The 54,916-nt window shown below is 43.9% G+C and carries 71 protein-coding genes, 1 other RNA gene, 2 pseudogenes and 1 riboswitch (2 of these 75 only partly in view); of the genes and pseudogenes, 8 read left to right on the forward strand and 66 right to left on the reverse strand.

Features of this window, described 5'->3' with window-relative positions; genetic code table 11:
• The 34 genes and pseudogenes from L3V45_RS10480 to L3V45_RS10650 form a co-directional block, all read right to left on the reverse strand.
• Positions 1 to 213, reverse strand: the 5' portion of a protein-coding gene (locus L3V45_RS10480; protein WP_236836984.1) for a collagen-like triple helix repeat-containing protein. Its footprint begins 204 nt before the window's first position; 213 of the gene's 417 nt are visible here — the first part of the coding sequence; it begins with the start codon at positions 211 to 213; its stop codon lies beyond the left edge, outside the window.
• A gap of 22 nt (positions 214 to 235) precedes the next feature.
• Entirely contained in the window at positions 236 to 1,528 is a 1,293-nt protein-coding gene (locus L3V45_RS10485) for a phage major capsid protein (protein WP_014418196.1), read from the reverse strand.
• A 38-nt stretch (positions 1,529 to 1,566) separates the two neighbouring features.
• Entirely contained in the window at positions 1,567 to 2,193 is a 627-nt protein-coding gene (locus L3V45_RS10490) for an HK97 family phage prohead protease (protein WP_032859296.1), read from the reverse strand.
• The gene (locus L3V45_RS10495) at positions 2,156 to 3,436 is read right to left on the reverse strand and encodes a phage portal protein (protein WP_046341350.1); all 1,281 of its coding nucleotides are present in this window, start codon (positions 3,434 to 3,436) and stop codon (positions 2,156 to 2,158) included. Before L3V45_RS10495 ends, L3V45_RS10490 begins: the two co-directional genes overlap by 38 nt.
• A gap of 4 nt (positions 3,437 to 3,440) precedes the next feature.
• Positions 3,441 to 3,611 (reverse strand): hypothetical protein, encoded by a 171-nt coding sequence (locus L3V45_RS10500; protein WP_014418199.1) that lies wholly within the window; start codon positions 3,609 to 3,611, stop codon positions 3,441 to 3,443.
• Positions 3,612 to 3,624: 13 nt separating this feature from the next.
• Entirely contained in the window at positions 3,625 to 5,334 is a 1,710-nt protein-coding gene (locus L3V45_RS10505; RefSeq protein WP_046341351.1) for a terminase large subunit, read from the reverse strand.
• Complete coding sequence (locus L3V45_RS10510) at positions 5,331 to 5,846, reverse strand: phage terminase small subunit P27 family (RefSeq protein WP_046341352.1); 516 nt, start codon at positions 5,844 to 5,846, stop codon at positions 5,331 to 5,333. Before L3V45_RS10510 ends, L3V45_RS10505 begins: the two co-directional genes overlap by 4 nt.
• A gap of 227 nt (positions 5,847 to 6,073) precedes the next feature.
• Positions 6,074 to 6,439: an HNH endonuclease gene (locus L3V45_RS10515; RefSeq protein ID WP_236836986.1), complete on the reverse strand. Its 366-nt coding sequence runs from the start codon at positions 6,437 to 6,439 to the stop codon at positions 6,074 to 6,076.
• A 4-nt stretch (positions 6,440 to 6,443) separates the two neighbouring features.
• On the reverse strand, positions 6,444 to 6,605 hold the full coding sequence (locus L3V45_RS10520) for a hypothetical protein (RefSeq protein WP_236836987.1): 162 nt from the start codon (positions 6,603 to 6,605) through the stop codon (positions 6,444 to 6,446).
• Between the two features lie 125 nt (positions 6,606 to 6,730).
• Positions 6,731 to 7,312 carry a BA5345 family protein gene (locus tag L3V45_RS10525; protein ID WP_038464012.1) on the reverse strand — a complete coding sequence of 194 codons (582 nt, stop codon included), beginning with the start codon at positions 7,310 to 7,312 and terminating at the stop codon, positions 6,731 to 6,733.
• Positions 7,313 to 7,448: 136 nt separating this feature from the next.
• Positions 7,449 to 7,661, reverse strand: a complete 213-nt coding sequence (locus L3V45_RS10530; RefSeq protein ID WP_088056584.1) for a helix-turn-helix domain-containing protein — start codon at positions 7,659 to 7,661, stop codon at positions 7,449 to 7,451.
• A 252-nt stretch (positions 7,662 to 7,913) separates the two neighbouring features.
• Positions 7,914 to 8,063, reverse strand: coding sequence for a hypothetical protein (locus L3V45_RS10535; protein ID WP_169800257.1), 150 nt, complete (start codon positions 8,061 to 8,063; stop codon positions 7,914 to 7,916).
• Between the two features lie 138 nt (positions 8,064 to 8,201).
• Positions 8,202 to 8,414 (reverse strand): helix-turn-helix domain-containing protein, encoded by a 213-nt coding sequence (locus tag L3V45_RS10540; RefSeq protein WP_043021764.1) that lies wholly within the window; start codon positions 8,412 to 8,414, stop codon positions 8,202 to 8,204.
• 297 nt (positions 8,415 to 8,711) lie between these two features.
• On the reverse strand, positions 8,712 to 8,849 hold the full coding sequence (locus L3V45_RS10545) for a hypothetical protein (RefSeq protein WP_236836989.1): 138 nt from the start codon (positions 8,847 to 8,849) through the stop codon (positions 8,712 to 8,714).
• Between the two features lie 102 nt (positions 8,850 to 8,951).
• On the reverse strand, positions 8,952 to 9,467 hold the full coding sequence (locus L3V45_RS10550) for a sigma-70 family RNA polymerase sigma factor (RefSeq protein ID WP_207579542.1): 516 nt from the start codon (positions 9,465 to 9,467) through the stop codon (positions 8,952 to 8,954).
• Positions 9,468 to 9,486: 19 nt separating this feature from the next.
• Entirely contained in the window at positions 9,487 to 9,672 is a 186-nt protein-coding gene (locus tag L3V45_RS10555) for a hypothetical protein (protein WP_088056589.1), read from the reverse strand.
• A gap of 237 nt (positions 9,673 to 9,909) precedes the next feature.
• Entirely contained in the window at positions 9,910 to 10,443 is a 534-nt protein-coding gene (locus tag L3V45_RS10560; RefSeq protein ID WP_229024204.1) for a hypothetical protein, read from the reverse strand.
• Between the two features lie 202 nt (positions 10,444 to 10,645).
• Positions 10,646 to 11,128 carry a hypothetical protein gene (locus tag L3V45_RS10565; RefSeq protein WP_207579543.1) on the reverse strand — a complete coding sequence of 161 codons (483 nt, stop codon included), beginning with the start codon at positions 11,126 to 11,128 and terminating at the stop codon, positions 10,646 to 10,648.
• A 268-nt stretch (positions 11,129 to 11,396) separates the two neighbouring features.
• Positions 11,397 to 11,579, reverse strand: a pseudogene (locus L3V45_RS19665) (DNA cytosine methyltransferase); the annotation flags it as partial.
• A gap of 4 nt (positions 11,580 to 11,583) precedes the next feature.
• Complete coding sequence (locus tag L3V45_RS10575) at positions 11,584 to 11,841, reverse strand: hypothetical protein (protein WP_236836993.1); 258 nt, start codon at positions 11,839 to 11,841, stop codon at positions 11,584 to 11,586.
• Between the two features lie 35 nt (positions 11,842 to 11,876).
• The gene (locus tag L3V45_RS10580) at positions 11,877 to 12,080 is read right to left on the reverse strand and encodes an XtrA/YqaO family protein (protein ID WP_025852610.1); all 204 of its coding nucleotides are present in this window, start codon (positions 12,078 to 12,080) and stop codon (positions 11,877 to 11,879) included.
• A gap of 89 nt (positions 12,081 to 12,169) precedes the next feature.
• The gene (locus L3V45_RS10585; protein WP_162918043.1) at positions 12,170 to 12,334 is read right to left on the reverse strand and encodes a hypothetical protein; all 165 of its coding nucleotides are present in this window, start codon (positions 12,332 to 12,334) and stop codon (positions 12,170 to 12,172) included.
• Positions 12,335 to 12,384: 50 nt separating this feature from the next.
• The gene (locus L3V45_RS10590) at positions 12,385 to 12,813 is read right to left on the reverse strand and encodes a RusA family crossover junction endodeoxyribonuclease (RefSeq protein ID WP_040221743.1); all 429 of its coding nucleotides are present in this window, start codon (positions 12,811 to 12,813) and stop codon (positions 12,385 to 12,387) included.
• A gap of 235 nt (positions 12,814 to 13,048) precedes the next feature.
• A complete protein-coding gene (locus tag L3V45_RS10600; RefSeq protein WP_196615997.1) occupies positions 13,049 to 13,996 on the reverse strand; it encodes an ATP-binding protein in 948 nt (315 codons plus the stop codon).
• Positions 13,881 to 14,582: a DnaD domain protein gene (locus L3V45_RS10605; protein ID WP_236836995.1), complete on the reverse strand. Its 702-nt coding sequence runs from the start codon at positions 14,580 to 14,582 to the stop codon at positions 13,881 to 13,883. The genes L3V45_RS10600 and L3V45_RS10605 overlap by 116 nt, the downstream gene beginning before the upstream one ends.
• Before the next feature lie 197 nt (positions 14,583 to 14,779).
• A complete protein-coding gene (locus L3V45_RS10610) occupies positions 14,780 to 15,613 on the reverse strand; it encodes a PD-(D/E)XK nuclease-like domain-containing protein (RefSeq protein WP_371877451.1) in 834 nt (277 codons plus the stop codon).
• A complete protein-coding gene (locus tag L3V45_RS10615) occupies positions 15,537 to 16,457 on the reverse strand; it encodes a hypothetical protein (RefSeq protein WP_025852621.1) in 921 nt (306 codons plus the stop codon). The genes L3V45_RS10610 and L3V45_RS10615 overlap by 77 nt, the downstream gene beginning before the upstream one ends.
• Entirely contained in the window at positions 16,454 to 16,642 is a 189-nt protein-coding gene (locus L3V45_RS10620) for a hypothetical protein (protein WP_038458929.1), read from the reverse strand. The genes L3V45_RS10615 and L3V45_RS10620 overlap by 4 nt, the downstream gene beginning before the upstream one ends.
• A gap of 101 nt (positions 16,643 to 16,743) precedes the next feature.
• Entirely contained in the window at positions 16,744 to 16,941 is a 198-nt protein-coding gene (locus L3V45_RS10625; RefSeq protein WP_236836996.1) for a YqaI family protein, read from the reverse strand.
• Positions 16,931 to 17,197, reverse strand: a complete 267-nt coding sequence (locus L3V45_RS10630; protein WP_236836997.1) for a YqaH family protein — start codon at positions 17,195 to 17,197, stop codon at positions 16,931 to 16,933. Before L3V45_RS10630 ends, L3V45_RS10625 begins: the two co-directional genes overlap by 11 nt.
• Positions 17,194 to 17,766, reverse strand: coding sequence for a helix-turn-helix domain-containing protein (locus L3V45_RS10635; protein WP_014418218.1), 573 nt, complete (start codon positions 17,764 to 17,766; stop codon positions 17,194 to 17,196). The genes L3V45_RS10630 and L3V45_RS10635 overlap by 4 nt, the downstream gene beginning before the upstream one ends.
• Before the next feature lie 57 nt (positions 17,767 to 17,823).
• Positions 17,824 to 18,552, reverse strand: coding sequence for a phage regulatory protein/antirepressor Ant (locus L3V45_RS10640; RefSeq protein WP_100261867.1), 729 nt, complete (start codon positions 18,550 to 18,552; stop codon positions 17,824 to 17,826).
• Complete coding sequence (locus L3V45_RS10645; RefSeq protein ID WP_032863594.1) at positions 18,549 to 18,863, reverse strand: hypothetical protein; 315 nt, start codon at positions 18,861 to 18,863, stop codon at positions 18,549 to 18,551. Before L3V45_RS10645 ends, L3V45_RS10640 begins: the two co-directional genes overlap by 4 nt.
• Positions 18,864 to 18,875: 12 nt before the next feature.
• Complete coding sequence (locus tag L3V45_RS10650) at positions 18,876 to 19,133, reverse strand: helix-turn-helix transcriptional regulator (protein WP_442863050.1); 258 nt, start codon at positions 19,131 to 19,133, stop codon at positions 18,876 to 18,878.
• A 161-nt stretch (positions 19,134 to 19,294) separates the two neighbouring features.
• Here L3V45_RS10650 and L3V45_RS10655 point away from each other — a divergent pair, with 161 nt between their 5' ends.
• Together L3V45_RS10655 and L3V45_RS10660 are read left to right on the forward strand one after the other, a co-directional pair.
• Positions 19,295 to 19,675 carry a helix-turn-helix domain-containing protein gene (locus tag L3V45_RS10655; RefSeq protein WP_043021753.1) on the forward strand — a complete coding sequence of 127 codons (381 nt, stop codon included), beginning with the start codon at positions 19,295 to 19,297 and terminating at the stop codon, positions 19,673 to 19,675.
• A 362-nt stretch (positions 19,676 to 20,037) separates the two neighbouring features.
• On the forward strand, positions 20,038 to 21,234 hold the full coding sequence (locus L3V45_RS10660) for a site-specific integrase (protein ID WP_156240410.1): 1,197 nt from the start codon (positions 20,038 to 20,040) through the stop codon (positions 21,232 to 21,234).
• Between the two features lie 43 nt (positions 21,235 to 21,277).
• On the opposite strand, the gene pbuX is transcribed toward L3V45_RS10660, so the two are convergent.
• From pbuX to L3V45_RS10685, 5 genes are all read right to left on the reverse strand, one after another.
• On the reverse strand, positions 21,278 to 22,582 hold the full coding sequence (gene pbuX, locus L3V45_RS10665; RefSeq protein ID WP_014305276.1) for a xanthine permease PbuX: 1,305 nt from the start codon (positions 22,580 to 22,582) through the stop codon (positions 21,278 to 21,280).
• Positions 22,579 to 23,163 carry a xanthine phosphoribosyltransferase gene (gene xpt / locus L3V45_RS10670; RefSeq protein ID WP_057080530.1) on the reverse strand — a complete coding sequence of 195 codons (585 nt, stop codon included), beginning with the start codon at positions 23,161 to 23,163 and terminating at the stop codon, positions 22,579 to 22,581. The genes pbuX and xpt overlap by 4 nt, the downstream gene beginning before the upstream one ends.
• A 99-nt stretch (positions 23,164 to 23,262) precedes the next feature.
• A riboswitch (purine riboswitch) is annotated at positions 23,263 to 23,362 on the reverse strand.
• Between the two features lie 133 nt (positions 23,363 to 23,495).
• Positions 23,496 to 24,998: a carboxypeptidase M32 gene (locus L3V45_RS10675; RefSeq protein ID WP_025852639.1), complete on the reverse strand. Its 1,503-nt coding sequence runs from the start codon at positions 24,996 to 24,998 to the stop codon at positions 23,496 to 23,498.
• Positions 24,999 to 25,109: 111 nt separating this feature from the next.
• Positions 25,110 to 27,029, reverse strand: a complete 1,920-nt coding sequence (locus tag L3V45_RS10680) for an ATP-dependent DNA helicase (protein WP_017418013.1) — start codon at positions 27,027 to 27,029, stop codon at positions 25,110 to 25,112.
• Between the two features lie 104 nt (positions 27,030 to 27,133).
• Positions 27,134 to 27,325 (reverse strand): hypothetical protein, encoded by a 192-nt coding sequence (locus L3V45_RS10685; protein ID WP_003153550.1) that lies wholly within the window; start codon positions 27,323 to 27,325, stop codon positions 27,134 to 27,136.
• A 166-nt stretch (positions 27,326 to 27,491) separates the two neighbouring features.
• Here L3V45_RS10685 and L3V45_RS10690 point away from each other — a divergent pair, with 166 nt between their 5' ends.
• On the forward strand, positions 27,492 to 27,644 hold the full coding sequence (locus L3V45_RS10690) for a YpzG family protein (protein WP_003153548.1): 153 nt from the start codon (positions 27,492 to 27,494) through the stop codon (positions 27,642 to 27,644).
• Between the two features lie 40 nt (positions 27,645 to 27,684).
• On the opposite strand, the gene L3V45_RS10695 is transcribed toward L3V45_RS10690, so the two are convergent.
• The 9 genes and pseudogenes from L3V45_RS10695 to L3V45_RS10735 form a co-directional block, all read right to left on the reverse strand.
• A complete protein-coding gene (locus tag L3V45_RS10695; RefSeq protein ID WP_024085525.1) occupies positions 27,685 to 28,851 on the reverse strand; it encodes a THUMP domain-containing class I SAM-dependent RNA methyltransferase in 1,167 nt (388 codons plus the stop codon).
• Between the two features lie 96 nt (positions 28,852 to 28,947).
• An RNA gene (gene rnpB, locus L3V45_RS10700) (RNase P RNA component class B) lies at positions 28,948 to 29,329 on the reverse strand.
• 55 nt (positions 29,330 to 29,384) lie between these two features.
• Positions 29,385 to 29,684, reverse strand: coding sequence for a cell division regulator GpsB (gene gpsB / locus L3V45_RS10705; protein WP_003153541.1), 300 nt, complete (start codon positions 29,682 to 29,684; stop codon positions 29,385 to 29,387).
• 79 nt (positions 29,685 to 29,763) lie between these two features.
• Positions 29,764 to 30,312, reverse strand: a complete 549-nt coding sequence (locus L3V45_RS10710; RefSeq protein WP_044053362.1) for an SLOG family protein — start codon at positions 30,310 to 30,312, stop codon at positions 29,764 to 29,766.
• Positions 30,313 to 30,400: 88 nt separating this feature from the next.
• Complete coding sequence (gene cotD, locus L3V45_RS10715) at positions 30,401 to 30,637, reverse strand: spore coat protein CotD (RefSeq protein ID WP_003153539.1); 237 nt, start codon at positions 30,635 to 30,637, stop codon at positions 30,401 to 30,403.
• 83 nt (positions 30,638 to 30,720) lie between these two features.
• Positions 30,721 to 30,828: pseudogene (locus L3V45_RS10720) on the reverse strand (hypothetical protein); the annotation flags it as partial.
• A 121-nt stretch (positions 30,829 to 30,949) separates the two neighbouring features.
• Entirely contained in the window at positions 30,950 to 32,188 is a 1,239-nt protein-coding gene (locus tag L3V45_RS10725) for a ribonuclease H-like domain-containing protein (protein ID WP_236836998.1), read from the reverse strand.
• 19 nt (positions 32,189 to 32,207) lie between these two features.
• Positions 32,208 to 34,454 (reverse strand): DEAD/DEAH box helicase, encoded by a 2,247-nt coding sequence (locus L3V45_RS10730; RefSeq protein WP_025852651.1) that lies wholly within the window; start codon positions 34,452 to 34,454, stop codon positions 32,208 to 32,210.
• Between the two features lie 98 nt (positions 34,455 to 34,552).
• Positions 34,553 to 35,059, reverse strand: a complete 507-nt coding sequence (locus L3V45_RS10735) for a PTS sugar transporter subunit IIA (protein ID WP_003153536.1) — start codon at positions 35,057 to 35,059, stop codon at positions 34,553 to 34,555.
• 138 nt (positions 35,060 to 35,197) lie between these two features.
• Between L3V45_RS10735 and L3V45_RS10740 the strand changes: the two genes are divergently transcribed.
• Complete coding sequence (locus tag L3V45_RS10740) at positions 35,198 to 35,611, forward strand: alpha-crystallin domain-containing protein (RefSeq protein ID WP_003153535.1); 414 nt, start codon at positions 35,198 to 35,200, stop codon at positions 35,609 to 35,611.
• Positions 35,612 to 35,640: 29 nt separating this feature from the next.
• On the opposite strand, the gene L3V45_RS10745 is transcribed toward L3V45_RS10740, so the two are convergent.
• Positions 35,641 to 36,075 (reverse strand): YppG family protein, encoded by a 435-nt coding sequence (locus L3V45_RS10745; protein ID WP_003153534.1) that lies wholly within the window; start codon positions 36,073 to 36,075, stop codon positions 35,641 to 35,643.
• A 186-nt stretch (positions 36,076 to 36,261) separates the two neighbouring features.
• On the opposite strand from L3V45_RS10745, the gene L3V45_RS10750 reads away from it, so the two are divergent.
• On the forward strand, positions 36,262 to 36,444 hold the full coding sequence (locus L3V45_RS10750) for a YppF family protein (RefSeq protein ID WP_003153532.1): 183 nt from the start codon (positions 36,262 to 36,264) through the stop codon (positions 36,442 to 36,444).
• A 38-nt stretch (positions 36,445 to 36,482) separates the two neighbouring features.
• Here L3V45_RS10750 and L3V45_RS10755 read toward each other — a convergent pair whose 3' ends face one another.
• Positions 36,483 to 36,851, reverse strand: a complete 369-nt coding sequence (locus tag L3V45_RS10755) for a YppE family protein (protein WP_003153529.1) — start codon at positions 36,849 to 36,851, stop codon at positions 36,483 to 36,485.
• A 45-nt stretch (positions 36,852 to 36,896) separates the two neighbouring features.
• Positions 36,897 to 37,142, reverse strand: a complete 246-nt coding sequence (locus L3V45_RS10760; protein WP_003153527.1) for a DUF5446 family protein — start codon at positions 37,140 to 37,142, stop codon at positions 36,897 to 36,899.
• A gap of 205 nt (positions 37,143 to 37,347) precedes the next feature.
• Between L3V45_RS10760 and sspM the strand changes: the two genes are divergently transcribed.
• Positions 37,348 to 37,452 (forward strand): acid-soluble spore protein SspM, encoded by a 105-nt coding sequence (sspM, locus tag L3V45_RS10765; RefSeq protein WP_003153525.1) that lies wholly within the window; start codon positions 37,348 to 37,350, stop codon positions 37,450 to 37,452.
• 43 nt (positions 37,453 to 37,495) lie between these two features.
• On the opposite strand, the gene L3V45_RS10770 is transcribed toward sspM, so the two are convergent.
• On the reverse strand, positions 37,496 to 38,458 hold the full coding sequence (locus L3V45_RS10770; protein ID WP_014305287.1) for a DUF2515 domain-containing protein: 963 nt from the start codon (positions 38,456 to 38,458) through the stop codon (positions 37,496 to 37,498).
• A 41-nt stretch (positions 38,459 to 38,499) separates the two neighbouring features.
• Between L3V45_RS10770 and recU the strand changes: the two genes are divergently transcribed.
• Together recU and L3V45_RS10780 are read left to right on the forward strand one after the other, a co-directional pair.
• Positions 38,500 to 39,108 carry a Holliday junction resolvase RecU gene (gene recU, locus L3V45_RS10775; RefSeq protein ID WP_003153521.1) on the forward strand — a complete coding sequence of 203 codons (609 nt, stop codon included), beginning with the start codon at positions 38,500 to 38,502 and terminating at the stop codon, positions 39,106 to 39,108.
• 38 nt (positions 39,109 to 39,146) lie between these two features.
• Positions 39,147 to 41,930: a PBP1A family penicillin-binding protein gene (locus L3V45_RS10780; protein ID WP_044053364.1), complete on the forward strand. Its 2,784-nt coding sequence runs from the start codon at positions 39,147 to 39,149 to the stop codon at positions 41,928 to 41,930.
• A 77-nt stretch (positions 41,931 to 42,007) separates the two neighbouring features.
• On the opposite strand, the gene L3V45_RS10785 is transcribed toward L3V45_RS10780, so the two are convergent.
• From L3V45_RS10785 to bshA, 14 genes are all read right to left on the reverse strand, one after another.
• Entirely contained in the window at positions 42,008 to 42,499 is a 492-nt protein-coding gene (locus L3V45_RS10785; RefSeq protein ID WP_014305289.1) for a YpoC family protein, read from the reverse strand.
• Positions 42,496 to 43,155, reverse strand: coding sequence for an endonuclease III (nth, locus tag L3V45_RS10790; RefSeq protein WP_003153517.1), 660 nt, complete (start codon positions 43,153 to 43,155; stop codon positions 42,496 to 42,498). The genes L3V45_RS10785 and nth overlap by 4 nt, the downstream gene beginning before the upstream one ends.
• A gap of 18 nt (positions 43,156 to 43,173) precedes the next feature.
• Complete coding sequence (gene dnaD, locus L3V45_RS10795; protein WP_003153516.1) at positions 43,174 to 43,872, reverse strand: DNA replication protein DnaD; 699 nt, start codon at positions 43,870 to 43,872, stop codon at positions 43,174 to 43,176.
• Between the two features lie 94 nt (positions 43,873 to 43,966).
• On the reverse strand, positions 43,967 to 45,259 hold the full coding sequence (gene asnS / locus L3V45_RS10800; protein ID WP_003153515.1) for an asparagine--tRNA ligase: 1,293 nt from the start codon (positions 45,257 to 45,259) through the stop codon (positions 43,967 to 43,969).
• Positions 45,260 to 45,393: 134 nt separating this feature from the next.
• Positions 45,394 to 46,575, reverse strand: coding sequence for a pyridoxal phosphate-dependent aminotransferase (locus L3V45_RS10805; protein ID WP_234949379.1), 1,182 nt, complete (start codon positions 46,573 to 46,575; stop codon positions 45,394 to 45,396).
• Positions 46,576 to 46,597: 22 nt separating this feature from the next.
• Positions 46,598 to 47,083 (reverse strand): cell wall elongation/penicillin-binding protein regulator TseB, encoded by a 486-nt coding sequence (gene tseB, locus L3V45_RS10810; protein ID WP_119891484.1) that lies wholly within the window; start codon positions 47,081 to 47,083, stop codon positions 46,598 to 46,600.
• A gap of 9 nt (positions 47,084 to 47,092) precedes the next feature.
• On the reverse strand, positions 47,093 to 47,263 hold the full coding sequence (locus tag L3V45_RS10815) for a YpmA family protein (RefSeq protein WP_003153512.1): 171 nt from the start codon (positions 47,261 to 47,263) through the stop codon (positions 47,093 to 47,095).
• A gap of 147 nt (positions 47,264 to 47,410) precedes the next feature.
• Entirely contained in the window at positions 47,411 to 50,197 is a 2,787-nt protein-coding gene (gene dinG / locus L3V45_RS10820; RefSeq protein ID WP_014305292.1) for an ATP-dependent DNA helicase DinG, read from the reverse strand.
• A 121-nt stretch (positions 50,198 to 50,318) separates the two neighbouring features.
• Positions 50,319 to 50,702 (reverse strand): aspartate 1-decarboxylase, encoded by a 384-nt coding sequence (gene panD, locus L3V45_RS10825; RefSeq protein WP_003153510.1) that lies wholly within the window; start codon positions 50,700 to 50,702, stop codon positions 50,319 to 50,321.
• Position 50,703: 1 nt separating this feature from the next.
• On the reverse strand, positions 50,704 to 51,564 hold the full coding sequence (gene panC / locus L3V45_RS10830; RefSeq protein WP_119891483.1) for a pantoate--beta-alanine ligase: 861 nt from the start codon (positions 51,562 to 51,564) through the stop codon (positions 50,704 to 50,706).
• Positions 51,565 to 51,567: 3 nt separating this feature from the next.
• Positions 51,568 to 52,401 carry a 3-methyl-2-oxobutanoate hydroxymethyltransferase gene (gene panB, locus L3V45_RS10835; RefSeq protein WP_043867240.1) on the reverse strand — a complete coding sequence of 278 codons (834 nt, stop codon included), beginning with the start codon at positions 52,399 to 52,401 and terminating at the stop codon, positions 51,568 to 51,570.
• 244 nt (positions 52,402 to 52,645) lie between these two features.
• Entirely contained in the window at positions 52,646 to 53,623 is a 978-nt protein-coding gene (locus L3V45_RS10840; RefSeq protein ID WP_025852672.1) for a bifunctional biotin--[acetyl-CoA-carboxylase] synthetase/biotin operon repressor, read from the reverse strand.
• Positions 53,608 to 54,798, reverse strand: a complete 1,191-nt coding sequence (locus L3V45_RS10845; protein ID WP_003153504.1) for a CCA tRNA nucleotidyltransferase — start codon at positions 54,796 to 54,798, stop codon at positions 53,608 to 53,610. Before L3V45_RS10845 ends, L3V45_RS10840 begins: the two co-directional genes overlap by 16 nt.
• Before the next feature lie 4 nt (positions 54,799 to 54,802).
• Positions 54,803 to 54,916 carry the 3' portion of an N-acetyl-alpha-D-glucosaminyl L-malate synthase BshA gene (gene bshA / locus L3V45_RS10850; protein ID WP_014305295.1) on the reverse strand. Its footprint extends 1,020 nt past the window's final position, so only the last 114 of its 1,134 coding nucleotides appear in the window; its start codon lies off the right edge, out of view; it ends in the stop codon at positions 54,803 to 54,805.

The following is a 54,916-nucleotide window of genomic DNA, read 5'->3' on the forward strand; positions in this document are numbered from 1 at the left end:
TTGCTCGCCTGTTTCACCTTTCGGACCAGCAGGACCAGGTTCCCCCTGCGGTCCTTGTTCACCCGGATCCCCTTTAAGCCCCTTTACAAAGAGTGGGTTTTCTTCGCTATTGTCAGCAACAGAAATATCCGTAATAGGCGCTCCTTCCCCGTTGTCTCTTGCTGACGTTAGCACACCGTTACTTTCGTTTAGAATGTTGTTTAGTTTTGCCATCTTTTAATCAATCCTTTCAGTATTAGTTTCCAAGATCAGCAGATTGTTCAGGTGTTTCCACTTTTGCATCCTCACCAACAACAAGATCAGTTACAATGATTGCAGCTTCTGGATCCACTACTTTTCCGTCGAACCGCTCAATACCGCGGAAATATGTCTGATCTGTAAGAAAGGCATCTCCGCCAACATCTGTAGATTTGATTTCAAATTTTTGACGATCAAACATGAAATAGCCGCGTTTAAAGTCGCCGAAAAGAATGTGTGTTTTCTGTGTTTTATCATCCGTCAGGACTTCATCATAGATTTCAACCGGACGCCCAAATAGCAAGAAATTATCCTCATTTCTTGGATCCTCCGCTAAAATGCCGCGGCCGTTTTTGTCTTCGATATTTGCTAGGGTTTCAAACGCTTCAGTATTCATCACCCAAACAGCGTTACGTCGATAACCGCGCTTAATTTGGTTTTTCACTTTTCTTAAAAACTTAATCGTAATGAGTGACGGTGCTTTAATAGACTTGAATTTGCCGCTGCTAATGATACCTTCAACGTTTTTCTCTCCGCCGTCTCCATAAAAGATTTCATCATTCTCTGTTACAACGGCTGATTCAGACAGCCAGTCCACGATCTCTTGAACAAAATTTACAAATGAATCATTTAACAACTCACTGGAAACAGGCATGATTCCGGCGAATTTCTTGACGTTATACCAAATTTGATCAAATTCCATATTCTTTAGTTCTTTAATCTGTTCTTTCTCCGCTGTGTTATAAAGTTTTCCGGCAACGCCTTTACGAACCGTATAATTTCCGGATGGCGCAGTTTTCGGAACAACACGGATCAGATTACGAACAGAGTTTAGTTCCTGGATAGATTTCAAAATTTCTTTTGAAATATCATCCGGCACTGTATAGCCGCCGTCTTTATCGCTGCCTGCAGATAATGAACGGTTTTCTTTCAAAACGCGTTCCATCATGTTTCGTTCTTCTGTTTCAAGATCATGGCTGCGGCCGGTTAGCACCTTCAACCACGCTTCCCGGTATTCTTTCGTCGCTGTTAAGATATTACGATCTTCCGTCTCTTTCTTCGGTTCACTTTTGATTTCTGCAGAAAAGTTTCGTTCCTCGCCAATCTCCGGAAGTTCTAAACTGCGGCCCTCTGTCATTAATTCAATTTGACTCTGCAGCTCTTTTGCTTCTTCCAGCATGCTGCGAGCTTCTTCAGGCTTTCCATCCTCCAAAAGATTTGAAGCCTCTTGTTTCTTTTGTGTGAATTTTTGTCTTAATTCACGTTCCTTTTTTGTCATTGCTACTGGCATTCGGGTATCCTCCTTAGATTTGAACATAAAAAATAGACCTATAACGTTAGGTCTAAAAGTTCCAATTCGATTTTTAGTTTTTCTATTGGCGCATCGCGCATTTCTTTAATCTGTTCGACTTTTTCTAAACTGCGTTCACCGATCACAGCCTCCGTATCGTTATAAGCAGGTGTTGTTACAAGTGATATGTCAAAAATACGCTCGATGTTATTGATTCGACGTTCATATACATCTTCTTCATCATTATGACGCCATTCATCCGGCTCATTCTTGTTATAATTCAGTGAAAAGGCGAAGGAACACTGATTAATGACTCCGCTTCTAATATTCTCCATTAAATCTTTAGCATACGTCGTATCTGTGGGGGTAAAACGGAATTTTAGACCAATAGCATCTGTCTCTAATTCAAGCCGCCCAGCATCGCCAGAAACGGTGTTTCTCGCTAACGGATAATCCTGGCGGTGATTAAAAAGCGCTACTACGTTTGAAAGGTCCGTGGAAGCTAATGCATCCCGGCTGATGATTTCTTTAAACCATCCACCTAAACGCTCAGACCATTTTTCAAATTTTAAGGCGTAACCCTCAATAAAATCTCTTTTCTCTTCTCCCTCACCAGCAGAACGCAACTCAATCTTCGTTGTTAGGTGGCGAACTTCCTTGCTCATGTATGTCCTCACCTCCCTTAACGGAACCTGATTTGTTCATTTGATACTCCTCCAATGAATCAAGGAATGTATAGTTAAGCGATACAAGGTGCCTATCACCGTGTTCAATTGCGTTTTTCTCTTCAAAAGCACGAATTTCATTTATATTTAATGCACTGATCCGTTCCATAATTTCATAATACTCCGCCCTAGATTTCGCATCACCGCGCAGCTCGCTGTTTACATTGAATTTGATATAGAATCCGTCTTTAATCTCTTCATCAGTAAAGAGTTTCGTTATAATTTCCTGTTCAAAAGAAACCAGCCACGGCTGCAGCGTATTTTTTACGTATTCAATCGATTGGTGTTCAATATTATTGAATGTTGCCCGGTCCAGCTCATTGATTTTATGCAATGGCACTTTAAAAATAGATGCGATTTGTGCCTTATTAAATTTCATAGACTCCACAAACTGGGCTTCTTGCAACGGCATAGATATTGATTCATAAGAAAGACCGGCATCTATAATCGCAATGTTCCGCCCCGCATTTACCTTTTCCCATTCATCTCTCGCCCGCTGTTTTGCATCTTCGTCTATTAAAGTCGGAACTTTTAAGATTCCCCGTGGTGTCGCATCATTTTTATATAATTTCGCATTAAATTTTGTGGCAGCCGATTGCGCGCCAATATGCTCCCTTATAACTCCGATAGGACTCTTACCGTTGATCCCGTCTTCTGTCATACCCTTGAAATGCAGGATCTCATCTGCATACAATTCAACACTTTTTGAATTAATGACCGTTTCATACCACAGCATACCTGTCTTTGGGTTTACATAGGCTTGCGTATTGGCTGGGTTTAATGGCAATAGAGCTGTAATAAAGCCATTCCGATCTGTTTTTATATAAGAATAGGCATTCCCCCACGTACAAGCATGAGTCATCATGAGCTTTTTCCAAGTAAAAGCCGTCATGTATTGATTCGGCTTTAGATAAAGCAATTGGGCAACAGGATGATCCATACTGCTTATAATATTTCCTTGCTTTTTTTTGAATGTATGGACGGCAAGCTTTGCAATGTCATCAGACAGAACATTAACGCACGAAAAAACATCTGGATGGATGAGTGCCGTTGATTCACTGACACGTTCACCGCTAGCTGTTTTTGAGCCGCCGAACATATCTATAATCCAATCAGGAGGATTTGCGAGGCCCCAAGGCTCTTCATCATTTGATCTCTTAGAAAACAGCCCTTCCAAAAACAATTAATCACCTCCTTTTCTTACTGAGCAGCAGTGCATAAAATATAAAAAAGACACCTGTCAAAACAAGACCGATGTCTGTGTGCAAACGATATGCAGCTGCCAATATAAAAGCAGCACCTATGATAAAAAGAAAATCATTTAAAAAAAGCATCATGGCTGTCAGTATTTTCTTCACTTCTACACCACCTTTAGAAAGAAAATGAAGCTGACTTGATATATGCGTTTAAATCAACCTCATTATTGATTTGAGAAGCCCGTACATACGCATTCACAAGCGCGGCGGCCGGGTCAATCCGTTGGGTTGATTTTGATTTATCCAGCATGATGTTCTCTTGAGCATCAACTTTTGTTACAGCGTTCCCCATTGCCCAAGTTAGAAGTTCATTTTTCGGGTGTATGATTTTTTTGGACTTGACCTTTGCTCTGAAGTCTTTGGTCGGCTCTGAGAGAGTTGCCACCCCTTGGCGGATTTCAACCATTACATATCCGTCTGCCTCCATTTGCTGAGCGAACTGAGTAGCGTTATATGGATCGTATCCAATTTCCTTGATGCGCCAGCCATGTTCCTTCTCCATTTTCTTAATATACGCTCTGATATAATCGTAATCGACGACAGCACCATCTGTTGTTGTTAACCAGTTCTTTTTCTCCCATACATCATAAGGGACCTTATCCGTGTTCATCCGCTCATGGAATGTATCCTCCGGCATAAATCCATGACTATCGACAGCAAAGCTGCCGTCATCTAACGGGAAGATGAAAGATGCGGCGGTTAAATCAATCGTTTTTGACAAGTCAATGCCGACATAACATTCTCGGTTCTTCAGCTCAGGAAATTCATCCGAACCGCAATCCGCCCAAGCTTGCATATCCATATAACCATTCTCGCGCATATTAACCCAAATGTTCATATTCTTTGTCATGAAATTTCTCATCTTCTCCGGCACAGCAAGCGCTACTTCCAATTCTCCACGCAAATAATTCAGCCCGTGTTCGTTAGCTGCCACAATAGGGTTTGCTTTTATCCAATTGCGCTCATCTTTAATGTCATCGTCTTTATCTAATTCATTAATCATCACAAAATACTTTTCATTTTGCTCAACTTTATTGGGATCCAGTATACGTGAAACGTAATCGTATTCCACACGATAGGCGGGATTATTTAGCTCAAACCCTGCTGTCGTAATAATCATCATTAACGGTTGAGCACGAGCAGCCATACCAGAAGCGAGTACATCGTAAATCTCTGAAGTTTTATGGGCGTGATATTCATCGATGATGCCGCATTGCGGGTTGAACCCGTCCCCCGTTTTACCTGCATCTTTCGAAAGCGCCTCTATTTTTGACTGTGTTTTGGGATGTTCAATCTTACCGTAAGCAATTCGGTATTTCTTCTCCGGCTTATTCAAAAGGTCACTTTGCATAATCTGTGCTTTAATTTCGTTCCAACAGATTTTCGCCTGTTCCGTTTTTGTTGCACCTATGTAAACCTCGGACATGTATTCGTCGTTAGCCATTGCCTCATAGGATCCAACACATGCCAGGCTTTGTGTTTTTGTGTTTTTACGGCCAACCTGCCAATACACTTTTTTAAATCGTCGATAACCGTTATCCTTATGCACCCACCCGTACACATTGCCGAAAATAAATATTTGAATAGGCTCCGGCACAATATTTTCACCTTGCAACGGCCCTTTCGTATGCTTGAATTGTGTCATCCAGTAAAGAAATCGACGCGCTTTCTCATCATCAAAGACGTACGGAAACTCTCTGGTACCTTCCCGGCTGATATCATTTAAAAAACGCTGACAGGCCCATACGTGTTTTTCACACGCGACAATCTCACCCGATATAACGTCGCGTGAGTAATCAATAAGAAATTGTTTTATTGTCTTCATACATTACCAAACTCCTTTTCTGCAGCCGTCTTTTCTCGTTCCTCCTGTGTTCGGGTAATCGCGAGTTTTGCCCGGGCAGATGGCGTAAGGCCGAAATCATTCGCAGCTGATTTCATTTGATCATAGTAATTCTTTTGCCGCTTCAATAACGGATGCTCTTCACCAATCAACTGAATAGGATTTCCATCCTCATCCTGTCCCTCGGTATGCACCATAATCCCATCTTTTTCAATGATTTCTGAAATGGAAATATACTGAGAGTATGCATTACAATAGGCGGCCAACATGCTGATATCTGCTTCAGTGATAATCTCCACCTCAGATAACAAAGCAGCAACCCTTTTAAATTCTTTTTTCGCCACTTTATTTAACCAAGGCGGCGCTTTAATGTTGTCGGAGCGCATTTTTATCTTTTTTTCGTGCTCAGCACGGGCAGCCAGCTCATCCGTATTCTTTTTGTTGGGATTACCTTGAATTAGTTGAAGTGTTGCAGATTTAGCAGGTCTCGGCATGTTTTCACCTCATTCCTTTCAAAAAAGTACGTTTTTTTGCTTGTTTTTTTCATCAATCGTGATACGATGGAATCAAACACAAAACCAGTCGTACCAAGCCCTCTCGGTTGATTTGCCGAGGGGGCTTTCGGCTGTTTCCGGAACTTTGAAAAGCGGTGTTTGTTTACAGAAGGGGGATCGCCGTTCTCCGTTCGTTTCCCTTCCAGAGATTTGTTAGGGGGGGGTGGTCACTTGCCTTTACTGCCATGAGCCTTGTTATGACAGGCATTACACAAGCTTTCAAGGTTCTTTATATCCAATCGTTTCGACCAATCTTGCTTTACTTCCACTATATGATGCACCATGTCAGCCGGAGTGAAGCAGTGTGCTTTCAAACAATGCTGACAGAGATAATTGTCTCGTATCAAAGCAAGTTGTCTTGTTCGTTTCCATTCAGTTGATTTATAAAAACTTGTTATTGTTTTGTTTCTTGAATGTTTGTTGTAATGTTTTGTTTCTGCTTGTTGTTGTGTCTTGTGTGCATCACAGTACCTATCCCGAGTAAGGGCACGGCAACCACGGGCGGCACATTCCTTTAGGGGCTTGGGCGGCATGAACTTATATCCTTATTCCTTTGTTTCGGTGTGAATGCCAAAAAGAATTGAAGTTCATATACATTGATTCCCTCAATACCCCTTCATTCTGTCCCGCCATATCTACGCCCTTCCATGTCTGCGTCTCTTTTTCTTTGTACTCTCCATACTGTGTTATGAATCCCATGCATGCAACCTCCTTACATTCCCTCTAAACCGACACCGTACTCAAGCCGTTAGCCGCCAATTGTCTCCTTGAGATTTACCGGAATCAGTTTACAGGGAATATAAAAAAGCACCCAAGCAGGGTGCCTATTGTTTTACCTTATTTTCAAAATCATTTATACGAGTCATGAAGTAATCCAGATTCCTATCAAAATAGTGATAGTTAATCAACATTATCATTATTAACAATCCATTAATTGCCGAGAGAATTAAAGTCTTATCGTTAATATAACTAGTGTCAATGTATAACACCATTACTATGATGGTTATGAAAGAAAGAATTAGACTTGCAAGCAATCCCCTTCTTGCATGGAGTTGCCCTAATCTATAACTATATATATCTTTAATTTTTGCCCCTATTTCTCCTTCTTCGATAATTCTTTTGTCTATCTTGAATTCTTTTCTAAAGTAACGGCGCCATCTTTTATTTTTTTTAGTATACTGGAGAAGTACAAACCCAAAAAACAAACTCACTTGATGGATAAGATGACCTAAGATTATTCCAAAAGCAGCAGCGAATGCCACAAAACCAACAAGCGGAAAATCTTCCGAGTTCAATTTCTGAAAGAACTGATCCGGATGATTAATTGCATAGAATGCTGTTACAAAAATCATATATACCCATCCCGGCATACCCCATCTAACTAAATATTTCGATTCGAAATTCATGTCCATCGCTCCTCCCACTTTATTATCGGTTAAGGAGCATTAGAAAGGAACCATTCGCAAAATTTGTCGAACGAAAGTCCTTTATAAATAGGTGGCAACCGTAAGACGAAAAAGCATCATTTTATTATAGTTGCAATTAACGTTTCTTTTTATAAGCCGTAATATCTTTTCTTAAGAAAAGACGATCTCTATTCGTTGTTTTGATTGGTTTCAATGTCCCATGATCAACTAGCTGTTTAAGGTTTTGACGAGTGCACCCGATGATTTCAATCGCTTCCGAGGTGGTTATGACTTCTTTATCAAGGAACTCTCTCAATTCTTCGACATCACTAAATACAAACTTATCCATCCTTTGAATTCCTCCATTTCATAACTACGTTTATAATTGTCAGCGTAAGCCAGATAACTGCCAGCACTATTGATATTATGTCCAGTACAGTAAGGTTGTTATAATCCATTCGAGCGAATTGTAAGCAGAATAAGACGAAAAATAACAGTGTTGTTGAGTCTAATATTTTTTTCATTATCCCCGAGCATGGAATTTTTCAATGGTTTTGTTTAATGTTATATTATTAGAAGGGGAAGTTATTCCCCTCATGTGTTAATTGCGACGTTTCTTCTTGCCGGGAGAACGTCGTTTTTTGTTTTTTTCACCCTTTAGGTCTTTGATGTTCTTGATCAGTGTCGTAATCCCAACGAGAATTCCGACTAACCAAGCTGTATCCCTAAGGATGAATTCAACGATTTCCATGCTCGTTAACACCTCCTTTCGATACTTTAATTATAACACTTACATTTACCACCGTCAATATAATTATATGAAAAATATTGATTTTTTTCCAATAAATATTGTTCATTGCATAAAAAAAGCACCCTATTTTTCGGATGCTCATTTCCGTCTATTCTTTTGAAAATCCAAAATATCCTCTTTCAGAAAAAGCCTGTCCCGAGGCATTTCTTTCACTGGCTCCAATTCGCCGGTCTTTACTAACTGATTCAGATACTGACGGGTGAACCCTAATATCTCAAGCGCTTCGCTTGTATTGAGTATCTCTTCATTCAAGAATTTCTTAATTGCATCACGCTCTTTAGGCTTGTACATTTTTGAATCATCCTTTTTTCTCACGATATTTCAAGTAAAGGGAAAATGCTTTTTCAATGATTGAAACAACAAACAAAATGATTAGACTTATATCGAGAGCCGTTTTTAACGGTCCCGCTGCCACATCCTGACGGAAGAACAACATATACGCCAGGGCAAGGAGAACAACAATATCGGTAGTAGACTGTACACTTTTCATTTTTTTGAAAGTGGCTGGCTTTCAAATAATGTCTTTATTTTTTATTTTTGTTATACTAGGAGCAAGGGAGAAGCGCTACCTTCTCCCTCGGCTCAAAATCATCTGCGCTTTCTTGGTCGACGGCGTTTTTTGATTTTGGGCTTTTTTGTTTTAAGCTTTTCCCTGATGAAGAGGACTTTTTCAACAACTGTGAGAGTTGTGAGGATAATCCCCAGTACCAATGCGATTTCAGCCACTTTCTTTCCCTCCTTTCTATACTTTAATTATACCCCATAACTTTACTTACGTCAAGTAATTTAATGGACTTTTTATTATCTCTCCAATAAAAAAGAGCCTATTCACGCTAAACAGAATAGGCTGTGATCTGCTCTATTTTTCATTTTCAAACGGGAACGTTCAATGTTCTTCTGCACAGTTCCTTTTTTAATCCCCAATAACTGCGCTATCTCTTCAAATGACATGTTTTGCACAGCATGCATCATGAATATGTCTTTTTCTCTTTCTGTGAGCACGGAAAGGGCGTCAGAGATTCTTTCCTTATCCCAATCACTTACCTCTCCCTCAGCTTCTTGAACGATTGCATATTCTTCCGGCAGCGCATCAATTAAGTGCGGATCAGCAAGAATCGTCCTTTGATATACGTCTCTTCTGTCAGCACCTCGGCGGGCGCCCGGCTGTCTTCCGTTCTGCAGCCATTCAAGAGTGAATTCAATATCGCTGATTATGCTACTGATTATCTTCTTATCGTTCTTTTGTTCAGCCGTCATTTCAACTTCCGGTGTTTCCGTTAATGACCGGTATATCTTTCTTGCTTCTTTTAACGATCTTTTATATTCAATGATTAAATCTTGCACTTTTCATCATTCCTTTGCCTCAAAATGAATATGTATCGTTCCAATTATTATTTTTTTGTTCAGCAATATACTGGCGTCTAGATACCTCTGAAACTCTTAAGTTGAAGGTTTTGACCAAGAAGGTTTTCAACTCGTTATAGAGCTCTTCTCTGCCGCAAAAGATATTTACAAGCTTTCCGTGCTTATAAGCGAATCCGTATTTCATCCTAAAACTCCCCTTATTCTTTCTGTTTTAAATGGTCCGTTCTTGCCTCGTCCGAATATTTGCTTTTTTGGGCCTTCATCGTCGCTAAAAGTCGTCCAGAACAACTCCTATGCGTTTTTTATTAGGCTTTTTCATTCCTGTTTCATGTCGTTCCCTTGGACAAATAAAAAACGGACACCAATCAGAGCACAGTAATTCTGTGCAATGATCAGTGTCCGCAGGCTTTCCGTCTTGGACTTATTTCGTTTTAATATCCTCTATACAGGCATCAGCCATTTCTTCTATAAACTTTAAACGTTTTTTATTTCCCGAAAAAAGGAAAACGATATTAATAATAATAGACAGAAAAAGCATCAAAATTAAAGAAATATTCATAACATTCATTAATAACGGGTTTGCATCTTTTAATGGAATTTTAATGCTTTCCATAAAGGCATTGTTTCTAATAACGTATAGAAACAACGGACCTGCTAGTAATGTAATTATTGTACGATTTATCGTATCTAGGCTACCCTCAGTGATTTTAGTACGAACAAGAGCTTTAAGCATTCTTAGCTTTGTAATATCATGACTTGTATAAATCAATAACTGTAAACGAAAATTATTAAGGTTATTATGGAGGTTCTGCTTATCAATTTTTATTTCTTCTAGGTTCTTAAAGAATGTATTCGGTTCATATATTATTGGGTTCTCTAACCATTGAAATAAATTTTTAGGTGGTTTAATCTGTTCTAAAGGGGTTATTAGACCAAATATAAGGTAGTAATACATTAATCCGTGAACTCCTATAACAATAGTGTTAGATGACCACGTCGGTTTATTTATCGATTCAAAAAACGATGCTACTGATACAGTTAGTAACATGGAGAATATAAAAGCAAGGGAAAAGTTTACGAATCTATTCATAAAGAGTTTTTTTATTACTGCTTTAACCAATTAACAATCACATCCTATGTTAAGCTCTAATCTTTTTTCAAAAAATTTTTTTTGAATCAGAAAGCAATGATTTAGTTATAGATAGATTCCAAGCTCTCATTCTCTTGTGCCAACGCTTATGCTGTATAAAACTATCCCAACTTAATTCGTATATTCCTTTTAAAGCATACTCTTTATCAAACAAGACAATTATTACATATTCGAATTTTTGAACATCAGCATCCGTTAATTCGGGATCGTTCAAACCATAAAAAACTCCCGTAACATTTCCGGTTGTTGTTTTAATACTATATCGATCTCCTTTTATGCTTAAAGCATCGATATTTTGAGTGCCTGTCGGAGCAGCCTGAAGGTTAGGTAGCCCTTTAGTTTTATTGTAAAAATTAATGGCTAAGTATTCCCCAAGCTCTCCAACCACATTATTCGTACGTATTATACCTCGATGCTTCAACTCCTTGAGTAACTCACTATAGAGCAAAGTCAATTCTAAGTCGTCTAAGTTTTCTAATGATACAGCCAAAAAGTAACCCACCTTTTATAATTTATATTCATATTAAACCATAAAAAAGTGAAATTATGTCTTTCAACTGTGAAATCTCTTAAAAATCTAAATATCGGATAAATCTACTATAGCACAATCGCGTTGCCTAATCCTTTAATTCTGTCCACCCGGTCGGGAATCCCACAAGCCACTCGACCCACGTCGAGTTCAGCTGTCCACCGACTCGCTTCCCCTCTAGACTTGAGACTGTATTCTCCAACCTGACATACTGCTTTTTCGCTCGTCTTTCTTCCTCTAAAAACTGTCTATTCAAGGTACATACATCACTGAAGATGGGAACGTCCGGGAAATTTTTGTTTAATACCTTTTGACAAGGTTCACGCTCACAGAATGCTACCGTCTCAACGCTGGCCCATTCAGCCGCAAGAGCGATTCCCCCAATGTCGGCGAACAATTCAATACTTTTCATCCCGTCACCCCAACATTCCCGGCAGGACAGAGACAGCGAAGAAGAAAAGCCCCACGCATGCCCCGACCAGCCAAATATTAGTTTTATCCCGTTTTGCGATGATTGTTTCATCACCAATCATCTTTAAATCATCTGAACGCGCTACAAGGACCGGTATATATTGTTTGGGAACTTTCAAATAATCTGCTGCCTGTTCGACGGTCATCGCTTCATCTTTCGTTGCTTTGACGACACGTTGTAATTTGACTTGTAATGGCATCAATTCAAAAACCCCTTTTCTGAATAATTACATTCGTTTTATTTCACCTTGAACCCTATTTCGTGATCGACTCGCGCAAAGCTGCCTTTTGAGGTTTGGATGATGGTCTTTCCGTGCTCTGGGACATCCAATACATGCGCTGTTCCTTCAGTACCATCTAAAACGATGATACGGATTTTCCCAGGCTCCATACTTTGCTGAATACTTCCTTCATGATTTTTAATTTCTTTGGGGTTGTACACCTAGACTCCTCCTGTGCTATGATAGAAGTACCAATTCGATTCATAAGCACTGAGGCATAAGCTTCGGTGTTTTTTTATGTCCTTAGCCCTTAGTACGGATTCTCCCAGCCGCTCATTGTGAACGCTGGAGACGGCTTTAGTTCCTCTCGGTAAATGATCGGATGTTTTTCGACATATGCTGCCAGTTCTTCCGGCGTCATCTTCCATTCCTTTACCGGTCCTGGTACGTAAGGATTGTTGTTGTTTTCTTGCATGTTGTTAACCTCCTGATTATTTGCTTTAGGATCCATAGAAAAGCTACCTGTCATGACACAATCTCAGTTATAATGACTTCCACCCGCGGCGCTTCACTGTAAAACTTACTGACCTTCAAATCGACTACCTGACTATCATCCTTGTATATCAGATGATTCAAAGCGTCTTTGACACCTTTTACATAGTTATCGACGTCCGGCTTTGTTACAGGGCGTAAAAGTCCTTTTTCAGCGTTCTCCTTTTTTCTCTTGGATCCGGATACAGCTTTCGGCATTGGTCTGAATACTCTGACTTCCATTGCGACAGGACCAGTAATAACCTGCTTCGGCCGATGCTGAGATGCAACCAGTGCCACATACTGCTTAAAATTTTTTGACTTTACAGGATCGTACATTCTAACCTTTCCGTTTTGAATGGATCCTCGCGGCCGTCCTTGTGCGATCGGCTCTCCGTAAACAATAAACTGAATAGAACTCAACAGCCTTTTACCTCCCGTCAATCTGTTCCCAATGCTCGATCTGCTTTTCCTTGTAAGGTGCAGTCAGTAATATGACTGGCAGCGCAGCAACTGCTTTAAGCACTTCTCCCCAGCTCCGTTTGCCTTATTTTCTCCTCCAGGACCCTAATCGCCGGTGTGAGATCCTGTCCGCCTGTCTGTTCAGCGGGGCCGAACATATAAATCCCTCCGGATCCTTGAACGTTCGTTTTTAAGCTCATTCCCATTCTCCTAACCTATGATTTAATTGCATTCGGTCTCCCTTGATGGTTACCGTATAATTACGGCACATCTGATGTATCCGAGATCCGAGCGCTTCGTCTATATCTAATAATGCTGCTGTATCTAATTCTGATGAAATCAGCAGGGGTTTGTGATTCAGGTAGCGATAATTAACGACCGACTGGATCTGTTCAACCTGCCAATCTGTGGCCCGCGGTTCTCCCTTTACTGGTTTAAATAAATCGTCGATGAATAGAACGTCCGCTTTTCTCATTGCATCAAGCTTGGACTCTAGTTGATCAAAGTTATCTCTTAAATTCCCCATCCCTTCAACGTAAGGGAAATACATGCAGTAAACAGATTTTTTCTTAATAAGGTTGTTCATGATTGCCGTTAATAGGTGCGTTTTTCCGCTGCCAGGCTGCCCAAGGAGGGCGATGCTGTTCGAACGTTCTCCTTTAACTTTTTGGAAATCCTTAAAGTATTCCATAGCGCACTCATATGCGTCTTTAATCATGGCAGGCTTGCCGTCTGTAATGAAATTACCGAATAAAAGCATTTCAAATTCCTCCGTAATGCCGCTGGCCTTCATAAGCCGCGCGATCTTTTTTCGTTTTACACACTCGCATTGCTTTGAAAATGTGGTTTTCCATTCCCGGGCCTTATCCGGCAAGCATACTTTCCCCGCAAGATAATCTTCTTCCCTGACCATTTGATCGGGGGACAGGCTTTCCATTTTCTTATGCTCTTTTCTCAACTGGCGCTCTGTATCTTGATGAATCCGGTAAACGATAATGCCCTTATCCTTGCATTCGGGGCACTCATATTCAGCCTTTTCTTCTGAGACGGCCTGTTCCGCTGAAAATTGAGCTGACCTGTCCCGTAGTTTTTTGAGAATGCCCGCCATTGCCATGTCCGTACTTTGTGTTTTGTGAGCTATCATGCTGTTTTTTCTCCTTTCTCTTCTGCGTAAACGGATTTGATAGAACTGCTTCAATGTAATTTAAACCAACCTTGCTTCCCTTGTTCCTGAAAGCCTGTTTCATAGCCTCCATGACCTTCTCCTCGCCGTAATCTTCAACCATATAACCAATTCGCTGAGCTTCAATTGGTCCGATAGTACGGGCGACTTTGTTCTCGAATAATTCAAAGACATTTTTCACTTTTTCATCAACTTCCTTTCTTTCTTCCGACACTTGGACAAGGTCCTTCTTCTTGTTGTAATTGCCAAGCTGTATGTAATTCGCGTAATTCAGAACTGTAACAATAAAGCCGCGTTTTTGCGGCAGCCTGTCCAGTTTTAAATACTCCTGCTTGACCATTCTGTCTAACGAGTATTTGATCTGATCGGATGACCAATTAAAACGCTTTGCTAATTCCACAAGCTTAATGATTGTCTGACCGGGCTCTAAATCCTGATCCGCTCTATACTCTGCCCGTTTGAATAAATGATCGTATATTGTCTCATCCCGTGAATCTTTAAATGGCAGGCGTGGTAAAATGACATATCCTAGTCCTTGCGTATCCATATCGCTCACCTACTTCCTTTTACACACTGCTGTTAGAGCCTTAAAATCAATATCTGTTAATTCTAAAGATGGTTCATTTGTCTTCAGATAGTCCGTTACATACCGTCTATATAAGCCCTTCCTCATATCACGCCTTACTGTCTTAACAAGCCAGTAATAACAATGCGGAATCGGAACCTTAATTAAATCCTTTTCCATCAGCTGATCAGCTCCGAGAAATGAATGATACTGTTTAACTGATTTGTTGCACGGCAATATTTGCATCTCTCACACCGCTCCGGCTTTTCACCGCCGTGTTTCACTTGCAGGATACGACCCATGCGCTGCTCAATCTCTTCAAGCTCTACTTCCATTCGACCCTTATCGATATTGATGACTGCTTTATCCGGCGGATCCTCTTTAGACACCCCCACGATAAGAGGTTCAAGCCACTCGTTACGCCCAGTCATACGCTTTTCCATTTCTGCGTAGAGCGCCATCTGTCCGATGTATCCGTATGCTTCGACAAACGAGCAATAGCCTATTTCCGGATTCCACACCTTTTCTCGAAGTGAACGGGTTGTTTTCAGATCTGCAAAACGGCTGCCGGCCGGGTTGTATACGTCCAGCTTGCCTTTCCACGGAACACCGAAAAGTTCAGCCGTTACGATAACTTCCTTTGCTCCTTGCAGAACGAACATACAGAGTTCGTCCTGTTGAATCGCCTCAATCATCAGATCAGCTAACTGATATTGCTTGTACAGCTGGCCTTTTTGTGTAAAAAGTGATGGCGTGTTTCTCTTGAATTCATCAAATACCTGTTTCCCTTCAAGCCAGGCATGAACATATTGACCGAAGAGGAGAGCCTCTGAACCCGGGGGCACCCATTCACCGTTAATCTTGGCCATTGTTGCCGCCTCGCATTGCAGAAAGCTCTTATATTGAGAATTTGACATGTAATATCTATCAATCTCGTTAGAATAGTAATTCTCCTTGTTTAGCGCCGGAATCGTCCTCATCAGCAGGATCACCAGCCTTTTTCTTTTTTTCATCTGCCTTCCCAACTTGCTCTTTTTGCTTTTTAAATTCTTCTTCAGCCTTTGACTTAGTCGCGCCTGTGGCCTTGATATTGAAGTAATCCTCTTTCTTTGCCATCCCATCACGAAGGGACGTGTAAATGCGTCCAATTTTCAAGAAATCTTGTTCAGTGAAAGCATCGATCGAATTGCCGATGTATTCCTGGATCATTTCTTTTGTAACGCCAAACTCTTTTTTGAAAAGAGATAAAGCGTTTCTGAGACGATCCTCCAAAGGTTCTTTATGGCCGCTGATTAATGTTTGCTGACACATATCAACCGCAGCATCTACGATATCGCCTGGAATTACTCCAAGTATGCAGGCACGCAACCGCCGCGCACCTTGATTGGCAACCATTTCATAAATATCCCTTGGATCATCAAGCTTTGTAATAGCACCGCGCGCTTTCCGTTCATGCTTAACCGTGAAAATCTTGGTTTGACGGGTATTCGTTTCGAGGTCCCAGGCATAAGCCATGACAGACGATTCTCCTGCCTTCTGTTCCAATTCCATAATCCCGTAATCAATATTCCCCCAGTTCTGCGCCAACGCTTCAGCAAGACGTATAGAAGGACCAGATACTTTTGAGCCGCCTCGGGGATATTCATACACCGCGTTCTCGGCCAACAGCCTCCGTTCACATGCTTTCTTAATCCGATCGAACGCCGCGTATACATCCCGCGGGAATTTCTTAGCAATGACCATAGCAGCCTGTACCTCTTGAGCTTGACGACTGACCATAGCTTCGGTAGTCACGTTGGTTGCCTGTTGAGGTGCGGGCATATAATCTGAGTAATCTACCTGAGACAATCCATTCATTTTGCTGCCACCTCTCTCAAATAAGCTTTTGTGCCGCGCCTCTGCCATTCTCGGTATGCATCCATTGACGGAAAACTGAAAACAGGACGGCCATACTTATCAAATGTAATTGAACCGCCAACCTGACTTAAACGTTCCTGGTCGTCCGCCCGGTCGCTGAATGACACTGTAATTGATTTTGCCATTTATAAAACCTCCATTGTTTTCTATGAGGCATTTTGATATAATTAGGTTCCAATCAATAATCAAAACGCCTTACGAAGTCCACTTTGCCGAGTGGGCTTTTTTATTGCGATGTTTGAAATTCAAAACCAAGCTGCTCCTTTAAGTACCGTTCAAGATTATCCCTCAAAATTACCTCGCTGCTGTCGATTACATAATCATCTGTTGGCATTATGATGTCCCCAAAAAAATCCTTTTTTATTTCAGGTTCTGACGTTTTATCGTGCCAGTTGTTCAAAACCATTGGATTTTCAATGTTCATTGCGATAGCACCTGCTTATTACAGTTAAATTAATACCTCGCTGCTGCATTTTCATAGCTACATCGTACAAACGGCCTTTGTTTGCTAACCGGTTAATATCCTCCGTCAAAACTTTTATGCTTCCGGCTAAGCTAATGGCTTCCTCGTAATCACCATCACGCAGGGCCTCACTTAGCATAATCGCCAATTCTTCTGCTGAATCCACTTTCCGTTTAGCAGCTTCTAAATCTGATTTAAGAAATTGATTGTTGTTCATATCGTAATTGCCTGCCTCTCCTCATGTTTTGCCATTGCTACTTGATCAACTAGCGCTTTTCTTGTCCACCTATCCGCTAGTTCTTGTATCTTTAAACCGTGTCCGCGGGCTAGTGAATAGATGAGTGTCTTATTTGCCGGGATAAGATCGAAAATCTGTTTAATATCACCCATTGGCAGTTCCCCTGCCCTCCTACCCGGCCTGTCACTTGCCAGCCAACGGGCTAGGTGTTTTGTTGCTTCCAACGCCTCTTCCAACTGATGGACCATATTGATTACCGCGGCACTTGCACTTTCATTTAATGCAGGATCAATGGGCGCAGCCGCTGTTGGGTGCAGACGGAAAAGATAATGCACGAGATCAATATGTTCATAGGCTTCACATACTTCAAACCACTTAATGCATAGTTCAGGAGTGAGTTTGCTAAAGCCATTTTCCACATCAGAAACATATCGTTGATCCTTTCCCCCAATTAAATTACCGATTTGATACTGTGCAAGGCCCGCCGATTTTCGGACACCACGCATAATCTGCGGTAAATTTCGCAAATTGTATGGGTTGTTCTCCATATGTTTGCCTCCTGATATATTCAGTTTTTTACTGATAAAATTTAAGTAATGAAAATACTAACTTGCCTGTTGCTTTTTCAACTTGTTAATGATGTAGGCTTGTCCCTTTGGTGTAATCTTCATTGTGAGCCACGTTTTTGACTTTCCGCTTACTTCTCGAACTCCCTGTGCTACTTCAAAGTAACCGCGGTTCACATATTCTTGATAAGGCTCATTTTTGTTGGAGAAGATCATCTTCCAATCTCGTAATTTCTGAAACAACTGCCTCTCACCAATAACAATGCCTTGTTTGGATGCAAGTTTTGCAACCTCTCTGACAAGCAGGGACTTTTCAGACGCCATGCACGATTCAGCAAAACTGACCAACGGCTCCTGAATTCTCAATGTTTGTTCAAGCTGTTGCCGTTCTTCCTGTTCGGTGATCCATCGCTTTGCTCGGCTGACTGGATCATCAATCATATAAGACGGCTGCTTTAGTTTCTGAAGCTCATTTTCCATTCGGTTAAACTCCGAAATATACTTTTCTTTAAACAGCGCTGCCTTTGCACCTGTGTAACCAAAAACTAAGAATGTAAGACCGTCACGCTTGATGAGGTATTTTTTATAAGTGCGATTCCTATTGTCCTTATATTCAACCTCCCCAAAATTGTGGAGATTAAATTCTTTGCTAGAATCAAGTTTTTTAATATCACGTAAAACATGATCATGACGCTTTCCGAATACCTCAGCAACAGTCAGGCTATCGGTTACAACTTGATCGCCTTCAATAAAAACAAGTTGATTCATGCGGTTGCCCCCTTACGGAAATACTGGGTATTTTCCTCCACCCAACGGGTATTTCTTTCAATCCATTTAAATAGCAGCTGGGTTGGAATTTTCTTGCCGAACTCATCATTTACCGGGAAATCAGGTCGCGACATGAGTTCAGACATTTTTGTTTGACCGCATCTGAGTACTTTCATCGCTTCTTCTCTGGTTAAGATGTGAGGTAGCTCATTCAACGCCCCTAGCCGCTCAACCAACATATCTGTTGCCCTATCAGCAATTTTTGCTGCAATTTGATCAATGAAGTTATCGTCGTATTGCATGGTAAACATATTTGGTACCTCCTATGCTGTGTTTGATTTTTGATCACTACTCAAAACGCGTACTGAATCATCAAAAAAAAGAGTCCATTTAAAATCCAGAACATTAGCGATAGCTTTTGCTGTCGGAACTCGTGCATTTCTTTCACCTTGTTCTATAGACGCGTACGTTGTTCGAGCAATATTAGCTTTATTTGCAACTTCTTTCTGTGTCAGGCCCTTTGATAAACGTATATGCTTTAACCAATTTCTTTGATTTACTTTAGAAGCTATTTCTCTCACCCCCAATACTCATAACGTGTCGTTGTTTTAAATATACTACTCATTACGAGTCCTGTAAATACTTTTTTAAAAAATATTACTCATTTTGAGTAATAGCATATACTACGCTTATTGTGGAGTTATAATATTGTTAGTTCCACAAAACGTGGGAGGCGATAAATTTGAATTTTTCTAATCGACTTAAAGACCTTAGAGTTGATAAAAGATTAAAACAGCAAGAAGTTGCGGATAAATTAGGAATTGCAAGAACAACCTATGCTTCATATGAGCAGGGAAAAAGAGAGCCAGATCACGAAACACTTATTAAAATATCTGATTTTTTTTGTGTCTCCATAGATTACTTGCTGAGAGGTCAAGAGTACTACCAAGATAAAGCTAAAGAACTCCGTAAGCAGAATGATGTTCGTTTTGATAATGTCGAAGGACAGGAACTGATGACGGAGGATGAAAAAGATAAATATCTTGCAGATGCTCTAAGGCGACTTGATGGAATTGAAAAAATGATTGCAGAGAATTTCAAAAACAAAAAAGAGGAAAAGTAATTATTCTTTATTGTTTATTAAGTTATTTCTGTTTACTAATAAGATCGGAACTTGAACCGGAATACAAATGAACCCGATCCGAAAGGATAATTTCACCATGTTCCTAATCCCTTATGGTTCAAGGGTTTTCAATCTTATTCTCATCTGAAACTGATCCGGACTTGAACGGAATCTCATCAGTAAAAATCGAGTCGTTGAGAAAAGTCCTGTTTTTAAATTTTGATTAGCCCTTTTAGGGCTTTTCTTTAAACAAAATACACGAACGTAGGTTCTCTCACCGAAATGCATCAACTCTCCTCCCCTACTTATTAATTTCATTTGTATTTAAAACAACTCCTATACTTAATCTAAGAGGTGAAAGAATGTATACCAAAGAATTAATCAAGGGTAAAAAGTGGTTAGCAGTTGGAGAAGGCCCTCGTGACCCAGTCACCGGCAAACGAAAGCAAATTCCGCGGCGGGGCAAAACAAAAAAAGAAGCCGAGCAAAGAGTCCGTGATGCGATTGCTGCTTTAAATGAAGATGGCATCGATGAATCAAGAGTGAAAAAGATGACTTTTGATCAAGTGGCGGCCGAATGGCTAGAAGAGTATATGTTAACAGGGAAGAAAAAGAACACTGTCCGAATTAGAAGAGAAGAAATGAAAATATTAAACTCCTATATTGCCAAAACGAATATCGGAAAAATAACTTTAAGACAGTATCAAAAAATACTAAACGATCTATCAGAACAAGGATATTCACGAAGCACGATGAGTGGCGTACATACAACAGCAGGAATGATTTTCAAGTATGCGGTTAAAGTAAAGCTAATCAAAAGCAACCCTATTGCAGACGCTATAGTGCCTAAAAAACGTATAACCGTTGAAGAAATCGAAAATAACAACATAGCTGAAAAATACCTTGAAAAATCGGAGATCGAGGAATTTCTTTCAGTAGTTAAAAACCATGGTTTACACATGGATCTGGAACGATTTTATTTACTGGCGTTTTCCGGTATGCGATCCGGCGAGTTATGTGCCCTCAAATGGTCTGACATCAATTTCGAAACAAAAGAACTCCGGATAACCAAAACCATTTATTCAGAAAGTAATAACATGAGAGAGTATGAATTAACTCCACCCAAAACACCTGGATCAATTCGAACAATTGCTATAGACGATCAAATTATAGCCATGCTGAAAGCATATAAAACGAAAGTGAAAAAGATGCATTTGCAATCACAAACAAAATTATCTGAGTACCATAATGAAAACTTTATTTTCGCAAGAGCAAACGGGTACCCTTACCTGCCAAAAAGCATCATTTATCGGATGGAAAGAATTCTAAAAAAAACATCCATAAAAAAACATGCGACTCCTCACATATTCAGACACTCACATATCAGTATGTTAGCTGAAGCAGGTGTCGATATTGCGACTGTGATGAAAAGAGTCGGCCACGATGATGTGAAAACAACAATGAAAATCTATACCCACGTTACAAATAAAATGAAAGAGGATGCCTCGCAAAAAGTTCAGCAAACTTTCGGAAGCATCCTCGATCTCGGGATTTCATAAAGAAATGTTATTAAAATGTTATTTTTTTAAGAAAAACGGATCACTAACCCTCTTGAACCCTTGTTACATCAAGGGTTTTTTTCGTTTTAGGAATCATATTATAAACAATATTCAAAAGCACGGCGGTAAAGCTTCCGGCGACGATTCCGTTTGTGGTCAGCAAATTTAAGTAAGACGGCAGGTGCTTAAACATATCGGGAACGACGGTTACACCGAGTCCCAATCCGACCGAACACGCGACGATCAGAAGATTTTCCTGCTTTTTAAAGTCAATTTGACTGAGCATTTTAATGCCGTAGGAAATGACCATGCCGAACATGGCCACCATCGCGCCTCCCAGTACTGAAGACGGGATGATGGTCGTGAAGGCTGCGATTTTCGGAAAAAGGCCGAATAGCATTAAAAGTGCGCCCGTGACACCGATGACCGCGTTTTTCTTAATCCCCGTCAGCTGCACGAGACCGACGTTTTGGGAATAGGCCGTATACGGAAAAGCATTGAAAATGCCGCTGATGAACACCGCCAGACCTTCCGCGCGGTAGCCTTTTGCTAAATCACGTTCAGACAGGCGCCTGTTTGTCAGGTCACCGAGAGCGAAATAGACGCCGGTTGATTCAACAAGGCTGACAATGGCAACGATTGACATCGTAATAATCGGTGCCGCATGAAATGTCGGCGTCCCGAAATAAAACGGTTTAATCATTTGAATGGCGTCAGCATTCGCCACATTGTCAAATTGCACTTTTCCCATAAAATATGCGATGGCCGTCCCGATGACAATGCCGATTAAAATTGAAATGGATTTCAAAAATCCTTTTGTAAACCGATAAAGCAGCACGATAATGACGAGCACCGTAAATCCGAGGGCAAGGTTAGCCGGATCACCGAAATCCTTGCTGCCTTCCCCGCCGGCAATATGATTCATCGCGACCGGCATTAAGGTCATCCCGATAATCGTCACGACAGATCCGGTTACGACAGGCGGAAAAAAGGATACGAGCTTGCCGAAGAAAAATGACAGCAGAATGACAAGCAGCCCCGATGCCAAAATGCTTCCGTAAATGGCTGAAATCCCGTACTCCTTACCGATGGAAATAATCGGCGCTACCGCGGTGAACGTACAGCCGAGCACAACAGGCAAGCCGATGCCGAAACATTTATTCCTCCATACTTGAAGCAGCGTAGCCGCCCCGCACATAAAAATGTCAATTGATACGAGATATGTCAGCTGTTCTGCGTTCAGTCCCAATGCCGCTCCTACAATTAAAGGAACGACGACGGCGCCGGCATACATGGCAAGCACATGCTGGATACCGAGGGAAAGTGTTTTGGCATAGCCGTTTTTCATGAACGGACCTCCTGTACAAATGTCACTTTTCCGTCTTCAAGCGATTGAATTCTCGTCAGTGATTCGACCCGGCATCCTTTTTTCACCAGCTCGTCTCTTCCCGGCTGAAATGACTTTTCAATGACGATTCCGATCCCGCAAACCGCTGCGCCTGCTTGTTTTACGATGGACAAAAGCCCCTCTGCCGCCTGTCCGTTCGCTAAAAAATCGTCAATGATTAACACGCGGTCTTCTTTCGAGAGATGATTTCCGGAGATTGCAATCTGACTTTCTGTTTTTTTCGTGAAAGAATAGACGGACGCCGTCAGCAGATCATCCGTTAACGTGAGAGACTTCCTTTTTCTCGCAAAGATGACGGGAACGCCGAGTTCAAGGCCAGCCATTACCGCAGGGGCAATGCCCGAAGATTCAATTGTGACGATTTTGGTTATCTCGTCTTTTTCAAAACGCCGCGCAAATTCCCGGCCGATCTGCTGCATGAGAACCGGATCAATTTGATGGTTTAAAAAAGAATCCACTTTCAGCACTTGATCAGAAAGAACGATTCCGTCTTCTGCTATTTTTCGTTTTAATGCTTCCACAATGATTACCCCCGCTTATAAAAAATAAAAAAAGCATTGCCCGCTCTCCAAAAAAAGAGCAAGCAATGCCGAATGATCTACACGTAACGGCCGAATAAAGCCGTTCCATTGCTCACTCATAGTCGGACATTTACGGTGACCGGTAGAAACTTGCGTGCCATATCCACGCGATTATATGAGTGTTCGTATGATATTAATCAAATTATAACAAGATACACTTCTTTTGCATAGTGAAATTTGAATATTTCCGAACTTTTACAAAGAATTAGTTTTCGATTATTCGTCTTTTTAGAATTTTTAGAAAAACACCCGGTGTATACCGGGCGTTTCGTTTATAAATATAAATTTGAATATTTGCCGACGAGATACTCAATGAGATATTGAACGTTCAGCTCTTCTCCCGTTGCATCTTTTATGATGTCAAGCGGCATTTTGCGTCTTCCGTGCTGATGAACCTTTTCTGTCAGCCATTGTTTGATCGGCTCAAAGTCGCCCCGTTCTATTAATTGATCAAATTCAGGCAGATCCTCAAGCATGGTATGCTTCAGCTGTGCCGCATACATATATCCGAGCGCATAGGAAGGGAAATAGCCGAAATCGCCGCCCGCCCAATGTACGTCCTGCAAAATGCCTTTTGCGTCAGATGGCGGCGTAATGCCTAAATAATCATGATATTTTTGATTCCACAATGCAGGCAGTTCTTCCACTGTCACTTCATTGCTGAAAATCGCTTTTTCAATTTCATAACGGATAATAATATGAAGCGGATATGTCAGCTCATCGGCTTCAATTCGGATAAAGGTCGGTTTCGCCTCATTTACGGCGCGTACAAAGTCCTCTCTTTTCACATCTTGAAATTGATCAGGCGAAGCCTCAACCATTTTTTCATAATAGGCGGTCCAGAAATGTTGATTTCTGGCGATAAAGTTTTCATAAAATAACGATTGGGATTCATGAATTCCCATGGATGCACCGTCAGATAAGTTCGTTCCGCTCAGCGCTTCGTCAATATTCTGCTCGTAGATCGCATGCCCGCATTCATGAATCGTTCCGAAAATCGCCGTGCGGAAATCGTTTTCGTCATATCTGGTCGTCACCCGCACATCGCCGCGGTTGATTGTCGTCGCAAACGGATGCACCGTCTCGTCCAGGCGGCCGCCGTCAAAATCATACCCGAACTCTTTTAAGAAATACAAGGAGAGGTCTCTTTGTTGTTCTTTCGGAAACGTTTTCGTTATAAAGGAAGTGTCCGGTTTATTGCCGGATTCCGTCACTTTTTTGATAAGCGGAATGATCGCTTCCTTCAATTCAGAAAACAGCTGATCCAGCACCTTTACCGTAACACCCGGTTCGAAAATATCGAGCAATGCGTTGTATGGATGATCTTCATAGCCCCAGTAAGAAATAAACCGCTTATTAAAATCAATCAGCTTCTCAAGGTACGGAGCAAACATAGAGAAATCAGAGGCCGCCTTTGCATCCTCCCAAGCCGTTTCCGCTTTCGATGTTAAAATGACATATTCTTTATACTCATCTTCAGGAATTTTTTTATTATGATCATAATCTTTTTTCGCAAGTTCCGCCGCTTTCACTGTATCTTCAGAGAGCTCTTCTGCATGCACGAGAAGGATGTCGATCAGCTCTTTCATTCGGTCGGATGTCTGGATTTGAAAAACGTCAGCCGACAGCTGTCCGATGCTTTCCGCCCGGTCATCAGAGCCTTTTTTCGGGGCTCCCGTTCTTAAGTCCCAATGCATGAGCGCAATGGCTTCTTCATAGTGGGATACTCTTTTTAACAGATCAAAAAACTCTTTTTCATATGTATGTACATCCATATCCGTTCCCCTCCCTTTTCACTATCAATTACAGGCTAATGGAACGCCGTCATAAAGTCAACTTCCCGGATTAAAAAAAGCCGCAGGATAAGATTCCTGCAGCTCTTGTTTTTATACGATTTTCGGTGTAACAGGCAAGACCTTTTTGACTTCGGCCAGGACCCGTTCACTTTCTCCGCCCGCATAAATGGATATGGTTCCGCTGTCCTGATTAGAACGGATGAGGCGGCCGATTCCCTGCCGGACTCTCAAAAGCATGTACGGCAGATCAACTTCCTCAAACGGATCTTTTTTCGCTCCGTTCCGCTTTGCGGTAAACACAGGATCATGAGGCGGATACGGCAATGCCCAAATGGTCACATTCCGGAGCGAGTCACCGGGAATGTCAAGACCTTCCCATAAGTGGACGGAACAAAGCACGGATTCTTCATCCCGCTGGAATTTTTCGACCAGACTGCTGATCTCTTCGTCACCTTCGTAGTAAATCGGATACGGCAGCTCCCACGCGGCAGCCTGTTCTTTAAATTCCTTCATGTCTTCAAAGGAAGGGAAAAGAACGAGGGTGCGTCCTTCATTCTCCTTAATGGTTTCAATCGTTTCGGCTGTTTTCTGCTCAGACGTCATGTCACCGTGAAGCGCAACAGACATTTGCTCCTCGTAATCGTACGGAGATTCAACGGTAAATGATAAAGGATCACGGATTCCGAGACTGTCAGCGATATAATCAAATGAACCACCCTCAGAAAGAGTGGCCGATGAGAAGATATAAGGTATCTTTTTAGAAAAGACCTTTTCTCCCAAAACTTCGGCTACAGTTCTCGGCATAACGACAAACGTTGAGTCTGTATCCCGCGTTTCAAGCCAGCTGATGGCATCCTTTTGATACAGCGACAGCGAATATGCCATTTGTTCGACGTATTCTTCTACAACTGACAGCTCGTACTTATCAATCGTATACATTTCCGATTCAAATACGAGCGCCTCGCCGATTTTATCGAGCAGACGGCACAGTTCGTCAGCTGCACGCTTAACACGCTGGTCGTTTTGGATGTCCAATCGGTGAGAGCCGGCGATTTCCTTCGATTCCTCTGACAGCACATAGAAAAACTCATCGTTTGCGGCAAGGGCATCTTCAATCAGTTCGGCGAATTCCTCTCTGATGTCATTTTGAAGCAGACGCTCTAAAAACAGCTCAAGCGTCGACTGCTTCACACGATACGTTAACGCTTTTTGCGCGGCGAATTCCAGCAGATGTCCTTCATCAAACACGACGGCGCTGTGATCCGGCAAAAGCGGCAGCTGCCCTTCCCTTTTGCGTGATTCTTCCGTCCATACATGCTCCATGTAGAAATCATGGGAGCAAACAATCAGATCCGTTGATTTTCTGTAATGATCTCTTGAAAGTGTTAAACCGCATCTATGTCTCATATCACATGTTAAACAATCTTGGAAGGAATCATAGCTGACGCCTGCCCACTCTTCATTTGTCAAATCAGCGTACTGTTTGCGGTCGCCGTACGGATAAAAGCGCTGCATCGCTTGTGATTCGTGTACGAATGAAGGCAGCGACTCATAAAGATCCAGCCACTTTTCATCATCAGAACGCTGCATCGTTTTCTCCAGCTTTTTCAGACAGAGATACTGCTCATGGGATTTGGACAGCCGTGTATCAATCTGCAGATCCAAATGTTCTGTCAGCTTGGAAATGTCGCCTTCTTTTTTGACAAGCTGTTCAATTAACGTTTCATCGGCGCATGCGATAATGGCCGGTTTACCCGTATATCTTGCATAGCTGATGGCAAACAGCAGATACACCAGCGTTTTCCCCGTACCGACTCCTGCCTCAGCGAACATGACCTTTTTCTCTTTAAAAGCCCGTTCAAGCTGAAACGCCATAAATACCTGCTCATCCCGAAGGTCAAATCCTTTCTCGGGAAGGATATCGTAAAACACGTCACCAATCCAATTGTTCAATTCTTCGTAAAAATTCTTTTCTTTTGTTAAAGCAAAAGGCAAACGTGATGTTGTCACCCAACTCCAACCCCTAACTATTCGGCATTCAGACCATCTATAATATCATTTAACCCTTTTCAATACAACAAAAAAACTTGGCCACGCCAAGTTTTTGTCATTACTCATTTCCGGTTAATGATATGTGTACATAGGAACGGATGGTCTGTTGAATGTGTATGTTTTACCGCATTTTCAAGTTCTTCCTGTGCGTGTGTCATGGCGGAAGGACCGAACTCCGCTCCGGCTTCCTCCAGCCGGAAAGCAGTTGCGTCTAACGCCTTTTGTATTTTACTGAAGTGCTCGCTGTTCAGCATAAAATAAGATCACCTCTCAAATAGAAATAATCATCATTCTATGCCGATGCTTCACTTTCTATACATGCCATCCTGAATGATCCGCACCTGACCTGCACAAACTACAACAGATATTCGATCGAATATCCATCTTCACAAAATTATTCTATCCGGGAGTGATGGTTACATGAGTTATAAAGATCGATTAGATCAGCATTCTGAATTGTTTCATCACAATTGGACGCGGCCGAAACGCTCTAAATCGCAGGTGAACGGCCACACCGAAATGTCCCAGACCAACATTATTTTACGGAGCAACGCAAAAGCGCACCGCTGGTAATGGCAGAATAAAACGTAAAGATGCCGGAGAAGACGCTGTATCAGGCGTCTTCTCTTTGTTGCGGCTTTTTCCGCTGCGGCCGCACTTTAGCCCAGTACTGATAATAATCCGTTTTGATAAAACCGTTAAAGAGCTTCCGTTTTTTTGTTGCTTTTCTTCCGTAGACCTCTTCAAATTGTTCATTTGACGTTAACATGTAGACAGACCATGTATCAAGAGATTCAAATGCCCGGCCCATTTCTTTATACATCTGCTCGACTTCCCTTTTTTCGCCGAGCCGTTCGCCGTACGGAGGGTTTCCGACGATAACGCCGAATTCGAGTTTCGTCGTAAAATCCTGCACTCGCATCTGCTTGCATTCGATCAGGTCCCCAAGTCCCGCTTCTTCTGCGTTTTCTTTGGCGATGTTTACCATCCGGTGATCCACGTCACTGGCAAAGATCTGCAGCGGCTGATCATAGTTCGCCTTTTCTTCCACTTCAAGGCGTGCCTTGTCCCACAGTTCTTTTCCGATCCATTCCCAGTCTTCTGAAGCAAAATCACGGTTAAAACCCGGAGCAATGTTTTGCCCGATTAAAGCGGCTTCGATGGCGATCGTGCCGGAACCGCAGAACGGATCGACGAACGGACGGTCAGGCGTCCAGTTGGTTAACAGAATTAACGCGGCAGCGAGCGTTTCTTTAATCGGAGCTCCGCCCTGATCAACCCTGTATCCCCGTTTGTGAAGGCCTGTTCCTGATGAATCCAGTGTAAGTACGGCTTTATCTTTTAAAAGGGAAATCTCCACCTTATACTCGGGTCCCGTTTCTTCAATCCATTCATTTTGTTTTCCTGATTGAAGTTTCAGCTTTTCCGCTATCGCCTTTTTGACGATCCGCTGGCAGTCAGGCACACTGGCAAGCACTGATTTCACGGACTTTCCGATAACGGGGAACTTTGCGTTTTCCGGAATGTACGCGCGCCAGTCAATCGCTTTTGTTTTTTCAAACAGCTCATCAAACGTTTTTGCCTGAAACTCGGCGACCTGTACTTTGATGCGGTCAGCCGTCCGCAGCCATAAGTTAGCGCGGCAGATCGCAAGCGCATCTCCTTCAAAAATGACTTTTCCGTTGTCTACTTTGCATTCATAACCTAAATCACGCACTTCTTTGGCGACGATCGCTTCAATTCCCATCGGCGCCGTCGCTATTAGTGTGTACTTCTTCATCGTATCACCCTGTCTCTTTTAAGCTTTCGTTTCATTCAAGATAAAAGCTCCCCTTTAAAGGAGAGCTCTAATTTGTCATATCAATAATGTTTAACGTTCTGTAAGCCATGTTTTGTTCCGTCGTACTGCAATCGGCTCATCACCTCGTACTCAGGCGGCAATCATCTATCTACAGAAAGTATTCTGTCCTTCTATCTGTTCAGTTCCTTCAAGAAGGTTCCCCTACCAAAATTTGGGTTTCTCGCTCGAGGGGTTTACCGCGTTCCACTCTCAACATTTCTGATGAGACTTCGTCACTGTGGCACTTTCAAGGATACTCAGCCATATCCGGAGACGTAGGCTTTTTTCCTGCCGTCAGCCTATCAAGGCTGCCCTAGCTTATTTCTTCGCTAGGCACGAACACTACGGGCATCTCAGCACCGTGCGAGCATGGACTTTCCTCTACAGATTCAAAGACCTGCAGCGATTACCCGAACGTTAAGAACACTTGTTCATTATAAAGCAACTTGTCTCATTTGACAAGTGCATCTGTCTTATTCGTCATAAAGTTTGCTGCCGAATACATGTTTCTCAAGGTTGGACAGCCTTTTCAGAATATCAAAGTTGGTCGTATTGGACTGCACCGGCTGTTTTTTGCTTGCTTCTTCAAGCTGTTTTTTCAGCTGCAGATTTTCCTGCTGCAGTTCTTCAATTTCTTGATGAAAGGTTTCATAATCCTTAATAATCATATCTAAAAATTTGTCAACGTCTTCTTGTCTGTAACCTCTAACGCCTGTTTTAAATTCTTTTTCCAAAATGTCTTTCGCAGAAAGCTTTACTTTATCAGCAAGCATCTTTTTCACCTCATATCGTGAATCATCATGTTATATTTTATTCAGAAACACGTCCCGTTGTCAAATATTCTCTGACGTGTTATGTAAAGAAATCTTCTTCCTCAACGGCGGCACGGAGATCATCCATCGTAATCAAATAAATCGGATATCCGTCTGTTTCACGGCGTTTTTCTGCCTGCTGCAGCATATATTTCGGCGATCCTTCCACCTCCGGATCATATAAAAGCAAAAGCGCATCTGACTTTTCAATAAAGAACGCGTTTTTCTGCCGGAATTGGAGCGGACTTTCGTACGGCCGATGCGTCAGGCTCTCCTCATAATCTGCCTGAGCAAGCACCGCTTCATACATTTCTTTATTCGGCTCCTTCCACTTTTCCTCCTGGCCGTAGAAAGGCGTGATAACGGCAACCTTTAATTCCGGATACTCTTCTCTGAGATCGTACGCCGTTTCTGCCGCCCAAAGCTCAGTCCCCAGCTGTCCGGATATGAGAATCCATTCCAAGCCTTCGTCAATAAATCTTCTGAGTCTGGTTTCTATCGCCTTTTTTATATAAACAAGCGCCCGGTCATCCTGTTTAAAAATCCCGAGTTCAAACGGCTTGTACCCCGTTACGGCTAATACTTTCAATTGATCACCTGCTTAAAAAATGGGGCTCCCCATCGGGCCCCATTTTGATTTGCTGATATCCTAACCGATCTTGCTTAAGCGTTCAATACTAATGATCGCAGCAAGGGCTTCCGCACTGAAAATGCTGGTGAGTTGTCGGGTCAACATTTGAAAAAGTGTGCGGATAGTAATGAACGTGCTCAAAGTTGTGGTGATTTACGTTAGTTGTATGTTGCGGATGAATATGCGGCACAACCGTGTTAGAAAAGCAATGGTGTTCACAGCAATGAGTCGGATGGACAATCGGCGGCATCACGTTTGGTCTGCAACAATGATGATGAAACATGCTAAATCCCCTCTCCATTAACTTTTATTACACTGTTAGGTTATGAAGAAAAGAGGGTGCATGTTCTAATTCAATCACCCAATTTAAAAGTGTGTCAGCAAACTGTCTTTAAAATTCGAAAATACAAACGCAATCAAAAAAACCACGACAAAGAACAAGTAAAAAACACCTTTATACATACCAACTCTCCCCTATAAATAACTAACGCTATTTTACAAGATGCGGCACCATTCTACAACAAAATCGATGCGGATTCAGAAAAAAATATTTTTGGCGAAACAGCTCGGCTTTTGCGCTTTCCCGGGCAATATTTCAAGAGGAATATTTCCTCTTGAGCCGGGCAATTCTCACATGGAGCTTCTCGGCTTCTTTTTCCGATATTTCCCCGTCTTCTGCCGCCTGCTGCGCGGCCTGCAGAGCTTTTTTGTAATCTTTTGCATGGTGCTCAAAATAGATCGCCAGCTCAACCGCTGAATGGTGTCTGCATGTGTGAAGATCAGAGTCCGTCAGTTTCTCCCAAAGGGGCACGGCGTCTTGCCTGCGGTTTTGTTTTTTATAAAGCATCGCTAAGTCAAAAAGGGCCCGATCCGAATCTTCAAAGTCTTTGCCTTGCAGCGCTTCCAGCTGTGAAACGGCGCGATCGGTTTCTTTATGAGCGATAAACCATTTCGCCATGGCGTATGCTTCCTGACGTTCTGACGTCTGATCAGAAGATGCAAAAATCTTTTTTGACATATGGATGTAAAGAGCGATGAGGGAAAGCACATCCTGTTCATTATGCGAGAGCACTCCCTTTAAAAGAGCCGGGTCCTCCGCCTTTAAAAATTGAAAATACAGCATCGGCGCCAAATAACCAGGGGTGTCTTCGTCCCTTTTAAAAGCAAGCTCTTCATTTTCAACCGCCGAAAGCGATACACGCTCTAATTTATGTTTCCAAAGCCGTCTCGCCCCGTGCAGAAGATCAAAGTGCCCGAAGTCAGGAAGTTTCGGAAGCCTGTCCCGCAGCAATGTATGCCTGGTTTTTACCTGCGGCCAGTCAAAGGCTTTTCCGTTATACGTAACAAGGGACGTAATGTCAACCTCACTTAAAAAGCTTTTGTAAAGAGCCGTCTCGTTTCCCGGTTTAGGGAGCAGATGCTGTTTAACCGCTACACGGTCTTCATACACTCTTGCATGGCCGAGCAAAAAGATCATATTGCCGGCCCCGCCGCCGAGGCCGGTCGTTTCAGTATCAAAGAAGAACAGCTGGCTTTTTTCGTATCCTTCTGCTGATAAAGTATGTGTCAAACCGCCTTTATTCCATAATGCCATGACGTCATCAAGTTCACTGAAGCTGTACCGTCCGTGGCGGTGCGAAAGCGGATAGACGGTTTCGCGGATAAGACAGTATTCATCCTCAAAAAAGAAAGGCTTCACTCCGAATGCCTCCCATTCTTCTCTAAACGGGACTTGAATATCCGGGACCGAAAGTTGTGAAGCTGCCGGCTTTTTTTCAGCTTCCGGCACATTCAAGTGGTTTTTCATCCGCTTTAATTTATTTTTCAAGGACATCTTTCGTCCCCCTTTTCTTTTACACGTAATTCAAGAGCCGGAGTATCGCTTTCTTTGCATCTATTCCTTCTATTTCGGAGCCGATGCAGGAAGGACACCCGTCTTGACATGGACATTGTCGGATCAGGCGCTCAGCCCCTTCATTGATTTCATCAAATCGTTTATATACTTCATCGGCAAGTCCGATTCCGCCCGGATAATGATCATACAGAAAGATTGTCGGAAGTCCCGTATGTGCGGCTTTGATTTGCGGCACGACATGCACGTCATTTCGATCGCACATGACGTATACAGGCACGATATGCTGCAGGACGTGGGCAATACCTAAAAGCAGCTGTTCAAGCGTTTTTTCGCCGATTTCCGAATCCGTTTCTTTTAATTCAAGCCAGGCTGCACTGGTATGCAGTTCTTCTTCAGGAAGATGAATCGGTCCTGATCCTATATTTTCAAATGTCGTCATTTTAATTTTTTTAAATATTGTCGGAAGTGCGTTCACGGTGACGTCGCCGAAATGTAAGGCCGTTTTCTTTCTGCTGTCCGTTCTGTCAATGTCCAGCACTTTCAGCTGCACCGCTAAATTGGCATCTGTATAATATTCGACATCGACCTTTCGCACGTACGCTTTTTTATGGTCCCAATCAAGCTTTTCAACCTGATACTGCACCCCTTCATGAAGATAAATCGCTTCATCATGAAGAAGCGTCATCGCGCTGAAGCGGTCCATTTCTCCGATGATTTTTACATCAGCCGTCTCTGACCGGTCAACGATGACCACGTTTTCCTGTGACGCTGAACGGAGACTGATATTGGAGGCGGGAAAAGATTCGCTCGCCCAGTGATAGCGTTCGCGGTTTTCGTGAAGCACCCCTTCTTCCTCTAAATACTCGAGAATGTCCCTCGCATCATTTTCTCCGAATGTTTCATCGGCTCTGAAAGGCAGCTCATATGCGGCGCATTTCAGGTGGTCGACCAATATAATGAGATTATCGGGATTAATCCTTGCAGATTCAGGCGAGCGTTTAAAGAAATAATCAGGATGGCGGACAATATATTGGTCAATCGGATCAGAGTTCGCCACCATCACGATAAGCGCCTCACCCTGCCGGCGCCCGGCCCGGCCCGCCTGCTGCCATGCGCTCGCGACACTGCCCGGGTACCCCGTCATCACGCAGACCTGAAGCTGGCCGATATCAACGCCGAGCTCCAGCGCGTTTGTGCTGACAACGCCGAGAATGCTGCCGTCTCTTAACCCCCGCTCTATTTCTCTTCTTTCTTTCGGTAGATATCCGCCGCGATAGCCTCTGACAGACTTCGCGCCGATTTCTTTTTTTACGATCTCCTGAATGTGGCTTAAAATAATTTCGACCCGGACACGGCTTCTGGCAAAAACAATCGTCTGGATCTTATTTTTTAAAAAAGTTTTGGCAAGTTCGTTCACTTCCACGGTGGCGCTTTTTCGAATATGCAGCGGTTTATTTACAATCGGAGGATTGTAAAAAGCAAAGTGCTTTCTTCCTGCCGGGGCACCGTTGTCGTCAATCAGGCGCACGGATTTTCCCGTCAGCTGCTCCGCCAACTCCCTCGGATTGGCGATTGTGGCGGATGTACAGATAAATGACGGCTTGCTTCCGTAAAAAGCGCAGATTCTCATTAAACGGCGGATGACGTTCGCCACATGGCTGCCGAATACACCGCGGTACGTATGTAATTCATCAATGACGATATATTTCAGGTTTTCAAACAGACTCACCCATTTTGTATGATGGGGAAGAATGGCTGAATGAAGCATATCGGGATTTGTGATCACAATATGCCCGGCCTTTCTGACTTTCTGCCTGATAGCCGGAGACGTATCTCCGTCATAGGTGAAGCTTTTAATATCCATGCCCGTCTCGTCTATGATTTCATTCAGCTCGCTTTTTTGATCCTGCGCGAGCGCCTTTGTCGGAAATAAATAAAGTGCGCGGCTTGTGGCATCTTCCGCGATAGACTGAAGAACCGGAAGATTATAGCACAGTGTTTTTCCGGAGGCCGTCGGTGTGACGGCCACAATGCTTTCTCCGTTTTGAACCGTCTGAAAAGCGGAGTATTGATGTGTAAAAAGCCGCTCGATCCCCCTCTTTTCGAGAGCCGCCCGAATGTTCGGATCTACTTGCTCCGGCATCGGCATGGTTTTCGCCTCCCGCGGTTCCTCTTCATGCCAATGCACAATATTTTCATGATTTTTTAATTCCTGAATCAGTTCGCTCAGTGATTTTTTCTTCATCGTTCACACCTCTTTATGAGGTACAGTTTACCGAATATTTGTTTGCCTGGCTAGATGAAAATCCTGCACAAGAAAAAAAGCAGGGAATCAGCCCCTGCCTACTTCATTTTTATCGTAAAAAGCTCTGTTTGTCCTTTTTTCGCTTCATTTGCGCCTGCAAATTGCAAAGGTTCTGCGGCATCGCCATTCATAATCACCATAGGGATGACGGTGCTGCTTGCTTTTTCTTTTATTAAATCCAGCCGGCACGTTAAAAGCAGATCGCCTGTTTTCACTTTGTCTCCTTCTTTTACATGCGCTTCAAAGCCTTCGCCGTTCATATTGACGGTATCCAAACCGACATGTATCAAAAGTTCCGCTCCGGAAAGGGTGCGGATGCCGACAGCGTGTTTTGTATGGAACAGCTGAATCACTTCTCCCTCAACCGGTGAAACAATTTCTCCGTTTGCAGGCTCGACGGCGATCCCGTCCCCCATCATTTTTTGTGAAAATACAGGATCCGGCACTGAAGCCAAATCCATCACCGCTCCGTCAGCCGGAGAAAAAATCACTTCCTCGGCCGGCTTTTTCCGGCTGTCTCCCAATCCGAATAATTTTTTCAGCAATGTGTTGTGCTCCCCTTCCTAAATGTGAATCCGTTACCAGTTTATTCTCCACTATTTAACCATACTTTCTTTTTTCCTTCAATTCTTAACCATACGGCATAGCATCGCATAGTCTGTTTGTAAAAAGGCGGTGGTCATATGGATCAATCCCAAAACGATAAACTTGATCCGCAAAGTAATGAGGACATCATCAGCCATGCGATGGACCAATTTTTTCACTCAGGTCCCTTCGCAGAATTGATGCAGGGTTTTCAGCACCTTGTCAATTCGGCTTTTACTGAAGCGCAAGTGACGATTGACGTCAGAGAAGAGCCGACGGGGCTCGCGGTTGATATCGGCGTTCCCGAGACGTTCCGTGACGGGGATATGCTGGTGGAAACGAAAGGGTGCTACCTTCACGTTACAATCCGCTACGATCATAAACAGGCTCAATCATCCCATGTGTCTTCAAGCATGACAAGAACCGTTGTCCTCCCGTATAAGGTAAGTGAAGAAGATATGGAAACATCCTGGAATGAACAGACGCTTACCCTCTTTTTCCCTAAAAAATAAGCATGAATGATGGATATCATTCATGCTTTTTATTTGAAGATACTGGTGAAGCCTTTCACCAGCGATCCGACCTGATTTACGGCGCTTACCATCTGCCCCGTTGTATCCATCATTTTATTGAAGTCAAACTGTCCATTCGTTTTTTTAAACTGGGAGAGTATGCCTGAGAATTGGGAAGACTGCTGCTGATTCGGTCTGGGAACGGGGTAAGGATTCACAAACCCCGGCTGGCCCCCGGGCATGCCTGCCTGAGGAGGAGCAGGAGCAAACGGCTGCTGTATATGACCGTATTCCTGATTCGGATAAAATTGCTGCGGGTACTGCCCTTGCTGATGATATGGCGGCTGCTGCAATGGCTGTATCTGCTGCGGATACGGCGGCTGTAATGGCTGTATCTGCTGCGGGTAGAAATATCCCGCCGGCTGCTGGTACATATTTTGATATGGCTGCGCTCTCCATTGCATATGACATTCCCCCTTGTCTCTCACTAAGTTTCTGCTATATATGTATGAATTCCGCCTTGGTTATGTGCTTTCGGTGATTCTGATCTTTGTCAAATGCTGTCGAAAGTCTTAATTTTTTAAAAACAGAAAAAAGTCGAATCGTTATGTTAACATAATCTCAACATACATGAGAGGGGATGCACCATTATGAACGTATCATACTTAAGAAAGCGTTTTGCTGAAGTGAAAAAATATGAAACAGATTGTGCAGATAAACTGATGGACTTTGCAAAATTCCTCTATATTCAAGGCCATCTCACCGCAACCGAATTTCGAAACAGTATGAAGGTTCTCGAAGCAAGTGGAGCAGAAAACCCGGCGTATGAATAACATACCCGACCCCTTTATATAAAAGAAGGCAGCCGTTTTCAGCTGCCTTCTTTTTCAATTTCATCCCTTAATATACGAAGCGTATATAAAACAGATTCAGTTAAATCCCTGTATCTTTTTTTATGAATATGATGAACATATGATTGGAGCATCAGCTCCCCGAAATTTTCTGTAACGGCCTGAATTTGTGCATGATGAACGTATTTCGGACGGTTTTCCTGAATAAACGCAAGCGCTGCTTCTGTCCAAAGCGCGCAAAGCCGGTCTCTTTTTTCAACATCGGGTTTAATCGTCTCAAAAAAATCATATGAACGGCCTGACTCTTTTCCATCCTGATACCTTTTTTCGGCTTCCAGAACCGCCTCTATCATTTGTTCTGTCAGCTCCAATAACGACTGTGTCTGCAAACGGACTCACCTCAGTACATATGGTACCAAAGTTTTTGCACAAAATCAGCTTATCCGGCAGACTCGCGGCAAATCCTTTTTACGCCGGTCAGTCAAAAACAGGTCATCAATACAAACATGAAGCTCCCGCGCCTCTTCCTCAAGACGGGAAAGTTTCTCCTGTCTGATTTCTTCAGCTTCCGCCTGACAGCATCTGACTGCTTGGGTAAGCGTTTTTTCAGCAGCAGAAATCCGGATTTCGATATCAGAAAGCAGACGGAGAATATCAGCCTTGCTCGTGTAAACAGACATTCATGTTCCTCCCTTTTATCACTTGCATCTCTTTCAAATATAATTCTCGTTTTCATACCGCTCTCCTCTGCACATGACAAAACTAGAAGCAGTTCGGCAAACAAACAGAGATTATCCTAAAAGGCGTGCCTTTCGACAAAAAAGTGCCGCAAACTTTGTATGAACCGGCACGTTAATGCAAACGATACAGTTGAGGAGGTGCCGTATGAAAACGAGACCGAAAAATGCAGGTAAACAGCAAAAAACCGAAGCAAAAACGACTGATACGCTTGATAAAAAATTAGGCGGCCCAAACCGCCCTTCCACGTAACACATCAGCAGCCCGAAACCCCAGCGAACGGTTTCGGGCTTTTTCATTTCTTCAGCCACTCTTTAACCGCGAAGAGCGCATGGAGCTCCCGTCTTTTCTGGAAGTACCAGTCCGTCAGTTCAAGCTGTTTCGGCATTTTCTCCTGTAAGAAAGCCCCTTTTCTTAACCTTTTTTGAAACCAATCCGCCCTTTCGCCGTCTAATGGGTGGGCAACAATGGGATAGGTTGTCCTAAGCATCGGTGATGTTCTTTTTTTGATGCCGATCATTTTCTCCATATCAAAGCGTGAACCGGTATGAGGAACGGTATCAAGAAAACGGTAAAAAGAAGCGTGAAGATCAGGGCTGAACAGAAGGCGGGCCAGCTGTTTTCCGAGCGTAATTCTCTCTTCGGTTTTTGAAAACCGTTTGACGGAAATTCCGTATAAATGTCCGTCAAATGAAGGGAATATCACCGTATTAAAGTGAAACCAATCACTTAAATAAAAAGGAATCGTGCCAAAAACATTCTTTTTAAACGAAGGATTTTGTATAATAGGTGCTTGGATAGTGTTTTGTTCATTTATAATAAGAGCATACATGAGCCGTTCCGTATCTCCGTCACGCCAAAAGCGGAACCATTCTTCCTGCATAAAAGCCGAGACGCGGAAATAAGGAAGATGACGGAAAAGAGGTTCGCCGATTTGTTTTGACCACTGGTAGACCAGAAGCTGAGGATAGGCATCAGAAAAAATCAGCCAATTCGCCCTTTCATACGAAAGGAAAAACCAGTTTTTCTGACTGCTGTCAAGGCCCTCCTGATAAAGGACGCCTCTTAAATCAGTCATCGACCAGCCCGCATTGCGGGACACAAAGGATGCCAAAAGCGGCCACTTGATCTCAGGATGGCGGTCATAATATGCTTTATAGGCATTCGTCCGGGAAATATTATCGGCATTTTTTATTTTCGTCTCTTTTTCGATCAGGCGAAGAATGGCGGTTACGGTCTGTCGTTTATGCACGTTCATTCACTTCCGTCACTATTAGTTTGATAAGGAGGATGGAAAAAGTGATTCGGTACCCGAATGGAAAAACTTTTCAGCCGAACAAAACGGTTTCATCCCAAAACAGCCAGAAACGGTCTCATTCATACAGTAATCGCGGCATGACCCTCGAAGACGACCTGAATGAAACGAATAAGTATTATCTGGCTAACCAAATTGCTGTCATTCACAAAAAGCCGACACCCGTCCAGATTGTAAACGTCCACTATCCGAAAAGAAGCGCCGCAGTCATTAAGGAAGCTTATTTTAAACAGTCTTCAACAACTGACTACAACGGCATTTATAAAGGACGCTACATCGATTTCGAGGCAAAAGAAACAAAAAACAAAACGGCATTTCCCCTGCAGAATTTTCATGATCATCAGATTGAGCATATGAAGCAGGTGGTCAGGCAAGACGGCATTTGTTTTGTTATTATATCCGCTTTCGGAAAGGTTTATTTCCTCGAAGCCGACAAGCTGTTTGTCTTTTGGGAGAGAAAGGAGAAGAACGGCAGAAAATCAATTCGCAAAGACGAATTAGAAGATGCTTCCTTTCCGATTTCCCTTGGATACTCACCGAGAATTGATTATATTAGTATTATTGAACAGCTTTATTTTTCGCAGGAACAGTAGACTGAGCGAAAGGTTGATAAACGAAAGGTTGAGATGTTATGTCAGATCAATTTACGAGCCGTGAAGAACGCCGTAAGGCAAGGCAGACGAAAAGCACTAAGCCCTCTTCACCGAAAAAAGGCAAGAAACAGCGTAAAGGCGGTTTATTCAAAAAGATTGTGCTGTCCTTGGTTATTCTGTTTGTCCTTGGCATAGTCGGCGGAGCGGCGGCATTTGCCGTTTTGGTTTCCGGCGCGCCGTCTTTGGACGAAGCCAAGCTGAAAACGCCTTACTCTTCAACGATTTACGATAAAAACGGAAAAGAAATCGCGGAAGTGGGCGGTGAAAAACGAACCTACGTCCCGATTAAGGATATACCCGATGTTGTGAAAGAAGCATTTATCGCAACTGAAGACGCCCGTTTTTATAAGCACCACGGTATAGACCCGATTCGTATCGGAGGCGCTTTGGTCGCCAACTTTACGGATGGGTTCGGTTCAGAGGGAGGAAGCACAATCACCCAGCAGGTTGTGAAAAACTCGCTTTTGACCCATCAGAAAACGATTAAACGGAAAGCACAGGAAGTGTGGCTTTCCCTGCAGCTGGAGCGCCATTATTCTAAAGATGAAATCTTAGAAATGTATTTAAACAGAATTTATTTCTCACCGCGCGCCTACGGCGTCGGAAAAGCGGCTGAAGAATTCTTCGGCGTAAAAGACTTGAGCAAGCTTACGGTTGAACAGGCGGCGACGCTTGCCGGAATGCCGCAAAGCCCGACCGGATATAACCCGGTTAAAAACCCGAAGGCTTCCGAAAAACGACGAAACATCGTTCTCAGCTTAATGGAAAAACAAGGATTCATTTCAAACTCTGAATACCAAAAAGCGAAGAAAGTGTCCATGAAAGATGAAGGCGTCGTCAGCCAAAAGGAATACGATAAAAAGGACACAAATAAATACAGCGCTTTTGTCGAAGAAGTTATGAAAGAAATTGAGACAAAAGAAAAGAAAGACGTCGATATTTCAACTGACGGACTGAAAATTTATACGACTCTTGATACGAAAGCACAAGATTATCTTGATCAATTGATGAACGGCGATACAGCCGGATTTACCGAAGGCATGCAGGGCGGCGTCACGCTCCTTGATACGACAAACGGAGAAATCCGCGCCATCGGAGCAGGACGGAACAGAACTGCAGGCGGATTCAATTATGCAACACAAGGTAAAACCCAGCCCGGTTCAACCATAAAACCGATTCTTGATTACGGCCCGGTCATTGAAAATAAAAAATGGTCGACGTATGAGCAGATTGACGATTCTGCATATACGTACTCTAACGGCACACCGATCCATGATTATGACAATAGATACAGAGGCCAGATATCAATGCGAGAGGCCCTCGCAGACTCACGTAATATCCCTGCTTTAAAAGCATTCCAAGCAGTTGGAAAGGATAATGCCGTGGACTTTGCAAACGACCTGGGATTAGGTTTAAACAAAGATCAAGTATATGAGCCCTATTCTATCGGCGGTTTTGGGGATGAAAATCGCGGTGTATCTACTATGACCATGGCAGGCGCCTACAGCGCTTTCGGAAATAACGGAACGTACAATGAACCGCATGCGGTCACATCAATTGAATTTAATGACGGCACTAAGCTTGATTTAACACCGAAACCGAAAAGTGCTATGAGCGATTACACGGCATTCATGATTACCGATATGCTCAAAACAGTCGTGCAGTCAGGAACAGGCAGACTGGCTCAAGTACCGAACGTGGAAGTCGCCGGTAAAACGGGTACGACAAACTTTACTAAAGGTGATATTCAAAAATATAACATTGCTCCAGGCGGAGTTCCGGATTCCTGGTTTGTCGGATACACCCCTCAATATACTGCGGCGGTTTGGACCGGAGTTGAGTCTGGCAACAAAGCAGGCAAGAAATCACTGTCTTCTGCAGACCAGCAAGTCGCAAAACGGATTTTCCAAAAGCTGATCTCATACGTTGATGACGGTAAAGGAAGCTTCAAGCAGCCTGACAGCGTCGTAAAAGAAACAGTTGAGAAAGGCTCGAATCCTGCCGCTTTAGCCGGACCGAACACGCCGGATGATAAAAAAGTGACGGAGTACTTCGTGAAAGGGACGCAGCCAACTGCCGTTTCTAAAACGTATACGAAAGAAAAAGCCGATAAACCGACAGGATTGCAAGTGAAATACGACAAAGATAAAAAATCATTAACCTTAAGCTGGAATTATGACGGTGATGCAACATTCAATGTCAAACAATCCGTTGACGGCGGAAGCTACAGTGACATTCAAAACAGTTCGGCAAAAGAAGCCGTCGTCTCAGATGTCACGCCAGGCTCCACATACAGCTTCCAGGTGACAGCGGAAAACGATGACGGAAAAAGCGATACGGCATCAGCATCTTTCAAAGTCCCGAAAGATGAAGAAGACGATGCGGATAAAGATAAAGCGACTGACGATGAACAGAAGACTGATGAAGATAAAGATAAGGACAAGACGCAAACCGATGATTCAAACAAAGATGACGATCAGACAGATACGTCTGACGGATCGGATCAAACACCAACTGATGACCCGGATAAAAATCAGGATCAATCCGATAAGGATCAAACAGATAACAACAATCAGAATCAGCCCGGCAACGGGACCGATAACAACGGACAGCAAGATAACGGCTCTGATAATGATTCCGATTCCGGTTCAGACGGCTCAAATAAACCTGACAGCGGTCAAACGGATAAAAACCAAGACTCATCTTCAACTATCAACGGGCAGTCCAATTCGTCAACCATCCAGTCAAATCCCGCTCATTAGCGGACGAAATCCTTCACCCCAAACAGGTGAAGGATTTTTTTTGTACAAAAAAACCTCCTTATGGGAAAAGGAGGTTTTTAACATTTGTTCATGGCTTCATATTTATGATATTGTTTCTTCATCTCCGTCATCAATTCATCCAGCTGAATAAACGAGTGAAATTGAGTCGGTTTTGTTAAAATAAACGCCATTCGCTCCGCCCAATTGATCGGTTCCGCGGGAAAATGCTTTGTTTCAAGCACAGTCCAGTCGAGTGATGTGACCCGCTCCCCTGCCGTCCAATGAAAAGCGGCAATCAGACAGGCTATTCCCTTCAGCATGTCATTTTGATCACATCTCGATTTTCTTGTTTGAAAAACGGGAAGCAGCGTTTCTTTCGTTTCATTCCAAATCTGAAAAAGAAACGGGACATATTCGCCCCTTTCCCTCCATGGCTGCACTGTTGGCTGACCGCTGAAATCCATATACAGCGGATGGCGGCGCAGCGCCGCTTTGATCTCGAGGCTTTCCAAGTCCGTAAGGCTGCGCAGGTATGTTTCATAGCCTGCCAGAATGTCAATCGCCGTCACCGTTTCACCAGCCCTTTTTTGTCACGCTTCTGCCCTTCTCTGCATAGCGGAAGCAAAGGACATTCCGCACAGCGGGGAGATTGCGCTTTACAGTGATACCGGCCGAAAAATATTAATCTGTGATGCGTAACAGACCAATCCTCTTTCGGCACTTTTTTCATTAATGTTTTCTCTACTTCCAAAACAGAGTCCTTCCAGCGGCAGATGCCGAGCCGTTTAGAGACCCGCTCCACATGAGTGTCTACTGCGATCGCAGGTACGCCGAAAGCAACAGACACGACCACATTTGCCGTTTTCCGTCCGACACCCGGCAGCTTCACAAGCTCATCCCGGTCTTTCGGCACTTCTCCGCCGTACTCTTCAATGATCATTTTGCTCAGCTTTTGAATATTTTTAGCTTTATTACGGTACAGACCGATTGATTTAATATCCTGCTGGAGTTCTTCCAGCGATACGGCAAGATAATCTTCAGGCCGTTTATATTTTTGAAATAGCGTTTTTGTCACTCTGTTGACGAGAGCGTCCGTACATTGCGCGGATAATGCGACTGCCACAACCAATTCGAAAGGATTTGAATGGACAAGTTCACATTCTGCGTGCGGAAACATATCGCCGATTTTTTCAAGACAATATTCAATCTGCTTTAAATTTAACACGTTTCTCCCCTTCTCATGTTATTGTTCCAGCCAATTGTAAAAAGGCACCTGCCTCGTATACTCTTTTTGCGGATCATTCTGTTTCGTTTGAACACGCCGGAATTTTTGGCTGTGCGCCTTCGCCTGCTCAACCGTTTTGAAACCGTTCTTTTTCCATTCAAATAAAATCCGGTCAATATAGCGAAAACTGAGTTTCCCAGATAAAACGGCTTCTTTTAAGGCGTGTTTAATCAGAATCGCATCATGCTGATCCTGATCCTGCCATATGGCCAGCGTCTCGCATTCAAGCGGCGACAGCGGTCTTCCGAACTCTTCTTCAAAGATGGTATACAGGCTTTTTTGTTCTCTTTCTGACGTTCTTTCCTGCGTTTCATTTTGAGAATGCTGCATGTAATCATACAGCTTCGCCCATAACGGCTGCAGAGAATATTTTTCAAACTTTATGCCGTTATGGTCTTCACATTCTTCAATAAACAGAAAACCTTTTTGAATAAACATTCTCAGGCAGCTTGTACATTCTTCAGCAGAGATGGACATGCCTGATTGAAGTTCAAACGGCGTCGGAAAATAAGAGCCCTTTTCCAAATGCATTTTAATCTTCAAAAGCAGGATCAATTCGGTTTCATTCAGCCCGAGCTGCCGGTAATGTGTCAGCAGCAGGTTGGGAATGCTTGAAATGCCGAGTTCCTGCATATCTATAAATTGCTGTTTTTTCATCCTTACACCTCTTATTGTAAAAGGTTATCTCCGGGAGCTTTCCCCTTTACTTAGAAAAAGTCTCCCTTGCAGGAGACTTCGTTTTTCATAACTATTACGGATACAGACGGTTCAGAAGTCTCGGGAACGGAATCGTTTCACGCACGTGAGGCGCTCCGCTGATCCAAGCCACTGTCCGCTCAAGTCCGAGGCCGAAGCCGGAGTGCGGAACAGAACCGTATTGTCTGAGTTCAGCATACCATTTGTAAGCATCTGAATCCAGACCGTGTTCTTTTAATCTTTCTTCCAATAAATCCATATCATGAACGCGTTCTGAACCGCCGATGATTTCCCCGTAGCCTTCCGGAGCGATTAAGTCGGCACATAACACGACATCGTCACGATCTTTGGCAGGCTGCATATAGAACGGTTTTAATGACGTCGGGTAATGAGTGATAAACACCGGTTTGTCATAACTTTCTGCGATCGCTGTTTCATGCGGCGCACCGAAGTCATCTCCCCACTCAATATCGTCAAAGCCTTTTTCTTTCAGGAATTCAATCGCTTTATCGTACGTAATGCGCGGGAATGGCGCTTTGATTTGTTCAAGCTTCGATGTGTCTCTTCCTAATGTGTTCAGCTCGATCTTACAATGTTCCAGCACACTTTGTACGATGTATGCAACATAATTCTCCTGAACTTCAAGGTTTTCTTCAAATTCAACAAATGCCATTTCAGGCTCAATCATCCAGAATTCGATGAGATGGCGTTTCGTTTTCGATTTTTCCGCTCTGAACGTCGGTCCGAAAGAGAATACTTTTCCGAGCGCCATTGCAGCTGCTTCCATATACAGCTGGCCGCTTTGAGACAAGAAGGCGTCTTCATCAAAATATTTCGTCGCGAACAGCTCAGTCGTGCCTTCGGGAGCGCTTCCCGTCAAAATCGGCGGATCAACTTTCACGAAGCCTTCTTTGTTGAAAAATTCATAAGTCGCACGGATGATTTCGTTACGGATTTTCATAATCGCGTGCTGGCGTTTCGAACGGAGCCATAAATGTCTGTGATCCATTAAGAATTCCGTACCGTGCTCTTTAGGCGTAATCGGATAATCAGTCGCTTCGTGAATGACTTCAATGGATGTAACAGCAAGCTCATAGCCAAGCGGTGAACGCTCGTCCTCTTTCACAATTCCTTTTACATAAAGTGACGTTTCCTGCGTCACTGATTTCGCGATTTGGAAGATGTCTTCTTCTACTTCAGCTTTGACGACAACTCCCTGAATGAAGCCGGTACCGTCTCTCAGCTGTAAAAATGCGATTTTACCGCTTGAGCGTTTATTAGCGACCCAAGCTCCAATCGTTACTTCCTCGCCTGTGTGTTTATACACTTGGTTGATTGTTGTTTTCAAACTCTTTCCCTCCAGAACAAGAAAGACATTCAGGAATCTGCCTGAATCTCTTTTTTCATCACTTTATTATACCCGTTCTACTCTAACGGGGTCAATGCAAGTGAAAAGCGGCTTTAAAAGCCGCTTTTTCAGAATCAGCTGTGTTTTTCCGTAAAGCGGCGGATTCTCTTGACCGCTTCTTCTAAAAGATCGAGTGACGTTGCGTAAGATAAGCGGACGTTGTCCGGTGAACCGAAACCCGAGCCCGGCACGATGGCGACTTTTTCTTCTTCCAGAAGCGCCTTGACGTATTCATCGACATCTTTGAATCCGCAGTTTTCTGCGGCCGCTTTGGCGTTAGGGAAAAAGTAAAACGCCCCTTCAGGTTTGACACAGGTGAATCCGGGAATCTCACTGAGCTGAGCGTAAATGGTATTCAGTCTGTCCTCAAATGCCTGTCTCATCTCTTCAAGCGGCTCAGCCGGCCCGTTATAGGCCGCAATGGCGCCGTATTGAGCGATGGACGTCGGATTGGATGTGCTGTGGCTCGCGAGGCTCGTCATCGCTTTAATAATCGTCTCCGAACCCGCCGCATAGCCGATCCTCCAGCCCGTCATGCTGTGAGATTTCGAAACGCCGTTAATGATAATCGTCTGCTCTTTCAATTCATCTGAAAGCTGTGCGATTGAGACGTGTTTTTTTCCTCCGTATGTAAGCTTCTCATAAATCTCGTCAGAAACGATCAGAATGCCATGCTCCAGACACACTTTTCCGAGTTCCGAAAGCTCTTCCTTCGTATACATAACACCTGTCGGGTTGCTCGGTGAATTGATAATGAGCGCTTTTGTTTTCTCGGTGATAGCCTGCTTCAGCTGCTCCGGTGAAATTTTAAACTGATTGGATTCCAGCCCTTCTGCATAGACGGGACGCCCCCCTGCCAGTTTCACCTGCTCAGGATAGCTGACCCAGTAAGGAGTCGGTATAATCACTTCGTCCCCTTCATCGAGAATGACCTGAAATAATGTATACAGAGCGTGTTTCGCTCCGGTGCAGACAATGATTTCTGACGGCTTATATTCAATCCCCTGATCGTTTTTGAATTTTTTTGCGATACTGTCTTTCAAGGCCGGCAGACCGCCTGAAGGCGTATATTTCGTATGGCCTTCATTCATGGAACGCACCGCGGCATCTATAATGTGCTGAGGCGTATTAAAATCCGGTTCTCCTGCTCCGAGGCCGATGACATCATGGCCTTCCGCTTTCAGCTCTTTCGCTTTTGCGGTAATTGCAAGTGTTGCAGACGGTGTTAATGCGGATACTCTTTTTGCCAATTTCAACTTGAACTCCCCCTAATACGTCTCACGGTGTGATGTTTTTGAGAATCTTGCCGCTTGTAAAGTCCACATAGCTAAAGCTATACTGCCCGCTTTTGTTGATATAGGTCACTTCCCATAACGGAACATTGTTTTCTCTCGCCGGGTGAACGCCATTCAGCTTGGAAACAAGCCCTTCGTCCCGAACGATCTTGGCAGCCTTGCCGCTTGAAATGCCGTCACTGGCTTTTTTTGAGAGAATTTTTGCTTTTTTGTCGGCCGGAACCCATACATACATATCTTTTCCATGTTTATCCGTTCCGGTAACAACATAATATTTCTGTTTGCCGACAAAGGTCTCCACTTTCTCAGCGTCTGTCAGATTCGTTTTTTCTTTAGCGGCTGCGGCAGCTGTTTCGTGGCCTTCTTCTTTTTGAGCCATTGCAGATTTAAAAATGCTGGCCGAAAATAAAAGAACTGCTAAAAAAATAATACCAAATACGACTGTAAATATTAATGCTTTTTTTCTCATCTTTTTCACCTATGTGCGATAAATGGTGAAGACCGCTTCATTTTGATTTTCTTCGTCGAGCGCAAGGCCGAACATCAGGTTGTCCCGTTTCAAAGTCCGGTTTAATGTATCGACGATTTTATATAAATCATCTGAATGCTCCACATTAATCGTTGACAGAATTTCAATTTTGCTTTCCATTTTTATACCCTCCATCGGTCGAACAAATTTTGTTAGTCATAACGGGATGCGCCCGCGGCATAATAAAATCACAAGGCGGCATGAACCCGCTTTTACTATAAAAACAATTCCTCATCCCACACCACGAAAGCCGCGTTTATGCGGCTTTTATTCCGTTTGGCTGACATAAGCCCCGAGTTCGGCATCCGTCAGCTCCAAAAGGGATGAAGTCGGGAGCGCTTCAAGAAACAGCCGTCCGTATCCCGCCGTCTTTACACGCTGATCTAAAAGAACGATCGTTCCCTTGTCTCCCGCCGTACGGAGCAGGCGCCCGATCCCCTGTCTGAACGTTAACACGGCCTCAGGCAGGGAAATCGTCTGAAACGGATTTTTCCCCTGCTTCTTGGCAAATTCGCATTTTGCGGCGTGAAGCGGATTATCAGGCGCCCTGAAAGGAAGTCTTGCGATCATGACGGTTGACAATTCATCCCCCGGAAAATCAACGCCTTCCCAGAAATGATTCGTCCCGAGCAAAATCGCCCGGCTTGCCGTTTTAAAGGTTTTCATTAATTTACCGGGACTCCCGCCTGAAATACCTTGGGCGAGAAGCTGAATGCCTGAGATCTCCATACTGAGTTTCAGTTCCTGATACACTTTTTTCAGCATATCATGAGAGGTAAACAGGACAAGGATCTTCGGCTGTTTTCCCTTTGACATGATTTCTGCATACTTGGCAATATGCTCAATGACTTCCCGCTCCCCGTCATATTTAACGGATTTCATCTCTTTCGGAATGATGACGTTCATCTGATCATCGTAAGAAAAAGGAGACGGGATGCTTTTGGTGCGCGGATAAAAATCCGCAAGTCCGAGCCTTTCAATCATAAATTGAAAAGACTGCTCCACCATTAAGGTCGCTGATGTGAGCACAACGCTTTTTTTGCGGGCGAAAAACTGGTCTGCCAGCATTTCACCGGGCTCCAAAGGCTGCGCATAGATGCTGACGGCATTTTTTGCGCCCTTCGCATCAATTTCAACCCAAACGGCTTCTTTCTCATCATTTTCAAACAGCAGCCTGCTGAACGTATCGCGATATTCTTTCAGCCCCCTGATACACTTTACATATTCGCCCGCTAAAAAAGCCGCTCCGCTTTTCATCTGATCAAGCTTTTGGTGTAACAGTTTCTCCTGTACGGAAAACATGTCAAGCAGCTGATCCAGCATCGCACAAAGCCGCTCCGCTCCGTCCGTTATCATGTGAAACCCTTTATCCTGGCTTTTATGATTGAGACTATAGACGAGACGGTTCAGATCGTCTTTAGGTTTTCTTCGTTTGACAAAAGAATGCACTGAACTGAAAAATGCGTCGCTTTCCGATTGAATATGCTTCATCCACTCATCGGCGTCAAAAAAACTTTCCGCCGGCAGTTCATACGTATAAAACAGTTTTCTCATCCGCTTTAACAGTCCGTGTTCCTTTAAGGTCCCGATTCGGCTGAGCTTTGTGTGCAGTCCGATGTATGAAGCTCTCTTCCCCAGGTGCTCGCTGGCGGCGCGTTCGAAATGATGCGCTTCATCAATGATGACCGTTCCGCTTGCAGGCAGTTTTTTCGTTTCACTGCTTTGATCTGAAAACAGCAAAGCATGGTTTGTGATAATCAGATCTGCGGCCTGCGCTTTTTCTTTAGCCCGTTCATAAAACCCGGCAGCCGAGTCCTTCCCTTTTTTCATAAAAGAATTCTCATCGTAAGCCATGCGCTCCCACAGCAATCTGCCGCCTGATGGAAGATTCAGCTCAGCGGCGTCGCCCGTTTCAGTCTCCGTCAGCCAGACGAGAAGCTGCGCTTTCGTCAAAACCGCATCATAGTTGTCATCTTCCTCATGCAGAATATGTTCAAACTTCGGCAGGCACAGATAATGTGATTTCCCTTTTAAAATAGCAGCTTTGACCGGCCAAGGAAACATACGCTCCAAAAGCGGAAGATCTTTAGACATGATCTGCTGCTGCAAAAGAGTAGAGTACGTGCTGATAATGACGGGAGTTTGTTCCGCTTTGGCAAATAAAACAGCCGGAACGAGATAACCGATCGTTTTTCCGATGCCGGGCGCCGCTTCAATCAGCGCATGCTCCCGATTGCGGAAGGCGCCAAGCACTTCATCCATCATCGTAAGCTGTCCTTTCCGCTTTTCATAGCGGGGGATGATGCCGGACAAGATCTGTTCTTTTTCTTCGTTCCACTTTTCAAGGTCAATGGCTGCATTCACCGGACGGGAAACCGGAATGTGATCGGGCTCTTTAATTGAAAAAGAGGCGTATGGAATGCAGCTCTTTTCTTCCGCCGGCCTGCTTTCATGTATAAAAGAATCCAAAAGCAGCGTCAAATCGCTGATAAAATGCTGTGAAAGCCTTCTAAGCTGCTTTAACGTCGGTAAAGGCAGATGTTTCAGTTTATGTAAAATGTCTAAAAAGACCAGGCCCGTAACCTCCGCATCGCTGTCTGCGCGGTGAGGGCGGTCATGAACAATATTCAGCTCCGCGCACAACTCACCGAGCTTATATCCTTCAAACCCCGGGAAAACAATACGCGAAAGCTCAACCGTATCAAGCACTTCACAATCCGGCAGCTCATAGCCCGCTTCGCTCAGTTCATGCCGGACAAATCCGAGGTCGAAATGAATATTGTGGGCAACAAAATACGCGCCGTCAAGCAGATGAAAAATCTCCTCTGCGACCGCTTCAAACGGCAGTTCATTTTCAACCATTCCGGACGAAATTCCGGTCAGCTGTTCAATAAACGGCGGGATGGCCTGATTCGGATTGATATATTTTGAAAACCGCTCAGTTATTTGTCCATTTTCAATGACAACCGCTGCGATTTGAATGATTTTATCGCCCTTTTTCGGCGAATTTCCTGTTGTTTCGACATCTATGACAACGAACCGTTGTTTGTTCATTAAAATGGACACCTCAATTCTTGCATACGAGAAAAGTGTAACACGTTTTGTTGAGAAATGGAGCGGAAAAACAGCTTTTGCCCCTAAATCTTAAAAGAAAACCCCCATGAAGGGGGCTCTTTTACAAAATCGTGTGTGCCGGCTCCTGGCCCAGCATCTGCTCGATTTTATTCTGATCATCCAGAACGGCCACCTTCGGCTGATGGCTTTTTGCTTCCTGATCAGACATCATTTGATAAGAAATAATAATGACTTTATCTCCTTCTTGGACGAGACGGGCGGCAGCTCCGTTTAAACAGATGACGCCGCTCCCCCGCTTACCGGGAATAATATACGTTTCAAGTCTCGCTCCGTTGTTATTATTCACAATCTGAACTTTTTCATTAGCGAGCATTCCGACGGCATCTAAAAGATCTTCATCAATCGTGATGCTGCCGACATAGTTTAAATTGGCTTCCGTCACGGTAGCGCGGTGCAGTTTTCCGGCCATCATAGTGCGGTACATATTATGATCTCTCCCATTCATCAATATCAATAATGATATTATCAATCAGTCTGGCTTTAGAAAATTGGACGGCGCAGGCCAGAATGACCTTGCCGTTTAATGTTTTAAGCGGAGTCAGCTCCGGATAAGCGTACAGTTCGGCATAATCAATGACGCCGCTTGTGTTTTCGATGATACCGGTGACGGTTTTTATAACGGTTTCCGGATTTCTTTCACCGTCTCTGACCAGTTCGGCACCTTGCTGCAATGCTTTATAGATCATCGGCGCTTCTTTGCGTTCCTGCTCAGTCAGATAGACGTTGCGAGAGCTTTTGGCAAGTCCGTCTTCTTCTCTGACCGTGTCCACTGCAACCAATTCGATATCCATAAAGAAATCCTTAATCAATCCGTCCACAACCGCTGCCTGCTGGGCATCTTTCAGGCCGAAGTAGGCGCGGGTCGGTTTAACGAGATTGAAAAACTTCGTCAGCACAGTGGCCACTCCGTCAAAATGGCCGACGCGGGAGGCGCCGCACAACACGTCAGTTCTCCTTTTCACTTGCACGGCAACATTTTGATCGCCCTTATACATGTCACTCGGAGACGGCGTAAACAAAACATCTGCTCCCGCCTGTTCTGCAAGCCGGGCATCGCGCTTTAAATCTCGCGGATATGCTTCGTAATCCTCGCCCGGTCCGAATTGAGTCGGATTGACAAAGATGCTCATCACGACAATATCGTTTTCTTTGTTTGCTTTTTCAACCAGGGTCAGGTGTCCTTCATGAAGAAAACCCATTGTCGGGACGAATCCGATCGTCCGGCCTTCTGAGCGGTATTGTGCAATTAATTCTTTCAGCTGTTGAGTTTCTGTCAGTTGTTTCATCGCTTACTTTCCTCCGTATAAGCCTTGCAGCACAGTTTGGTTTATCTGAAAGGAATGCTTTTCTTCCGGGAAAACCCGTTCTTTCACATCACGGACATAATCGCTGAGGGCCGACTCAATCGCGCCGTCGATGTTGGCGTATTGCTTCACGAACTTCGGTGTTCTGTCCACGCCGTGGCCGACGACATCATGATAGACAAGGACTTGGCCGTCCGCTTTTGAACCGGCTCCGATTCCGATGACGGGAATGGATACTTCTTCTATTATTTTAGCAGTCAGTTCAGCAGGCACACATTCAAGCACGAGCATCATCGCTCCCGCCTGCTCGCATTTGATGCTGTCTTCAATGAGCTTTTTCGCGCTTTGCTCATCTTTTCCCTGCACTTTATATCCGCCTAATACGCCGACAGACTGCGGTGTGAGGCCTAAATGGCTGACGACGGGAATTCCGCCGAGAGTCAGCGCGCGGATGGATTCGAAAACGCCGTCTCCGCCTTCCAGCTTTAACGCGTCCGCGCCGCTTTCCTGAATAATGGCCGCGGCGTTTTTCAATGTATCCTCTTTTGAAAGGTGGTAAGACATAAACGGCATGTCAGTTACGATAAACGTATTTTTCGCACCGCGTTTTACCGCTTTTGTATGGTGAATCATGTCCCTGACCGTTACGCCGACGGTTGAATCGAGTCCGAGCACGACCATTCCGAGCGAATCCCCGACTAAAATCATGTCGACTCCCGCCTGTTCCGCAAGCTTTGCCTGCGGATAATCGTAAGCGGTCAGCATCACGATCGGCTCTCCGTTTTCCTTCATTTTCATGAAATCCAGTTTTGTTTTCATTCTGTTTCTCCTCCTCTAAACGGTGAGGAGATGAGCCGCCAATTCTTCGCAAGCAAAAAAGCCTTCTGTAAAATAAGAAGGATTCCCACTTGTTTAACGTTCGGCGAATGTCATCCCTCTGTCCCAGTCCTTTTTTGGATCAAGGCAGACTTTTCGTAATCTCTGTTCTGCTGATCAGGTGCAGTTCATTATGATACTGCCCATAGGAAGTATACCAAATTCACGAGGCTTGTACCAACTAAGATTAATTGAGCTCAATATCGGCAGAATAGATCTTCTTTATACCGTCTCTCGTTTCCAAAAGAAGAACTCCCTCATTATCAATGCCGAGCGATTTCCCGTAAAACGTTCCTTGCAGCGTTCTCGCTCTGAGCTCGTTCCCCAGTCCGACGGCATAGCTTTCCCATAACAGCTTGATCGGTGTAAAGCCGTGGTTCAAGTAATCCTGATAGCGTTTTTCAAAAGTCAGCAGAATCTCTTGTATCAGACCCGCTCTGTCAATTTTTTCACCGGCTTCCATGCTCAGGCTCGTCGCAATGTCCTGAAGCTCGCCGGGAAAATCGGTTTCCTGCTGGTTCACGTTGATGCCGATCCCGAGAATAACCGAACGGACACGGTCCTCTTCCGCCTGCAGCTCAGTTAAAATCCCGACGGCTTTTTTGCCGTGAATCAATAAATCATTCGGCCATTTAATGGCGGCCTGTACGCCTGTAAAAGCCTCGATGGCCTGTACGACCGCAACGGCGGATAACAGGGTGAGCTGCGGCGTTTTTTGCAAAGGAACGTCGGGTCTCAGAATGAGGCTCATCCAAATCCCGTTTCCCTCCTGTGAATGCCATACTCTGGCCATTCTTCCTCTGCCTGCCGTTTGTTTATCGGCCACTACGAGGGTCCCTTCCGGCGCGCCGTCATTGGCAAGTTCATGAGCGGTTTTTTGGGTGGACGGCAGGACGTCCCGGTAATGAAGCTGTTTGCCCAAAACCTCTGTTTTCAGCCCGAAACGGATTTCGGATTCACTGAGTTTCCCCGGTTTTTTAATGAGCCTGTACCCTTTTCGTCTGACCGCCTCAACCTCATAGCCCTCTTTGCGGAGCTCCTCTATATGTTTCCAAACGGCGGTTCTCGAGCAGCCGAGCGCGTCACTTATTTTCTGCCCGGAGATAAAGCCGTCACCCGCCTCAGAAAATAAATCAATTAATCGGGTTCTTAATGTTGATCCCATGATGCGAGCCACTCCTTTATGTCATGTTTTCGGTTAGGAAGCTTCCCTGCCAATACCGCTTCTTCAATCCGGCGAAGTTCTTCGGCCACCCATTTACCCGCGCGGCGGTTTCTGAGCTCCATCAGATCAGCGCCTGAAATGTCGAGGTCTCGAAGGCTTTTGATCGGCAGCTGCTCATACAGGCTCTGAACCTCTTTCAGCTTTTGTTCATCAATCGTCTTATGCTGTTTCAGCATCCCGATTTTAACGGCTGAAAACAGCGCCTCTCCCGCTCGGTACATCGCTTCTGCTTCCAGCTGCGCCGGATAAACGCTTATGATCTGCACCGCTTTTTTTATGACCTTTCCCGGCAGTTTCCATTGTTTTAAAAACGCCTCGGCACTTTTCGGACAAAGACCGAGAAACAATAACAGCGCTGCCCAGCGTTCTTCGCGTGCATCTAAAGAAGAAAACGGAAAGCCGCTTGCTTCAAGCATTTGCTGCTCATAACCGGAAAGGCCGGGCAGCTCTTGTATCAGACCTGTCTGCACCATCGTTTGAATCGCTTCTTGTGAGAAAGCGCCCTGCATCAGCTTTTCAAACTCGACGGTCTTTCGTTCTACTGATACATGTGCCAAAAGCTCCCTGTCTTTTATGACGGCCTCTCTTGTTTCTTTTTCTAACAGAAAGCCGAGCTGACTCATAAAGCGGACGGCTCTCATCATCCGCAGAGCGTCTTCCCGAAAACGGTCTTCAGGGTTACCCACCGTACGGATCAGCTTTTGTCCGATATCATGTGCGCCTCCGAAATAATCAAGCAGCTCTCCTTCGGCAGACATCGCCATCGCATTAATCGTTAAGTCTCTCCGCTTTAAGTCTTCTGATAAAGAAGTAATGAACCGCACAGCTTCCGGGCGCCGATAGTCCTTATATTCTGATTCGGCACGAAAAGTGGTGACTTCATAGGTTTCATCTTCCCACAGGACGATGACGGTGCCGTGCTCTTTTCCTACATCGACAGTCCGCTTAAAGAGGCGCTCCACCTCATTCGGCGAAGCGCTGGTTGCGATGTCCACATCACCTATTTTTCGTTTCATATAGCTGTCTCTGACGGCTCCCCCGACAAAGTACGCCTGATGGCCCGCCTTCATCAGATGATGAAGGATGGGGAGGGCTTTGACAAATTCCTGTTCCATAAGATCACTCCGGTCCTGCCAATTCGTCATAAATCCGTTCATACTGACTGACGATTCTTTGCGAAGAAAAGGAGGTCTCCACCATTTTCAGCGCATGATCAGTCAATCGTTTGCTGAG

The sequence above is a fragment of the Bacillus sp. R45 genome (assembly GCF_021729365.1).
Classification (GTDB): Bacteria; Bacillota; Bacilli; order Bacillales; family Bacillaceae; genus Bacillus; species Bacillus velezensis.

What these genes read in the sequence shown, in the direction of transcription:
- sspM (WP_003153525.1), top strand. Translation starts at nt 37,348, where the DNA reads ATGAAAACGAGACCGAAAAATGCAGGTAAACAGCAAAAAACCGAAGCA.
- cotD (WP_003153539.1), bottom strand. Translation starts at nt 30,637, where the DNA reads ATGTTTCATCATCATTGTTGCAGACCAAACGTGATGCCGCCGATTGTC.
- panD (WP_003153510.1), bottom strand. Translation starts at nt 50,702, where the DNA reads ATGTACCGCACTATGATGGCCGGAAAACTGCACCGCGCTACCGTGACG.
- L3V45_RS10840 (WP_025852672.1), bottom strand. Translation starts at nt 53,623, where the DNA reads ATGGGATCAACATTAAGAACCCGATTAATTGATTTATTTTCTGAGGCG.
- L3V45_RS10620 (WP_038458929.1), bottom strand. Translation starts at nt 16,642, where the DNA reads ATGGCAAAATCAATTACAGTGTCATTCAGCGACCGGGCGGACGACCAG.
- L3V45_RS10615 (WP_025852621.1), bottom strand. Translation starts at nt 16,457, where the DNA reads ATGAATGGATTGTCTCAGGTAGATTACTCAGATTATATGCCCGCACCT.
- gpsB (WP_003153541.1), bottom strand. Translation starts at nt 29,684, where the DNA reads ATGCTTGCTGATAAAGTAAAGCTTTCTGCGAAAGACATTTTGGAAAAA.
- L3V45_RS10750 (WP_003153532.1), top strand. Translation starts at nt 36,262, where the DNA reads ATGAACGTATCATACTTAAGAAAGCGTTTTGCTGAAGTGAAAAAATAT.
- L3V45_RS10625 (WP_236836996.1), bottom strand. Translation starts at nt 16,941, where the DNA reads ATGAACATTGAAAATCCAATGGTTTTGAACAACTGGCACGATAAAACG.
- L3V45_RS10540 (WP_043021764.1), bottom strand. Translation starts at nt 8,414, where the DNA reads ATGTACAAGCCTAAAGAGCGTGATGCAATTAAGAAATTCTTGAATGAA.
- dinG (WP_014305292.1), bottom strand. Translation starts at nt 50,197, where the DNA reads ATGAACAAACAACGGTTCGTTGTCATAGATGTCGAAACAACAGGAAAT.
- L3V45_RS10745 (WP_003153534.1), bottom strand. Translation starts at nt 36,075, where the DNA reads ATGCAATGGAGAGCGCAGCCATATCAAAATATGTACCAGCAGCCGGCG.
- L3V45_RS10525 (WP_038464012.1), bottom strand. Translation starts at nt 7,312, where the DNA reads ATGAATTTCGAATCGAAATATTTAGTTAGATGGGGTATGCCGGGATGG.
- L3V45_RS10815 (WP_003153512.1), bottom strand. Translation starts at nt 47,263, where the DNA reads ATGGAAAGCAAAATTGAAATTCTGTCAACGATTAATGTGGAGCATTCA.
- L3V45_RS10780 (WP_044053364.1), top strand. Translation starts at nt 39,147, where the DNA reads ATGTCAGATCAATTTACGAGCCGTGAAGAACGCCGTAAGGCAAGGCAG.
- L3V45_RS10520 (WP_236836987.1), bottom strand. Translation starts at nt 6,605, where the DNA reads ATGGGATTCATAACACAGTATGGAGAGTACAAAGAAAAAGAGACGCAG.
- L3V45_RS10770 (WP_014305287.1), bottom strand. Translation starts at nt 38,458, where the DNA reads ATGAACGTGCATAAACGACAGACCGTAACCGCCATTCTTCGCCTGATC.
- L3V45_RS10505 (WP_046341351.1), bottom strand. Translation starts at nt 5,334, where the DNA reads ATGAAGACAATAAAACAATTTCTTATTGATTACTCACGCGACGTTATA.
- L3V45_RS10685 (WP_003153550.1), bottom strand. Translation starts at nt 27,325, where the DNA reads ATGCTGAACAGCGAGCACTTCAGTAAAATACAAAAGGCGTTAGACGCA.
- dnaD (WP_003153516.1), bottom strand. Translation starts at nt 43,872, where the DNA reads ATGAAAAAACAGCAATTTATAGATATGCAGGAACTCGGCATTTCAAGC.
- L3V45_RS10490 (WP_032859296.1), bottom strand. Translation starts at nt 2,193, where the DNA reads ATGAGCAAGGAAGTTCGCCACCTAACAACGAAGATTGAGTTGCGTTCT.
- L3V45_RS10660 (WP_156240410.1), top strand. Translation starts at nt 20,038, where the DNA reads ATGTATACCAAAGAATTAATCAAGGGTAAAAAGTGGTTAGCAGTTGGA.
- panC (WP_119891483.1), bottom strand. Translation starts at nt 51,564, where the DNA reads ATGAAACAACTGACAGAAACTCAACAGCTGAAAGAATTAATTGCACAA.
- L3V45_RS10510 (WP_046341352.1), bottom strand. Translation starts at nt 5,846, where the DNA reads ATGCCGAGACCTGCTAAATCTGCAACACTTCAACTAATTCAAGGTAAT.
- L3V45_RS10675 (WP_025852639.1), bottom strand. Translation starts at nt 24,998, where the DNA reads ATGGATGTACATACATATGAAAAAGAGTTTTTTGATCTGTTAAAAAGA.
- L3V45_RS10725 (WP_236836998.1), bottom strand. Translation starts at nt 32,188, where the DNA reads ATGTCCTTGAAAAATAAATTAAAGCGGATGAAAAACCACTTGAATGTG.
- L3V45_RS10600 (WP_196615997.1), bottom strand. Translation starts at nt 13,996, where the DNA reads ATGATAGCTCACAAAACACAAAGTACGGACATGGCAATGGCGGGCATT.
- L3V45_RS10515 (WP_236836986.1), bottom strand. Translation starts at nt 6,439, where the DNA reads ATGCCGCCCAAGCCCCTAAAGGAATGTGCCGCCCGTGGTTGCCGTGCC.
- L3V45_RS10640 (WP_100261867.1), bottom strand. Translation starts at nt 18,552, where the DNA reads ATGAATCAACTTGTTTTTATTGAAGGCGATCAAGTTGTAACCGATAGC.
- L3V45_RS10845 (WP_003153504.1), bottom strand. Translation starts at nt 54,798, where the DNA reads ATGGAACAGGAATTTGTCAAAGCCCTCCCCATCCTTCATCATCTGATG.
- L3V45_RS10585 (WP_162918043.1), bottom strand. Translation starts at nt 12,334, where the DNA reads ATGCAAGAAAACAACAACAATCCTTACGTACCAGGACCGGTAAAGGAA.
- L3V45_RS10610 (WP_371877451.1), bottom strand. Translation starts at nt 15,613, where the DNA reads ATGAAAAAAAGAAAAAGGCTGGTGATCCTGCTGATGAGGACGATTCCG.
- L3V45_RS10740 (WP_003153535.1), top strand. Translation starts at nt 35,198, where the DNA reads ATGGATCAATCCCAAAACGATAAACTTGATCCGCAAAGTAATGAGGAC.
- L3V45_RS10690 (WP_003153548.1), top strand. Translation starts at nt 27,492, where the DNA reads ATGAGTTATAAAGATCGATTAGATCAGCATTCTGAATTGTTTCATCAC.
- L3V45_RS10555 (WP_088056589.1), bottom strand. Translation starts at nt 9,672, where the DNA reads ATGAAATACGGATTCGCTTATAAGCACGGAAAGCTTGTAAATATCTTT.
- L3V45_RS10630 (WP_236836997.1), bottom strand. Translation starts at nt 17,197, where the DNA reads ATGAACAACAATCAATTTCTTAAATCAGATTTAGAAGCTGCTAAACGG.
- panB (WP_043867240.1), bottom strand. Translation starts at nt 52,401, where the DNA reads ATGAAAACAAAACTGGATTTCATGAAAATGAAGGAAAACGGAGAGCCG.
- L3V45_RS10730 (WP_025852651.1), bottom strand. Translation starts at nt 34,454, where the DNA reads ATGAAGAAAAAATCACTGAGCGAACTGATTCAGGAATTAAAAAATCAT.
- pbuX (WP_014305276.1), bottom strand. Translation starts at nt 22,582, where the DNA reads ATGAAAAACGGCTATGCCAAAACACTTTCCCTCGGTATCCAGCATGTG.
- L3V45_RS10535 (WP_169800257.1), bottom strand. Translation starts at nt 8,063, where the DNA reads ATGGAAATCGTTGAATTCATCCTTAGGGATACAGCTTGGTTAGTCGGA.
- L3V45_RS10485 (WP_014418196.1), bottom strand. Translation starts at nt 1,528, where the DNA reads ATGCCAGTAGCAATGACAAAAAAGGAACGTGAATTAAGACAAAAATTC.
- tseB (WP_119891484.1), bottom strand. Translation starts at nt 47,083, where the DNA reads ATGAGAAAAAAAGCATTAATATTTACAGTCGTATTTGGTATTATTTTT.
- L3V45_RS10560 (WP_229024204.1), bottom strand. Translation starts at nt 10,443, where the DNA reads ATGTATTACTACCTTATATTTGGTCTAATAACCCCTTTAGAACAGATT.
- L3V45_RS10605 (WP_236836995.1), bottom strand. Translation starts at nt 14,582, where the DNA reads ATGGATACGCAAGGACTAGGATATGTCATTTTACCACGCCTGCCATTT.
- L3V45_RS10530 (WP_088056584.1), bottom strand. Translation starts at nt 7,661, where the DNA reads ATGGATAAGTTTGTATTTAGTGATGTCGAAGAATTGAGAGAGTTCCTT.
- L3V45_RS10635 (WP_014418218.1), bottom strand. Translation starts at nt 17,766, where the DNA reads ATGGAGAACAACCCATACAATTTGCGAAATTTACCGCAGATTATGCGT.
- L3V45_RS10645 (WP_032863594.1), bottom strand. Translation starts at nt 18,863, where the DNA reads ATGTTTACCATGCAATACGACGATAACTTCATTGATCAAATTGCAGCA.
- L3V45_RS10760 (WP_003153527.1), bottom strand. Translation starts at nt 37,142, where the DNA reads ATGTCTGTTTACACGAGCAAGGCTGATATTCTCCGTCTGCTTTCTGAT.
- L3V45_RS10695 (WP_024085525.1), bottom strand. Translation starts at nt 28,851, where the DNA reads ATGAAGAAGTACACACTAATAGCGACGGCGCCGATGGGAATTGAAGCG.